The following is a 57,671-nucleotide window of genomic DNA, read 5'->3' as shown; positions in this document are numbered from 1 at the left end:
AACAATGCCGGCATTGGAATGCTGACTTGCTTTGATGAAGTGACTGATCTTTCAATTTTTGAACGGGTAATGCAGGTTAACTATCTGGGTGCGGTCTACTGTACTCATTATGCCCTGCCCTACCTGAAAGCCAGTCGAGGACTATTGGTGGCAATTTCTTCAATTTGCGGCAAAACAGGTGTACCCACTCGTACAGGTTACGTTGCTAGTAAACATGCTATGCAAGGTTTCTTTGACACATTGCGGATGGAACTGCACCAAACAGGAGTAGATGTAGTGGTTATTTCGCCGGGTTTTGTCGCCACAGATATTCGCCAACGAGCCTTGGGCGCAGATGGAAAACCATTAGGTAAAAGTCCGCGTGATGAAAGCCAAGGCAATATGTCGGTGGAAGAGTGTGTGCGTCAAATTATCTGGGCAATGGAGCGCCGTAAACGAGAACATATCATGACTTTGAAGGGTAAGATACTGCCTTGGGCAAAGCTAATTGTGCCAGGATTGGTTGATCGTATTACTGCTGCTACCATTCGCAAGACAACTGCCACTTAAAAGTGATGAGTAATGAGTTATACCATTTCACGAAATTACTGACAGAAATCGCTTCCTCTGCAACTCTGCTTCTGGTCGCCGAGCGAAGTCGAGGCGCTACTTGCATATCCGTATCATTTTTAAAGTGAAATTGTATTAGGAGTAATGTATGTTTTAGATTCGACCGTTTCTTGTCGCCAGAAGGTTTCCACCGTTTAAGCTCCTCAAATACAATTTCCTAATTCCTATCTTGAACAGTCAGGTTAAGTCTCTGGTTATTAAAGGAGCTAAGGCTAAAGTCTGTGCAGGGTCAGCTAACAAAAAGCGATCGCATATCTGAAAAAGTTCAACTTCGGTCTGCGCTTGTCGCATTAGTCGCAGGAAATTACCTTGGCTGTCAACACTGAGAGCAATGTAGTTGAGAAATAGTTTGAGGTAGCCGACACGCGCTCTTTCTGGAATATTGGGTGCTTCTGGAGTTTGGTATAAAAGGTCAATGTAGTGGCGTACTTCTGTTAAAGGAACAGGCGTAATTGGCTCAGAGCGCAATGCTTGGCGAATTTGATGAAAAATCCAGGGATTACCAATTGCCCAACGGCCTACCATCACACCAACCGCACCTGTTTGCTCAAGTACCGAGATTGCTTGTGCTGCCGAGTATATATTTCCGTTAGCCAAGACGGGACAATTGACGTGTCTAACCGCTTGGGCAATCAAAGCGTAATTTACCCTGCCTTGGTATCTATCTTTTACCGTGCGACCATGTAAACTCAACAAATCAATGCTGTGGCGATTGATGATATCGAGAATTTGGAAAAAAGTATCGCTATTTTCAAAGCCCAAGCGCATTTTGACACTTAAAGGTCGGTCATTAACTGCTTGTCTGAGTTCCGCCAAAATGCGATCTACTTTTTCTGGCACCAGTAGTAATCCACCTCCAGCTTGTTTACGGTAGATTCTCGGTGCGGGACAACCCATGTTTAAGTCAACTCCAGCGATATTGTAACCACAGAGTTCCTTTGCTGTTCGGACTAAATCAGGAATGCTTTCGCCAATCATTTGAGCAAAAACAGGGCGACCAGTATCATTTTCTGTAATAGATGCCAGAATCTTGGGATTCAGCCGAGATGTTTCATTGACGCGAAAATATTCAGTGAAGAAGTAGTCAGGGTTGCCGTAATGAGCAATGACCTTCATAAACTTGAGATTTGTCACATCTTGCATAGGTGCAAGGGCAGTGAGAGGTAAATCTGAGTGGAGGGATTGGGGAAGCGATACCTGGAACATATATTAAGTAGGGCTTGCTGAAAATCCTAAGATTTATGTAAGAACTCTCTCGAACTCTTACAGCGTTTTTCATCCCAATCAGGTACATTCATCTAGTCTTGCAGAGACGCAGAGATTATTTGATCTGCGTCTATCTGCGGTTGATTAACTATCAAACAAACCTAAGTCTGTCACTGCACCAAGGCTGCTGGAAGATACCAACTTGGCATACTTGGCCAATACGCCTTTAGTGTAACGAGGTGGGCGGGGTTGCCAATTAGCACGGCGGCGGGCTAATTCTTCATCAGAAATATTCAACTGTAAGAGCCGTGATGGTGCATCAATGGTGATGCTATCACCTTCTTCGACTAAGGCGATCGCTCCACCCACAGCTGCTTCTGGTGCAACGTGACCAACTACCATCCCATAAGTACCGCCGGAGAAACGCCCATCGGTAATTAATCCGACAGCATCACCCAAGCCAGCACCAATAATTGCGGAGGTAGGAGCCAACATTTCCCGCATTCCTGGCCCGCCTTTGGGGCCTTCGTAACGAATCACAATCACGTCACCAGCTTTAATTTTGCCTGCCAGAATCGCGTCTAAGCAAGATTCTTCTGATTCAAAAACTCTAGCTGGGCCGGTAATGACTGGTTTTTTCACCCCGGTAATTTTCGCCACAGCACCTTCTGTAGCCAAATTACCTTTGAGAACCGCCAAGTGACCTTGAGCATACATCGGCTTATCCCAAGGACGAATCACATCTTGGTCTGGACTAGGTTCATTCGGCACATCGGCAAGCACTTCGGCAATGGTTTGACCAGTAATGGTAATACAGTCACCATGCAACAAATCATGTACCAGCAGCATTTTCATGACTTGAGGAATACCGCCAGCTTTGTGTAAATCTGTAGCGACGTATTTACCACTTGGTTTTAAATCGCACAATACAGGTACTCGACCACGGATAGTTTCAAAGTCGTCGATGGTTAATTCCACACCAGCCGCGCGGGCGATCGCCAGAAAATGCAATACTGCATTAGTGGAACCGCCAACTGCCATAATTACCGCAATAGCATTTTCTATAGATTTACGGGTGATAATTTGGCGTGGTAATAATTGCTTGCGAATTGCTTCGACTAACACCAACGCAGATTTTTCCGTACTGTCGGCTTTTTCGGCATCTTCGGCTGCCATTGTGGAAGAATAAGGTAAACTCATCCCCATTGCTTCAAATGCCGAAGACATGGTGTTAGCTGTGTACATCCCGCCACAGGAACCCGCACCCGGACAAGCATTTTGTTCAACGGCTGTTAGTTCAGCTTCGTCAATTTTGCCAGCACTGTATTGTCCCACCGCTTCAAAGGAACTGACTACAGTTAAATCACGACCGTTGTAATGTCCGGGTTTGATTGTACCACCGTAGACAAAAATCGCGGGAATATTCATCCGCGCGATCGCCAGCATTGCTCCTGGCATATTTTTATCACAACCACCAATTGCCAATACGCCATCCATGCTTTGTCCAGTACAAGCAGTTTCAATGGAATCGGCAATCACTTCTCTTGACACGAGGGAATATTTCATCCCCTCTGTTCCCATCGAAATGCCATCACTGATGGTAATTGTTCCGAAAATTTGCGGCATAGCTCCAGCACTTTTAATACCAGCTTCTGCCCTTTGTGCCAATTTGTTTATCCCCATATTGCAAGGGGTAATAGTGCTGTAACCATTGGCAATACCGACAATTGCTTTGTTAAAATCGGCATCTTCAAACCCAACAGCCCGGAGCATCGCTCGATTTGGCGATCGCTGTACACCCTGTGTTACAACCCGGCTTCTCAAATTATCCGACATCTTTCTTCCTTTGACTTTATCGCTTGTATTGCGATCGTATTATCTGATTTTCTCATGCCAACGCAGCACACAAGAGTATTAACCTCAGTGTTGATCATTTATTTATTGCCGAATTTTCACCACAGTGTTTTGTCAAGGTTTTATTACCAGATATGTTGGTAATAACGGCCAACCCTGGTAGGATTGCTCATAGTATTATTACCAAATATATTGGTAAATAGCCTCTGTGGTTGGTAATATACGCCTGCATCAACCTTACACCAACTAAACGATTCAGCATGTTTCTAACTCGAAGAAGAGGTTTGATCACCTGGATAACTGCGGCGATTACCAGCTTGGTTTTAGTAATTGGCTTACCCCTGCTCAATCAAACAACCGAAAAGGCACAGGCGGCAGTTACCTTACGAGTTTTTGCCGCAGTTAGTTTATCAGAAGTAATACCAGAAATTGAAAGTAGCTTTATTGCTGCTAACCCCAGTTTGGGAGTCACTTTTGTCAATACTTTTGATTCTTCTGGTGCGTTACTCAATCAAATAAATCTACCAGCTAACCAGTCAGCAGGCATCCCAGACATTTTTATTTCGGCGGCGACAACCCAAATGAATAGCCTGCAAGCAGCAGGACAATTGGCTTCAGGTTGGCCTGTGACTGTTGCAACTAACCGTCTAGTCTTAATTAGACCAAATACGCCGACTGCTCCGGCACCAAGTCCCACCATTTCTAATTTTGATCAATTAACAAATGGTTCTGGAAGAACAGGTAGAAGAGGTATTGCAATCGGAGATCCCGCAACTGTACCCGCAGGAGCCTATGCTCAACAAGTTCTTCAAAGTACCCTGAGTGGTTGTGGTGGAGGTACTTATAACACACTCCTAAATAGCACGACTGCCAACAAGTTAGTTTTCGCCAGCAATGTACGTAACGTCTTAGCAGCAGTACAGAATAGAACCCTGAATGGCAACACAATTGATGCAGGCATAGTTTACACCACAGACCAAGCTATTTCTAATAGCACAGCCTTTATCGCTACTGCGCCACAAAACTGCCACAACGCCATTGTCTATCCAGCAGCTGTACTCAATAGAACGGCAAACTCATCAGCAGCAACTAGTTTTGCCAACTATTTATCCAGTAGTACAGCGAGAACTAGGTTTATTAACCGTAAATTTGGTGTTCCCTAACCCAGAACTCATCAGGGTATATCTGCGATCGCATATTTTGTAAATCTCGTTTTTTGGAATTTTTGGAGTTAAAATCTGATGAAATCAGCGAAAAATTTGGGAATTATCTTTCTTGGTATGACTAGCGCCATTGTAATTACTGGTGCTTACATTCCGCGAGCGCAAGCAGCTAGAGTGAATCTCGTCCAGAATGGAGATTTTGAAATAGACCCACTAGTCAACCCAGACTATGATCCTACTGTACCTAATCCTTTTATTACCGGATGGACTAATGGTAGTGTGACGGACATTGGTACTTATTCGGTTCGCTTGTCAAACTATCCCAACCCTCTGACTAATGGTCTACGCAGCGTTGAGTTTAACTACACTGCGCCTGGAACATTGGGTTCACTTTCACAAACTCTCGCTACCAAAAAGAATAAAGAGTACCAACTCAGTTTTTATCTAGCCTCTGTAGAAGAAGCACCTCGTTTGGATAATATCTTTCAAGTATTTGCAGGTGGACAGAAATTGTTAGAACTAACTAACCTCACTCTAGATATTGATCCCCTACAAAATTTCAAAAAATACACGCTGAATTTCATTGCCCAATCCACCGCTACAGAGTTAAAGTTTTCCGGCCGTACTGGACATGACTGGTTAAACTTAGATGATGTAAGTGTTTACCGAGTCAGTAATGGTAATTCACAAGGTTCTGGAAATCAGGCGGTACCTGAACCAACAACTATTGGTGGTATCGTCCTTGCTGGGTTGGTAGGTAGTTGGTTGAAGCGTAAAAAAGCTGAGAGTTGTTAGTTTTAGGTAGGGTGAAGGGGTATAGGTGTATAAGGGTGTAAGTGTTTAAAACCCTTATACCCTTGATTCCTAAACCTTATGCTGTCAAACTATTGCTGGCTGTGGCTGTGATTATCTTACGTATTTGGGCATCAGTTAAATTTTTATTTGCACTGAGCATCAAGGCTACTACCCCAGCAACATGAGGAGTAGCCATAGATGTACCGTTCCACGAAACATACTTATTACCAGGAAGTGTGGAATAAACTCCAACACCAGGGGCTGTCACATAGCTCAGTAGTTCAGTACCGGCGCGATTAGAAAAATCTGCTGTCGTCCCATATTGATCAACTGCTCCCACAGCCAATCCCCAAGCTTGAGCATAGCTGGCCGGATAGTATGGTGTAGAAGCACCAGCATTTCCCGCCGCCATCACAACGATCGCACCTTTACTGCTGGCATATTCAACAGCTAATTGTATATCAGTGTTTGGCTGCTCCTTGCCAATACTGACGTTAATTACATTAGCGCCATTATCCACCGCATAACGAATACCATTGGCGATCGCACTATCAGAGCCGGAACCATTATCGCTCAACACTTTCACTGGCATAATTTTGGCATTATAGGCAATGCCAGTGACACCAAAGCTATTGTTTACTCCGGCGATTGTACCTGCAACATGAGTACCATGACCATTCTTATCTAGGGTGTTGTTGTTGTTGCTAACAAAGTTCCAACCATAAACATCATCAATATAGCCGTTGCCATCATCATCTTTATTGTTACCTGCTATTTCTTTGGTGTTTTTCCAGATATTAGAATTTAAATCTCGATGGTTGCGGTCAACACCACTATCTACAACTGCAACAGTAATTCCTGCACCGGTATATCCTTTAGCCCAAACTTCTGGTGCTTTGATCAGGTCTGCACCCCAATTGAGTCCTCCCAAGTCAGGGACATCTCCAAAGGTTGTCTGACCTATAGCTTGAGCTAAAGCTGCGGCTGCATTAATCAAGCCATAACCATTAATTGAACTAAAACTATTCTGGAGCGCGATCGCTTTAGCAACAATATTATTATTTTCATTAGTTTCAACTACATTGTTGTTAGCATCTGCTTTGTACAACAAATAATAACTACCTGCGGCGGCATTCTTCTCAATACTAAAAGTGACTGTTCTGGAACTGTAAGCACCTGGATTTAGACTAGCAATTTCATCAGAGCCTAAATACAAATCATCATCACTCACACTTGTATCGTGAGATAAGTAAAACAAAGTGTAGCTAGAAAAAGCATTCTCCGAGCCTTGGTTTTTGATTTGATAGTTAATGTTGAGCGTACTACCAGCAGCTACCGAATTTGGAGCCACTGTATTTTGTACTATTAGGTCTGGTGGAGTAGAAACTTGGGTTGTTTGATTATTTAACGTGGTTGTATTAGAGCTAGTACTAATAGTTATGGGAAGAGATGTGTGTGCTATTGATATATGATTTGTTGCTAAACTCAAGCTCAATGGATGATGAGATTTATTAATTAAGCTGGAAATAATATTGATATTTTTTTGTTCAGAAACCATAGGGGATATTTTCACAGAATAAATTGCTGCTAACTTAAAAGTTGGGAGTAGCCAAATTTTAAGTGATTAAAGAAGTTAGGATTCAGGAGTGATGCCATAAGCTTTGAAAAGAGAAGTAGCCTATTCATCTCCTCTTCCCTTCCAATTGAATAAGTTAATTTTTGGAAGTCCTTGAATTCAAGATTCCCAGATATTACCATAAAAGTTGGTAGCAAAACTATGTGGTTGGTATTAATAGAACTACAAGGCGGAATTTCAAATAAAAGTAAAGCAGGATAAACCGAATTTTTAGAGATTTTTCTAATTTTCTGTAAAAAAATATGAAGACAGATAAGACATTTAAGCCACAAGTTAAGAACTGTCATCAGACAGATAAGACAGTTAATTTCTCTTTGTAGTTTTTTATACTATTTTTAGTCAGAAAGCATTATAAATATTATTTTGTCAATTCGTATTAATAGTAAAAATAAATACAAATTTTTCTGTTTACAAATTTAGTAAATTGTCAGAATATAGCCAAAATAATCACAATGTAATAAACAACAGTTTTGTAAAAAAACATCTGTTGTTTGCAACTTTATTAATTACTGTTTGAGTAAAGCTGGATGAGTATATTATCAGTGATAAATATACAATTATTAGGGAAACAAATCGGATATTAAACTGATTTCAGTATTTTTGAACCTTAGAAAAATAGTTGTCATGTTTTTCAATTGTTTACCTGACTTTGGGGCTGTTAAACATAATAAAATATGGCAATAATTTTTCGAGTAAGTATTTAAAAAACTCCCTAACTGAACTCAAGCTAGTAGTTTGGAATCAACCTAATATTTGTCAAAGATTCAGATATGAGTACAATACCAGACCAAACCAGAGAAGCACGCGATCGCGTTATTGAATCTGCCAATCGATTAGGCGTTCAACTCAACGAGGAAGAATTAGACCGTTGGATGAAGTCAATCACTGAGGCTACAGGTGACAGCGATATTGTCGTTGATCACGAAACTGGTGTCTTTGGTCACAAAGTCACCATGTTAGATTTTGATCCCAAAGATGTAGAACGGTTTCGGGCGATCGGCAAAATTGTCGAATTTGACGACATTCCCGGTGTTGTAGAAACAGCGTTGGCGCTTTCTGGTTCAGCAGCACAATCAAAAGTACAAACTCATCCTGGTGATTGTGACTACTTTGAGCGAGTGAATATTATTGCTCCTACTAAAAGCGCAGCTTGTGAAATTCTCGCCCGAATTATGCGAGAGAAAGCTATCAGCAGCTTATCTGGCCCTAATTACCAATTAATTGAACTGAAATTTGGTAGCTATTCGCAAGATATCATTCGTGGTAATAACACCTATCATCACGGTTCACCAATCACATGGCTTCCTGAAGAAGTAGTAGCTGGCGAAATTCAAGCAACTGATCTTCAGGGAAATCCCCTCGTGATTACTTGGGATTCTGTCGCCCAAGAACCTGGTTGGTGCAAGCTAGATTGGGTAGTTGCTGATCAAGTACGCGGTCAATTAGCAAACGCCAGCAACGTCTTAGATGTCACTTGGGAAGCTCCTGATGGTACGATCACACCTTTAGATGGCTATCTTGATGGTTATTTCCAAGAAGTTTATTTAGACGCTCAATCGGCTCCTATCTTTTCTAAACTGGTGAAGCAAGTCTCCGCAGATGTGTTGGATGACTATGTAGCACGGTTACAAAAGGAAGTACAGAAATATCTCAAAGATGACCACCTTAACTACGGTAAAGCAGCTAAACGCCTGTACAATATTTTTCGGCTAAATGGTCAGTATGAAGAAGCTGCCTTTTTGCGTGAACTGTTTGATGAACCAGCCGCATTACTGTATCAAGTCCACTCATTGGTAGTTACAGTCCAAGAAGCCACAGAAAAAAGCTCTGTCTTTGATATCGAAAGCATTCTCGATCAGACAGACGAACTAATTATGTCAGTGATTAAAGTCTTAGAAGGAGAAGCAGAATTAGAGATTGTGCGTCATCTGCTGCGTTTATATCGCTGTATCAGTCGTCAGAAGCCAGGTGTTCCTCTAGGGCCACAGGTAGAAGCAGCCCAAGCGGAAGTAATGAAGATTGTCAATAATTTCTTCTATGAAAAAATGGCAGGATTTTCCACCATTAAAGCTTATATTGATGGTCTAAAAACTTGATCTTGTTTGTTCATAAATACAGACTACTTAGTCTAATGTTTACGCTGTAGGTTGTTTTGCAGGAGATTGCAAAACAACTTGCCTTGTTGAATAGCATCCTCTAGGGCGATATGGCTTAAGGGAGATTCTTCTAACCATTCAGATGGGAAGTTTTCTTTACCGGAGTCAGTATAATTTTTTTGCAAAAATGCCATTGCGTAGGAACGGATATCGAGTGCTGAATGTTTAAAGGGACTCTCACCGACAAATTTCAGCAAATACCAATAAACAAACATAAAATCGTAGGCTGCGGGATAGGCAACGAAGATGGGTTTGCCGGGTAATGCTTTTAGCCAAGTATAATATGCTTGCATCACTGATGCTGGTGGTTGAGGGTTGATTCGGCAGGCTTCCCAAGCCTCTGGCTGTTTTGACCACCATTTCATAGTTTTGGGATGTCCTGCTGCGCCTGGTAAGGTTTCCAGGTTTGCCGAAAAGGTGGCAATTAATTGTTTATCGGCGGTATAAGCTGCTGATCCAATACTGAGCATGGAATGAGGCCCCGGAATTGGGCCATCTGCTTCTATATCTGTGCTGACGTAGATTTCAATTGTCACCTTTTTTACTGCTCGTTCAACCCAACAAATTGAGTAATAATCTGATTTTAGGCTTTATTTATGGCAAATCTTCTACACATTGATTCTAGTCCTCGTGGTGAACGTTCTATTTCGCGATCGCTCTCTTATGAGTTCGTGACATCTTGGAAAAATTCTCACCCTAGTGATACCGTTACCTACCGCGATTTGGGTCATTATCCTGTTCCCCATGTAGATGAATCATGGATAGCAGCAGCTTTTACACCACCTGATGCACGCACACCCGAACTAGTGGAGGCGATTCAGCTTTCGGATAGTTTAATTGATGAGTTCTTGGCTGCCGATCGCTATGTTTTTGGTATACCAATGTATAACTTGAATATTCCTTCTACTTTTAAAGCTTATATTGACCAAATTGTGCGTGTCGGTCGTACCTTTGGAATTGATGCGAACGGCTATAAAGGTTTAGTTGATAGCAGCAAAAAAGTGTTAATTATCACCTCTCGCGGCGGGACTTTTCCCCCAGGTACACCCTTTGCAGCTTATGACCATCAAGAACCTTATCTCCGCACTATTTTGGGTTTTATTGGTCTAACTGATGTCACATTTATCCATGCTGACAGCCTCAACTTAGGTGATGATGCTCGTCAACAATCATTAGCAGCTGCTAAAGAAGCGATCGCACAGATTGTAACTAGTTGGTAAAGTTGTAAGTTTTATCAAAATAGAATTCAGGAGTCAGGAGTCAGGATTCAGCATAAATTCTGTACGCAACCGCGAATCAATAAACGGTGAATTACTACACTCAATCTCAATGAGTGAAAGAGAAAGACCTGACACTCATTGATTCTGACTCCTAAATTCTTCTTCAACTAAATGTTAAATCTGGTTCTTTACAAAAGTTAAATAAGGCTGATTCAGATTCTGATTCATCTTCAAATACAGCAGATATGTACCATTCACAAGGTGAATCATTGGTATATTCAGCCCAATAGATTGTTGTGGTTTCACCTGATGGAATTCCATCATCGCTCAAGGTGAATGGTAGCCACTCATCTTCATCAAGAGACACCCACAACTCTGTAATGGCTAGGTCGGTTTCATTGGTAACGGTAAAAGTAAATTGATCTGACATAGATAACCTTTCAGAGATAACTAAATTGTCAGTCACCGATTATACTCGCTATTTTTCTACTACTCGTCCATTTAAATACCATAATCCTTGCAGAGACTGAATTTTAAGGTTTTTAGCTCAATTTTTATCGAAAAAAAGAGGATTAAAAATTTTACCTAAATTAATTATTTACACAGGGTAGAATGTCCGCTTCAACGGCACTCTGTTGCGTCATATAAACTACACCTATCCCAAGGTAGACATTAATTTGAATTTTAAGCTAAAGTTGTAATGAGTTTGCTTTAGCGAGGAAGATGATGAATTAGCCCTCAACAAGCTGTAAACACTGCGGTTAGACAGTGATAGTTATTGAGCGATCGCTAACCACAACACAGTTAGAAAGAAAAAGCATCATATAATATTTTTTTATATCAAAAAACAAAAATAAACCTGGAAATCACAATTTTCCTGAATACTTAGCGAAATCTAATATGGAAAAACCAACGATAGCTAAAAAACCAATTCGTTCTCTAGAAGATGCGCTAGATCGGTGTCAAACGCTGGGTATGCGCGTTAGTCGCCAGCGCCGTTTTATTTTAGAACTGCTATGGCAAGCAAATGAGCATCTATCTGCAAGAGAAATTTATGATCGCCTCAACCAAGAAGGCAAAGACATTGGTCATACCTCTGTATATCAAAACCTAGAAGCCTTATCCAGTCAAGGCATTATTGAATGTATCGAACACTGTGATGGTCGCTTATATGGCAATATTAGCGATGCTCACAGCCATATCAATTGTCTCGATACTAATCAAATTTTGGATGTACATATAGAATTGCCAGAAGAACTTTTGCGTCAAGTTGAACAACAAACGGGCGTAAAAATTACAGAATATAGTATTAACTTTTATGGCTATCGTCATCCATCCGAAGATGTGTAGGGATATGGAATTAAAAACCAACTGAAGAGGGTAAAAGTTAAAAGTTAAAATTGAGCTTTCCTAGCTTGGGCTGGTGATCATTATTCTTTTGAATCCTTTTGCCTTTTAACTTTTTCCTTTTTACTTCTTAACATCAATCATAATCGCTGGGATTCACACTAAATACAGTTTCATCTTCCACATCATCATCATCATCATCGTATAAATCAACAGAAGCAATTGACTCTCCTTGTGAGTCATCAATTGTGCCGATGTTGGTATTGCTTAACCAAGCTGCTGTTTGGTCGTCGCTGTCTGTGACATTTGCCACAGATGTCTGTGATAGTAATTTTTTTAGGGTGTAGAACTGTTCTAAAGAAAATACAGCACCGTTCATCGTGGCAATTTCTCGGTCAGCATCAGTCAGGATGGCATCAAATAAGCAGGCATTGGTAAGATTGACATTTTCTAGATTGATGCTGCTAAGATTAGCACCAGTCAAGTTGGCACCAGTCAAATTGGCATTAGTTAAATTGGCATTGGTTAAGTTGGCATAACTTAAATTGGCATTGGTTAAGTTGGCATAACTTAAATTGGCATTGGTTAAGTTGGCATAACTTAAATTGGCATTAGTTAAATTTGTCTGCTCCAGATTGGCTTTAACTAACATTACTTGTAGCAAGGATGCACTAGAGAGATTGAGTTTAGTTAAAGATTGGGGGAGAATGCGTCTGAGCCAAACAGAATTAGATAAAATTGCGGCTTTACCCATTAGCATTGTCAAAACTTCTGGGTAGAATTCTGCGACATTTTGCGGATTACCACAAGGAGAAAAAGCAACTTTGGTAACTCGATAACCAGCAGATAATAGTAAAAATACATTTATGCCTACACTGGCATTAATTTGCTCAACATTGATGGGATTGCCGATTGTGTGAAAATAATTCCACGCTTGATGGGCTATTCCTTCATTCAACCAACGACCTTGACAATAACCACGCCAAAACAATTCTAGACGTTGTAATAATAAATCTAAAGAGAAATCACTTTGAGGCTGGTGGAGTAAAGTTTCAATTACCAGTTGCTTAATTTCTGTAGTGAGGACACCATAACCAAGTGTTTTATATAAATTTTGAGCAACACTCTGAAGTGAATCAAGTGTGAAAACTAATGTTCCGTAGTCATCTTTTTGCTGCTGTGTCAGAATTTTTAGTTGATGAGCAATTGCTTCTGCACAGAGATATTCGCCTAATTTGGGGTGAGAAAATTCTGTAACCAGGGAGTGGGAAGTTTTGAAGTAGAAAGCTGGTAAAGTCTGGGCAGGGGAAGTTTCTGTGAGATGAATTTGATAGCGATCGCTGTGTAGAATTTGGAGAGCGATCGCCTGCATTTGGTTTAATAAATCTTGGGGATGACAACCAGATAGTAAATTAGCGATCGCTTCTTGTGTACGATGAATGTGAGCCGAACCGGAACGCAACAGCATGGTTTTAATTCCCCCAGTCACCGGATAGCCTAATAACCAACGACTCAGGCGACGAAAAATTTCCCAAACCACTTTAGTAGTACTAGGTGATTGCGCTAATTGCCAAATTTCATCACCTATGAGTGCATCACGATGTAAAACACCTAGCAAATACAGCAACAATGGTTGGCGCACCAAAGCCGAAAGTTCGGGAAACTTGGAGTTACTCACAAATAACCCAGATTGCTTTAAGAAGGTAAAGAAATTTTGAGCAATGGGTAATGATTGTAACATTGCCCATTGTTGAAACCATTGTTTTAATTGTTCTTGTTCTAATGGTTGAATAATAATTTGTGGTAACTGCGACAATATATCTGGCTCAATTTCTTCTAAAGCATTTTTGCGACTAGTTAAAATAATCTTATGTTTACCTTGAGCTTGCAATGCTATTAACTGCTGAATAAAAATTGTTTTAGCTCTGGTTCCTAAATTAGCAGCAGGTAATTCATCCAAACCATCAAGCAGTAACAAACATCGCGGATGTTCTTGTTCTAACCAATTATTTAAATTAGTTTGAGCATTCAAAGCGAAACCAGAATTTAGAGTTTCTGCTAAAGTTTGACCATATTTAATATCCCGCAGCCGAATAATCACCGGCATCCAATTGGGATAAAGTTCTCTGGCTACTTCTGCTGCCCAAATTTGGCAGAAACTGGTTTTACCATATCCTGGTTCGGCAGCAATCACAGCGATAGTTTCACGATTTGCCAACTGTTCTTGCGCCCATTTTTTAATATCAACAGATGGATTATTGGTATTTGCTATTAAACCTTTAAGAGTAATATAAATATCCTTGAGGGCAAAAGATTCTATAAATAAAGGTTGGCTGAGATTTTGCAGTAAAATTCCCCGATAATTTTCTCGACATAAATCAATTTTGTCTCCTACAGATGAATTTTTAGCTGCACCTAAATTACCTAATTCTGAAGGAGCAATATTACTTGTAGAACCTAATTGGAAAAATTTTTGTAATTGTGCCAGTTGTGGGGCATTTTCCGCCACAACTTTTAGTAAGTATCCACTAAGAGAATGAGTTAAACGCTGGGTTAACAATTTTGCTTCTAAATCTTCTGCGCCGTTAGCAATTAACCAAGCAACAGTGGCGTTATTCATTTGCTGCACTAATAAAGAATCTGCCACTACAGCCAAGGCTTGTTCTGCTTGGGTATCAGTTAATTTTCCCTGAGTTAAAGTTTTTAATAATCCTTGGAGTTGCACATCTTGCAAACTCAGTTTGCCAATGATTTCCTGTAAAATTTCTCCTTGACTGGAAATCAAAGCTCGATTCAACCAAGGTTTTTGTAAGCGGACTTCTTGTTGAATGATCTGATCTAAAGCATAGAGATAAGCAATGTGAAACGCCAACCATGTGCCTTCGTTACGTTTTAAAGCTTTTTTTTCACTGAGACTACGCAACAGGCTTTCTGTTAACCGCGCAATCAGCTTGATATCTTGCCAAACAGAACCCAAAGGTAGTTCTAAAACCTCTGCTAAAGTACAGACATCAAGTGGTGCAAGGCTTTTAACTTCCATATCTTGGACAATGCGGTAGGCTACACCCGCCAATTGACCAAGGGAAAATTCTCGAATTTGACTAATTTCAATCTGGCGTTCTGCCAACCATTGCCTGATACTGAGGTTCATTTAATTACACAACTAAGACTCCGCCTATGCCATTATGATTCATTTATTGGGTGACGAAAACAGGTAACAATAAGTAGGAATACCCCTTGCATCTCAGCCAATGATGAGCGATCGCCCTCTCAAATTATTATTAGTTGACCAAGATCCGATTTTTCGCTTAGGACTGCGGGTAACTTTAGAAGCAATGCTGAATTTGCAAGTTGTTGCAGAGGTAGAAACAGAGACAGCAGCTTTGCAAAGCCTAGCAGAACTTACCCATCAAGACCCAGGCTCAGTAAATTTAGTGGTTTTGGAATTGGGAAGCGATCGCAAAGCGACTCCTTTGGAGTTTCGCTCTGTTGAGAGTCAGTTGCAAGGTTTAGAATTTTGTCGCCTGCTAAAAACTTCCTACCCCAACTTACCGATTTTACTGTTGAGTGCTGTTCAAAACCGAGAAATTCTGGCGGCTGTTAGGGCTGTTGGGGTGAATGGCTATCTCCCTAAAGGTACTCCTGCATCTGAAATTATTGCTGTGATCTCAGAAGTCGCTTCTGGTGGTTTCCATTGGGTATTAGATACCAATCCACCTTCGCCTCCCATCCCGTCGCCTCCCCGAATACCTTGGCTGCGGCTGTGGCAAAATCAGTGTTTATCGGGAATCAATTATGTTAGTGCTTCTCTAGCAACAGTTACAGTCAAACTACAAACCCCAGGCTTACCAATACTAGACCGGGCTGTGCTGGCGGGACAACGGCGAGAACTGTTAGCAGCGCGTTGGTTACTCCATCACTTGTTAATTTCCCCCCCAGAACAATCACCGTTGATTTCTCCAACCGAAGATTTAGCAGTAATTTCCTCAGCTAGTAGTGTAATTGTCCCTACAGATGTGGAAACACCCCTAACTTTGCTCCCAGAAATTAACCCAAGTGCTTTGCAATTTGACTTATTTTCAGCTTGTATAAATAAATTACAGTTTTCTTTAGAAAATGTTGCAGATGTGCCTTTAGAAATTGATATTCTCCGGGAAGATAAGAAACGGGAATTACTTTATTTGATATTACAGAAGTTAGCTAAACAGATTGAAGATTTACGCGCTTCTCAAATCACCATTGAGCAGTTAGAGGGATTTAAAGATACTATTTTATTTGATTTATGGCAAGCCACAGTTACAGATTTTTTTGGTAAATTTTCCCAAGTGCCAATCGGTGGGCAGAATATTGAAGTTGTCAAGGTATTATTGCAAAATCCCAGAATTATTCAAACTGATATTTTCAATAAAATTCCCTTTGTCGTAGAGTTACTTTCTTATTTGCTGTTTCAAACAGATTTACAGATTGATAATCAGGCTTATCTAGCTGATAGTAACGATGCTAAAGCTCAGGCATTAATGATTTTAGAAAATTTGTTGATTCAAGTTGGCAATGGGGTATTACAACCACTGTTAAATTATTTAGCAGATGTAGAAGCAATTAAGAAAAACTTTTATACTCGCAAGTTAATTTCAACGCGGGAAATTGAACGGTTTAGAAATGACTTGTCTTGGAAATACCGTTTAAATAATTATGTAAATGAAGCTAAGGCGATTTTTGAAAGCCGCTATGAGTTATTTGTGTTAGCACCAAGGGGAATTGCAAAAACATCAGTTTACGCGCCGCGCAATGCAGAATTAGCCAAGCTTGCAGGTGTGCCGTTATTTGTGACGCTAGGACTAGAATTTTGGGATGCGATCGCTCCCCGCCTACAATCGCTATTATCTTTTTTAGGCAGTGGGATTGTTTTCGTTTTAACCCAAGTCATTGGTCGTGGTTTAGGTTTAATTGCTCGCGGTATTCTTCAAGGTATTGGTAGTGTGTCGTTCTCAGAAAAAAATTTCAACCGCAACAGCGAAAGACAAAAGTAAATTTTGGCTTATTTGAGCTTTGCTCCCCGAATTATCAGCCGCAGCCACAGCCATCCTAACCCACTACCAATAAAATAATAGGGGAAATCTACCCAAGTGAAAGCTGTACCTATTAACATTCTTCCCCACCAAAATGAACGCATCCAATTTAAAAAAGGTGGATGCCATAATTGCATAAATTCTAACAAGCAAGTAATGACCAATACCCATAACGGAATTTGCCAAACTGACTTGCGAGTCGGAATAAATAGAAATGCCAGCAAGCACCAAAATATCTCATAAAAAATCCCTCCTACCTCTTGGTTTAACCACCCAACAGAATAGCGATAGTGACTGTATAAAAGTCCAATAGGGAGAATAATAGTCAGAGAAAGAATAGTGCGCCAGCGAATGTTTATCAGTGATAACATTGAGCATTTCCGAAATATAGGGGGGACAAGGTAGACAAGGGGGACAAGGTAGAGAGATATAACAGTTGAAGTATAGGTGAGTAAATTTAAAAGGCACACATACTAGGCATGGTCAGAATTTTATCTCCTGCCTTCTGCCTCCTTCAACAATCATTGAGGATGGCGATATTTTGTTTGAGCTAAAAGTGCTGTCCCGTAAGCAGCTTCGGTGTAACCTGAGGCAACAACAGGTACTTTTAAATGTCGTTGACGAATAGCAGTCCAAGTAGAATTTGCTGCACCACCACCTGCTGTATATACTCGTTGTACTGGATTTGCGCCCAAGCTTTGTAATAGTTCATATCCCCTGGCTTCTATTCGCGCAATACTTTCTAGTAAACCGTGTAAAAATTCTTTTGGTATTTCTGGGCGTGGTGTAAGTCGTGGCGGTAATTTGGGGTCATTAATTGGAAAGCGATCGCCTGGTTGCAACAAGGGATAATAATCTAAGTTGCTGACTTTGGCTGGATCAATTTCCCGACTCAAATTTTCTAACTCTGCATTCGTAAAAAATTCCCGCAACACAGCACCACCCGTATTAGACGCACCGCCAGTCAACCACAAATCACCAAACCGATGACTGTAAATTCCATATCTGGCATCTTCTATCCGAGTATGGCTTAATAATTTCAGTACTAAGGTTGAACCCAGAGATGTCACAGCTTCTCCTGGTAATTCTGCACCACTGGCAATAAAGGCGGCAATACTATCAGTTGTACCCGCACATACTAAGCAATCACGGCGAAAACGAAATTTCATCGCAATATCTGGGCGAATTTCGGCGATGGGTGTCCCTGGTGCTAACACTTGCGGTAACTGAATCGGTATTGCTAGTTGGTTTAACCATTCTGGATATTCCAAGGCTTCCACGTCATAGCCTAGCTTTAAAGCATTATGGTAATCACTAATACCCAATTGTCCATGCAATAGAAAGGCTAACCAATCGGCTTGATGCACAAAATATCGGGCTTCTGCAAAAAATGTTTGCTGTGACATCCACAGAAGTTTGGCAAGACTGGAAGTAGCACTTAATACTGTATGATTAGGTGGTGCAACTTTCCTTAGCTGCTCTAGTACCACTGCCCCCCGCGCGTCATTGTAAAGTAAAGGGACATCTACAGGCTTACCAGCCCCATCACAAAGCAGAACAGTAGAGGAAGTCCCATTAATAGCGATCGCTTTGATTTGTTGGCGCAATGGCTCAGGAATATCGGCTAACAAACTCCATAAAGCCCGACTCCAATGGTCAGCATCCTTCTTCTGCCAAGGATAGCGCACCTCTGTTTGTACATTGCCTTGGTCATCAATTACCACAGCCCTTGCACCAGAGGTTCCATAATCAATCCCTAAATACAAATCCATATTTTTATAAATTTTTATAATGAAAGATAACTATAGACTACTGATTCACCAGGGCTATTGTTGCATCTTGTAACAAGATATTCCCCAAAATCGGCAAAACAAGGAAAAGTAGTAAACGAACTGTCGAAAATCGATTTAAGTTTAGGAGGTTTTCAACAATGACCATCTCAGATACCCAAGTTTATATTGCTCTAGTTGTGGCGCTAATTCCAGGCGTTTTGGCTTGGCGTTTAGCGACAGAACTTTACAAGTAAGCCCTTGCTCTGAATTTCTTAAGCAGAGCTTCACAGTAAGTGCCACACCCTTACACAACAATCAGGCGTTGCTTGGTTGTTGTGTTTGTTTTTAAGTAGGAAACAGGTTATAGGTTACAGGTTACAGGGAAAATTCAATAGGAACCTGACAGATAAATCAGTTTGTCTAAGTTGCACGCATCACGAGTTATCAAATAATGTAGGCGATCGCACAAAAAAATTTACTTCGCAAATTAACAGCAAATCGTTCTTGTGGAGAGAAGAACATCTGCCAAAAGTCAGAGGTTTTTGAGATTACACGCAGCAGACTGTTAGTCATACCAAGTTGCAATTGCTTAAGGCAACTGGAAATACAGATCGATTCGTTGGGGGTAAAAACGATGGTTAAGCTGTCTAACCCCGCTCTCCACGAAGAACCCCGTTATCAGCCAGCAGCGATTATTCCGCTCAAGCAAGAGCAATCTTTGCTTGATTGGTTAGCGAGTACTGGACGATTAGAACCTTACGTATTTGTGGAACACTATTACGAAGATGAAGAAGACGACGCGGAAGAAGTGGTAGAGCAGTATGAATATGAAACAGGGGAAATAGACCATTTAGAGGAGTGAAATTCGCTACCAACAACGTAAACTGCTGTTGATGTAGCAGAATTTAGGAGTCAGAAGTCAGAATGACAATAGACTATCTATCTAGTTTTGATAACTAACTTGTGTACTTCACTCACTCTTTGCCATCTTTTGCAAAAGTAAAAGATGGCAAATTTACCCATCTTCAAGTAATTTTCAAATCTAATGATTAAGGACAATACCAGTGGCTCCAGATTGATTTCTGAAGTTAAACAATGTCTGCTGTTAGCTGTTCCACTAGTAGCAGCACAAATAGCCCAATCAGCAACAGGTTTTGTCGATACAGTGATGATGGGTTGGTTAGGCAGTCAGACGATCGCATCTGGAGGTTTGGGTGCGGCAATATTTACCTTTTGTTTGCTTGTGATTACAGGTATGATTTCTGCTGTCAGCCCCCTAGTGGCGAAAGCATACGGAGCCGGTAAGCCTGAACAAGTTGGTCAGATTGTGCGACAAGGCTTAGGGATATCTCTGCTATTAGGTATACCAATTACAGTCTTACTTTGGCATGGTAGTACTTTGCTGGTGCTGTTAGGGCAGGATGTGAATGCAGCTGCACTAGCACAAACTTATTTAAGAGCGATCGCTTGGGGTTTTATCCCAGCATTAGGTTTTGCTGTGCTAAAAGGCTTTCTGTCTGCCATTTCCCAACCGCAGTTAGTAATGGTAACTGTTGTCTTGGGTACGCTGCTCAATATTACCGCTAACTATGTTTTAATGTTTGGCAAATTAGGACTACCCGCCCTGGGACTAGCTGGTATTGGTTGGGCTAGTGCTTTGTCACTGTGGAGTATGTTTATTACTCTGGCTATTTATATATTTAGTCAACGTCGCTTTGCAGTTTACAAAATTTTTCAGTCTTCACCTATTTCCAAACTCAGCCAACAAAATCGCCGCATTTTTTGGGAAATTTTTCAGGTTGGCTTACCCATTGGCGGATTAGTTGCTGTAGAAGCTGGATTGTTTACTGTTGTGACGTTTATTATCGGCCAATTGGGAACAGCTGCGCTCGCTGCCCATCAAATTGCTTTGCAAACCGCTTCTATGTCATTTCAGATGGTTTTGGGTATTTCTCTGGCAACAACAGTACGTGTTGGGCAATTAGCTGGGGAGGAAGACTTGCAAAATGTCCGTTTGGCTGGATATGTAGGCATTGCCTTGGGAGGTTTGTCTATGGCGATCGCTGGTGTAATATTTTGGTTATTTCCCAAATTGATTGTTTCGCTTTACCTAGACATCAACAATCCCAACAATCAAAATGTAGTCAATTTAGCAATAAAATTACTGGCAGTAGCAGCATTTTTTCAAATTGCTGATGGCATCCAAGCAACCGCATCTGGAGCATTACGTGGTTTAAAAGATACTCGCATCCCAATGTTAATTGGGGTTTTTGCTTACTGGTGTGTTGGTTTATTAACTGGTTATGCACTGGGAGTTTGGTTTGGTTATGGAACTATTGGCCTATGGTGGGGATTAGCCATAGGTTTAGCTAGTGCGGCTATAGTTTTGAGTTGGCGATTTCGGATCATGTCATCTAAGTGGGAAAAGAGAGTCTAGAGACTAGAGAAGAAAGTTTTTTCTGTGACCAATGGGCATAAATAAACCAACCATAAGAAATTGCTAAAAAGCTTGTGGTATCACTATTGTTTCTTTTTCCTTTTGATCTTTTACTTTTGCCTTTTTGTACTAGTCTCTTGACTTAACTGATTTCTAAATCACTTAATGTTAAAGTAAACGTTGTCCATCCCTGATTGCTGGTGACTTGAATGCTACCTTGCAGTTGTGCTACTAACTTCTGCACAATTGCTAAACCTAAGCCTGTACCACCTTGGTTCCAAATATCTGCATCAGGAAAGCGGTAAAATTTTTCAAAAATTCTGGGTAATTCATCGGCGGGGATTTCGGCTGAGTTCCTAACGGTAACAATCATTTTGGCTGGAATTTCAGCAGTTTCATGGCTGACACTCAACACAATTTCACCACCAGCAGGTGTATACTTACAAGCATTATTTAGCAATTCTACTAAGATACGTTCTAAGCTAGGACGGTCAGAAAATAGTGCAGGTAAATTTTCCGGTAGATAAAGTTGCAAGGTTTGTTGATGTTCTTGAGTGCGGATTTGAAATGGTTCAATCAGCCAAGGTAGCCACTGTTGTAAAACTAATAAATCAGGAGCTAACAGCAGATTTGATGAGTTTTCCAGGCGTTGTAACTCTAATAAGTCGTTTATCAGTTCCATTTCCCGATCGCACTCTGCTTCTAAAATGTCCAGAAAGTAATGCTGTTCTTGAACAGCTGTTGCTATCTGTAACATTTGAATCATACTTTTCATGTGGTAAAGCGGCGATCGCAATTCATGAGAAACTAAATTTAAAAAGTCATTTTTGAATTGATTGAGTTGCTCCCATTGGGCGACAAGTTGCTCTTGCTGCATTTGTTTTTGTCGCGCAGCCATCGCTTGTAATCTTTCGGTCACATCCCGAAACACTAACACCGCACCGATGAGATTATTTTGGTCATCTTTGATGGGTGCGGCGCTGGGATCAATTGGTGTTTCGGTACCGTTTTGAGCAATTAAAATAGTTGTGGTGAAAAAAGGTGCGATCGCCTCTGATTCTAGAACTGTTTTGATCGGATTTTCTAAAGGTTCTCTAGTATTGATATCAATAATTTTAAATACTTCTGCTATATTTTTAGTGATCGCTTCTGCCTGTGTCCACCCTGTCAACTTTTCTGCTACCGGATTCATAAAGGTGATCAGTTGATTGCGATCGCTAGATATCACCCCATCACTAATACTATTGAGTAATGTCGCTAACCATTTTTGGTTAGTTTTCAATTGTTTCTCTAATTTATGTTTTGTTAGTGCAATTTCAATATTTGTTTTTAGTTCTCTTTCTTTAAAAGGTTTGAGTAAATAACCAAAAGGTTCGGTTATTTTGGCTCTTTCTAATGTATCTTCATCTGCATAAGCAGTTAAATAAATTATCGGAATATCTAAACATTTATGAATTTCTGCCGCTGCTTGTATACCATCCATTTGCCCTTTTAAACGGATATCCATAAGTACTAAGTCAGGGCTAAATTCCATAGCTTTCTTAATCGCCTCTTGACCAGAAGACGCAATTCCAGCCACTGTATAGCCAAATCTCCTCAGTCTATTTTGTAAATCCTTCGCAACAATAGATTCGTCTTCAACAACTAAAATATTCGCGTCCGTCATGTATGTGTATTATAAAATAAATTACCAAGCATAGATAAATCAAATATCTCAAACAGCAATTATAAGGTAATCAAAATCTTCCTATGTATTCAGAACCCAGAATCTAGAAGTCATCATCATTCTGAATTCTAACTCCTAACTCATGATGTCAATTCACGAAATTACTGATACAAATCTCTTCCTCTGCTCCTCTGCCCCCTCTGCTTGCCTATTTGTATCATTCTTAAAGTGAAATAGTATGACTCCTGATAAATCTTATTACCACCTCCGATATCCTTATACTGTTAAATAATATTTCCTTTAATTTATGTTAAAGGAAATGTTATTTGAAATTCTACACCAGTCTGACTGTTAATCTTAATTGTTCCGGAAATTTGTTGAGTTAAAGCCTCAACCAACTGCCAACCTAACGATGCTGTATTTTGAAAATTAAAGTTAGGTGGTAATCCGACACCATTATCACTAACAAAAATAGTAAATTTCTGGTCTAAATCTTCTGTAATTCCTACACAAATCTCTCCGATTCTACCATTAGGAAACCCGTATTTTAAGGAGTTAGATACAAGTTCATTCACAATTAAACCACAGGGAATTGCCAAATCTAAACCGAGTAAAACCTGATATTTAACATGGAATTGTAAAGAAATTGCCCCTGCATTAATTGCGTAACAGCTAAATAAACTGGCAACTAAATCTTGAATATACTCACCAAAATCAATGCGAGCCAAGTCGGGAGATTGATACATTTTTTCATGTACCAACGCCATTGATTCAATCCGCTGCTGACTTTTTTGAAATATGTATATATCTTCTTTATCTTTAATATAATCAGATTGCAAATTCAGCAAACTAGAGATGACTTGTAAATTATTTTTGACTCGATGGTAAATTTCTTTGAGTAGAACTTCTTTTTCGAGTAATGATGCTTGAATTTGGGCTTGAGATTGTTTGCGATCGCTAATATCTTCAATCACAGCAATAAAATACTTTGGCTCTCCTGAAGTATGATGTGTTAACGAAACAGTAAAGTTAATCCAGATGACAGCACCATCTTTACGAAAATAACGTTTTTCGATTGTATATGTTTGAATATTGCCTAACAATATTTCATCAATACATTTCAAAGACTCTCTTAAATCATCTGGGTGAGTAATTTCTTGAAAAGTACGTAATTCTAATTCCTCTGATGTATAACCAACAATATCGCAAAGCCTTTGGTTGACTAATAACCATCTGCCATCTAAACCTACATGAGCAATCCCAACGGCTGCTTGATGAAATGCCGTCCGAAATCGCTCTTCACTATCTCTTAATGCCGTTTCTATCTGTTGACGCTTAGTAATTTCTGCCTCTAATGACTGATTAATTCTTGTTAACTCTGCTGTGCGTTCTGCTACTTTAATTTCTAGTTGTGTGAGTAGTCTACTTAAAGTTTCTTCAGCTTGCTTACGTTCAGTAATATCTGTATGTGACCCTACCATACGGACTACATTATCATTTTCATCCCACAAGGCTTGACCCCGATCTAATATCCATTTATACGTCCCATTTTTACAAAGAACACGAAATTCTTTAGCATAAAATGGTGTCACTTTCGCAAAATGCTCTTGAACTGCTTTGACAACAGCATCTAAATCATCTGGGTGAATCCTTGTCCAAATTTCTTGCAAATGATTTTTAATTTCATCATCTTCATAACCAAGCATTTCTTTCCAACGAGAAGAGAAAAATACTTGATTTGTTTTAATATTCCAATCCCAAATCCCATCATTATTGCCACGCAAAGCTAATTGCCAACGTTCTTCACTTTCTCGGAGTACTTCTTCTGTGCGTTTGCGTTCAGCAATTTCTGTGGCTAGTTGAGAGTTTGCAGCTTCTAGTTGTGCATGACTAGGTAAAGCTAGTGCTTGAGGTATTAACGGTACAAGTTGTACAGATGTAGTGATTGAGATTAAAGCTGTGATGGCTTTAATTAAACCTGATAACCAGTAAGTTGGATACCAAAGTGTCAAAACATCCATAACATGAGTTGTACCGCAAGCAATGATAAATGCACCAAACATTAAAAATATCCAGTCAAACGGCAAATCTTTGCGTTTGCGGACGAAATACACCAGCATGAATGGAATTGAATAATAAGCTATTGCAGTTAGTGAGTCGGAAAGAACGTGCAACCACACTAATCCCGGTTTCCACAGATAGCAATGTCCGTGGGGAATAAACTGGTTAGGAAAAAAAAATTATCTAAAAATGCCATCCTCAAAACCTATTGATTGTCAAAGCTTTTACTGGAGGGTCATGATTGTGGAAGAGTTTTGTTGCTTCTCAGTGTGCAGACACTCCTCAAGTACTTGTATCCTTCATACTGCATAATAATTAGCTTTTTAACTAAGTTATGTAATAAATATTGATTGATATCAAGTTATCTCAAAAACGAGTTGCTTGTTACCGTAAATTTTCTGAAATAAGTTTATATTGTATAACAAATATAACTTCTTTTGATAACTCTTTTCTTGATGAGTTATCTTATGAGCAGTTACCCTAGATTTTCATAGAAATGTTAGGTTTAATGGGAGAATAAAAGCAAAATGAAGCGTTTTTGGACTGGAATTATCGTATTAACTAGCCTATTAATCGTATCTGGTTGCTCATCGGTTAAAAAATCTGACAAAACGCAGGTATCTGGGAGTGAACCACATCAAACTGATCATCAGCATAATATGTCGAGTGAACATCAGGGTCACTCAATGGAACATACTAGTGATGGTGCGAAGACAAACATCACTACCCAAGCAAAACTAACTACGCCAAAAAATTTGATACCAAATCAGCCTGTTAATTTAGTAATTAATATTCAAGATACTGACGGTAAATCCATAAACAAGTTTGATACTTTTCAAGAAAAACTCATGCACTTAATTATCGTGCGCGAGGATTTAGCCACTTATGATCATATTCATCCTACTTATAAAGGTAATGGACGTTTTGAAGTGAGTGCTAATTTTTCCACTCCTGGTAACTATAGTTTGTTTAGTGACTATAAACCATCTGGACAAAATGAAGCATTGTCATTAATGCAAATTAAAATTCCTGGTTCAATCCCCTTACCAAAAAGTTTAGAAAAGTTTGAAAAAACTAAAGTTATATCTAATGTTAAAGTTAATCTTGATGTTGCCAATCAAAATATCCAGGCTGGTAAAGAAGTTACCTTAAATTTTGATATCAAAGATACGGCAAATAATCAGCCAATTAAGGGTTTAGAGACTTATTTAGGCGAAAGAGGACATTTAGTGATTTTGAAAAGTTCATCACCCTTGACAGTTGCTGATTATATCCATGCCCATGCTCACAAAAATAGTCCAGATGGACAGATAAAATTCGTCACCAACTTTCCTCAACCTGGAACATATAAACTGTGGATGCAATTTCAGCGTAATGGTAAAGTTAGCACAGCCGATTTTTGGGTAAATGTAGTGTAAGTTTTGCGATCGCCTATTATAGTGTTACTAGTGGCATCATTGGCAGTAAACATCAGGCGATCGCTTTTATGTTTATCTAATATAAATTGTACATCTATCTAAAAGTAGATTTTGATAATTATTGAAAATAGCTGAACATGATATTAAATTGTTGCATGAGGGTTGCAATTAAGTATTAATCAGTTTATTGTGTTTGATTAAATCACGTAAATTTGTACTGTTTGTTGAGAAAAGCGGGTAAAAAAAGTAGTAGGGAGAATAAATATAATGTTCATCCTACTATCTTATTACTCTCTATTCAGACTTAATCTTGCAGTATTTCAATTCAAAAAAAGTGATAAAACCGTGTTGCAAAAGTGTGCTGTGTAATTGAATGTACAAGAAACTATAAGGGCTTGCTGGCATGAGACTATCTGAGCTAGATCCACTCATACCGCTAAATGATTTAAGAGAAGAACTCTTGAAGTTACCAAAAGGCTACTTGTTTTACGAAGAAGAATTGGTAAATTTTTTATCTCGCAGAAGATGGCCTGAGAGCGATCGCCGCATTGACCGTACAACTTTTTGGCGCTGGCGAAACGATAACGGAATTGAACGTCAAAAAGTATTTAGTCGATTGGATTTGCTCAAACTCTGTCGCATCTGTGACCACTACCGTGTAGATGGAACTCGTAGTGAGTATTTATCAATTATGAAACAAAAAAAAGAGTTAGCATTGAACAGATGAAAATCAATCTTTAATACTAAAGCACAACAAACCCGATTTTCTGCCTAAATCGGGTTTTATTTTTAGTTAAGAATTTAGACCAAACTAGAGAAAGTAATTACTAATTTAAAATAGTCTGATACCAATTCTGCATGAAGATGCACTGAATTAAAGAACGAACCACAAAGGGCGCAAAGAACACAAAGAAGGAAGAGATATGAAGATTAAATGCAGACTCACATAGAATTGGTATGACATCTATCGCTAGTTAGACAATATATGAAAATATGATAAAGTAAATCATCCTATAAGCATGAGGTTTGTATTTAATTTTTTATAGAGAATAAAATAAAACTCATCTACTTATCCACGTTGAAAGTGTCACTATGTTCACCATTGGTGATTATGTGCTGAATCAACAAACAGGTCATCTAGGAAAAGTGATTGGTTACGGACAGCAGACTATGAATCATAATATGCAAACCGTAACTCTCAAGGTATTAGTAGCTGAGACTGCTAATTCTCAAAGACGAGAGTTTGTCTTTGAGGATCAAGTTTCAGCATGGGTAAAATGGTCAACTGAAACTTATCAGTTCAGGAGTGCTGAGTTGAAAGTGCTTTACACTGAGCAACGTCGAAGTGTGAGTGCTGAGTGAAACCCCATAAATAAAGTTAGGGATTGAAATTAGGAATTTAAACGGTGTGCGTTGAGTGCAATTAATTTTACATTTTACTCATCACTTAAATCACGAATGAATAATTAGTTTACCTAGATAACCAAAGGCTCAATATTATGGTGCGGGATGTAATTTTCTGCCTCCAAGAAGCGGCTACTGAAATAATACTAAAACCCTCTTCCAAATCTAAAAAACTAAGCGAATGCTTGATTGCACCTCCTTGTGGTTGTGCGAATCCAGGTGAAGAAATTAAGTGTGAAGATTGCCCTTATCTTGAGGCTTGTTTATCTAGTATTAAGCTAGAAGATAAGTGTTGATTGCTATACACATATCTTTCACTAAGCACTACAATAAACTCGCAGAATTAACATCTAAAAATAAAGTTGCCTGTGATTGATGACGGAGAATTGATGCAGGACAATCGGTGCTGATTGTTTGTTTTAATATCTGTTTTACTATCTGGGCTTTGCGTTTTTCTGGTGCTAGGCAGATAATTTTTTTGGTTGTACAAATTAATGGCAGAGTGACAGTAAAAGCATATTGTGGCACACTGTCGATATTGGGAAAATGACCAGTATTTACTTGTTGTTGGCGATTGATTATATCTAATTTCACCAACTTGACACTATAAGGATCATGAAAATTAGCGACATCAGGATCATTAAAAGCTAAATGTCCATTTTCGCCAATACCTAAACAACATAAATCGATTGGCTGTGCTTGGAGTAATTGCGTGTAGCGATCGCATTCAGCCACAGGCTCTAATGTATCACCTTCTATATAATGAAATTGCTGCGGAGTTAGTTTATTTTCTACCCGTTCTCGCAGATAACGTCGAAAACTCGCAGGATGATCAGCCGTAATGCCTAAATATTCATCTAAATGAAATAAAGTAATTCTTGACCAATCTACACCACCCAACCTAATTAACGCATCTAGAAATTTGAGTTGCGAATTACCTGTTGCTAATAAAACAGCAGCTTTACCCTGTTTGTCTAAGATATCCTTTAAATATTTGTTGGTAATCTGTGCAACATCCTCAGCCATTTCTGCTTCAGAATTGTAAACTTGCACTTGTAAATCATCAACACGAAAAAAGTTTTTGGCAGCAACCATTTTGAAGTATGAAGTGTGAAGTGTGAAGTCTAGTAGGGTGTGTTACAGCAATCTGAGGATTTAAGCGTCACACAAAGTAGAAGTTTGCCTTAACACGCCACCACCTACCAACAAGATAACTGTTAAAACATCCTTTCAGCAGTGCGTCACCCTACTTAATTATATGAACTTCTTCTTTTCATACTTCACACTTTTCAGGTAAACTGTGTAAATAAAGTTAATATTTGTTTACACTTAAGAAATTATGCTGGCAGCAGTTCTCTTTGACTTGGATGGCACTATTGTCAATACTGATCCGATACATTACCAAGCTTGGCAGCAAATGTTGGCAGACTACAACATTGATATAGATGAAAAATTTTACCAATCTCGGATTAGTGGACGTTTGAATCCAGAAATTGTCAAAGATATTTTGCCGCAATTATCAGCAGCAGAAGGGCAGAAATTTGCTGACGATAAAGAAGCATTGTTTCGTGAATTAGCTTCCCATTTGCAACCGTTGAGTGGATTTGCTGAACTCATAGCTTGGACAGAAACACATCAGCTAAAACGGGCATTAGTTACCAATGCACCTCGGTTGAATGTAGAATTTGTGCTTGAGGTTTTAGGGATTAAAGAAGCTTTTCATGCAGTGATTTTGGCAGAAGATTGCACCGCAGGTAAACCTGATCCTACACCTTATCAAGTGGCTTTAAACAAATTAAAGATTAACGCAGAGAAAGCGATCGCCCTGGAAGATTCTCCTTCGGGTATTCGTGCGGCTGTTGCGGCTGGGATTCCTACCATTGGTATCGCCTCCACCCACGATCCACAAAATCTGCAAACAGTCGGCGCGTTTATGGCAATTCCCGATTTTACCGATTTGCAGTTGTGGACGTTTTTAAATTCTTCGACTGAACCAGATTTGATTAAATATTAGTCAGTAGTTGCAAGTGCTGAGAAAAAATACTAGTCTCTAGCCTCTACTGCACTTGTTCGCTGCTGAGGTGGGCGATCGCTTGTTTGATCCAATCTTCCACATAAGCATCTTTGGGTAGCCCAATGTCTTCACTCACAACGTGTAAGGCGTGGCTAACTTCGTGGGCTGTGTAACCCAAGGCGAACAAAGTCATCTGCACTTCTTCTAAAATCCCTGGTGCTGGGCCGCCTGTAGCGACGAAGAACCCGGCTGATTTGCGCCATTCAATCAATTTACTTTTCAGTTCTAAACAGATGCGTTCTGCGGTTTTTTTGCCCACACCAGGGGCTTGAATTAAGATTTGGGTGTTACCTGCGATGATGGCTTGGACTAAATCTGGTAATTCCAAGGTGTCTAGGAGGGCGATCGCCAAAGCTGCACCAATACCGCTAACTGTTAGCAAGTGGCGAAATAAATCCCGTTCTGCTGGTGAAGCAAAGCCATACAGTAAAGGTACTTCCTCCCGAATTTGGTAATGAGTGAAAATTTGCACCACTCCTCCCGATTCTGGTAACTGCTGTGCTAACCTTTGGGGAACTTGCAAATCATAACCAATACCATTGACTTCGATCGTCAAAATGACGCGATTACCGCCAATTGTCTGAACACCCGCAACAAGACCTTTGAGATAGCTAATCATAAGAATCCACAATATTACAAAACTTTTAGAATTCCCTCAACACAAGGGTTTTGTGCTAATTACCGATAGCCAGTCGGATGTTTAGTATGCCATTGAGCATTACTAAATATGATTCCCCCTTTATTGCCCACAGCGAACAATGCAATATCATTACCTGAATCACTTCAGACAACTGTTTTTTCTGCTGCAAATTGCTATCTTTGCCGAAGAAACTCCATTGCCTGACCCTGAACGCTGAAAAACGGTACAATGTCGAGGTCAAAACCGTTGTAAGAGATTAACTTTATATTTAAAGCATACTTTCAGGATTTTGTCTCAATCTGTGGTAAAATTTTATCTGCAAATTCCGATTTTAAGAGAAAAATTATCTGACACAGACCTTGTTGGGGTTGTGCGATCGCTGCAATCAGGAAATTGATTTGTGACTCTACTGGACTGACAAGAAGAAAATTAACCGCAGATGGACGCGGATGAACGCCGATTAATTTCGGTAGTCTACTACTTATATATAGGACTAGATAACGAACCACATAGACGCGAACGACTAGAAGTCGCGGCTACAAGAACAAAGCCTGCCTTCACAGGCTATTTGCATATACTAATCCGCGTTCAGCTTTGCTGTTGCCACAGGCTAGGCGGACTAACATCAAATCAAGGTTTGGAACCCGCGCAGGCGGTCATTGAGCTTGCCGAAATGTGGTCACTGAGCTTGTCGAAGTGCGGGTTTTATCTGTGTAGCCGCGACTTCAGTCGTTTGGTGCAAGATATGAATCTACTTTGTCTACCTTGTCCCCCTTGTCTTCTTTGTCTCCCTTATCTCCCCAAACAGGCTGACTTTTCCAAAGTTCAGACAAGGAAGTTTAATTAACCTTTTGCTAGGCATTTCTTAACCTAGCTGGGATAGCGTGAAGCACTGAATCTCACAGTTATTTCATAGCGCGATCGCCCAAGCTGTAAAGTGCATCTTTGCGGTTTATATTTTCATGGCAAATTTGCAATCGCCTGTTCACAAACTCACGAATTTTTAGTGAGTAAAAGTGGAAATCGCTTCTCTGAATCCTGATTTATCCATACCCAAAAATATGCAAGCTGGTAAAACTATCACCAATGTAGAATTTCTAGGACAACAGATTTTTGCTACAGGTTTTATTCCTTCTGGTGTAGCAGGAATTGTTAATGGTACGCCAACTCCAGTAGGTGGTTTATCTGGTCTTGCTTACGATGCTGCTAATAATCGTTACTATGCCATTTCGGACGATCGCTCCCAAATTGGCCCTGCCCGCTTTTATACTTTCACTGGTAATCCTGCTACTAATAATGTGACTTTTACTAATGTCACTCCCCTCAGAGATACCAATGGTAATTTCTTTGCGGCGTTGAGTTTAGACCCAGAAGATATTGTATTAACTAACAACAATACAGTTTTCATTTCTTCGGAAGGAGAAGTCAATATTAATGCTGGTCGGGTAACAAATCCGTTTGTCAGGGAATTTTCTCTGACTACAGGTCAGGAATTGCGATCGCTAACTATCCCGACTAAATTCTTACCAGTGGTTCAAGATACTAACAGCGATGGTTTGATTAATCCAGGTGATACTCAAACCTCTGGTGTCAGAAATAACTTGGCTTTGGAAAGTCTCACCATTACCCCAGACCAAACAACTTTATTCACCGCCACCGAAAATGCTTTATTCCAAGATGGGGCTGTGGCTTCTTTGACTACGGGTACACCTTCGCGCATCCTGCAATATGATTTGGTTACAGGACAGCCAACAAAAGAATACTTGTATGTCACTGACTCAGTAGCAGAAACACCAGTACCAAATACTGCATTTGGCACCAATGGCTTAGTAGATTTACTAGCTATTGATAATCGCGGGACAATCCTCGCTGTAGAACGTTCTTTTTCTACGGGCGTTCCGGGTACAGGTAATACAATCAAAATCTACGAAATCTCTCTCCAAGGTGCAACTGATATCAGCAGCATTGACTCACTCAGTAGTTTGAGTTCTGAACAATTAGCTGCAATTCAACCAGCCCAAAAACGCTTACTGTTGAATTTGAATGATTTAGATTTACCCACTGGCTTAGATAACATCGAAGGGATAGAGTTTGGCCCCACCTTACCAGATGGTCGTCAATCAATTGTTCTGGTGAGTGACAACAACTTCAGCGCCACTCAGTTTACCCAAATTCTAACTTTGGGTGCAGATTTAATTCCCACCGTTGCACCAACTGTCGAAACCAGCCCCGCTTTATTGGATGATGATATTCAAAATGCCGATGCAGATGACCCAGCTATTTATGTCAACGCCACCAATTCCGCCGACAGCTTGGTATTGACCTCGGTAAAAAATGGCGGGTTGCGGGTTTACAACTTGTCTGGGGAATTGTTGCAAACCTTCAATCCTTGTGATATTCGCTACAACAATATTGATTTGCAATATGGCTTTAAGTTGGGGAATCAAACCATTGATATTGCTGTAGCCAGCGATCGCGAAAATGATAAACTAGCAATCTTCCAAATTAATCCCAACCCCACAACCCCCGGTGAATATTTAGAAGACATCACCGATAGCAGTCTTGGTACTATTTTCCAAGCAGCACCTTTTGAACCGCCTTATTCATCCGACGAACGCAGTGCTTACGGTTTAGCCTTATACCGCAGCCCCCAAAGCAATAATTACTATGCCTTTGTTAGCCGTCGGGAAACTGGAGACGTTGCCCAGTTAAAATTAATAGACAAAGGTAATGGTCAAATTGGTGCAGAACTAGTCAGGGAATTTACCATTCCTACCACAGAAGGGCGATCGCCGCAAACCGAAGGGATGGTAGTTGACCAAGAAACAGGTTATCTCTACATCGGTCAGGAAGATGTCGGTATCTGGAAATTTGACGCAGAACCCTACGGAAGCAGTACAGGTACACTGATTGATCGCGTCCGAGATTTGGGTGGTAGTAATCTCAGCGATGATGTTGAAGGATTAACAATTTACTATGGTAGCGATGGTCAAGGCTATCTTTTAGCTTCTAGCCAAGGCGATAACACCTTTGTGGCTTACAACCGTGCAGGTAATAACGAGTATATAGGTAGCTTTGCTGTCGGTAACAACGGGTCAATTGATAGTGTGCAGGAGTCTGACGGTGCAGATGTGATCAATGTACCTTTAGGCGCTAACTTTCCATCAGGCGTGTTTATCACCCAAGACGGTTCTAATGATCCCGCCGTACTTGTAGAAGATGATGGGGAAATTGAAAACATCAGCAGTAACTTTAAGTTTGTTCCTTGGCAAAACATCGCCAACGCTTTCCCAGAGGCTTTAACCATCGATACCACAGGTTACGATCCTCGCAATCCTGATACTTCCCAGTTTGTCCCCAGAGTCACCCTCAAAGGCTTTGCTTCACTTCCTGCTGATACCTTTGCTGAGGGGCCAAGGTCTGGTAGTGCAATCACAGGAAATACCAACGGTCGAAATGTCCCCTTCGCCGCCCAACCAATACAAGGGTTCAGTGGTGTGCAGAGGGCTGATGATAATTCCTTCTATTTCCTCTCTGACAACGGTTTTGGTAGTCAAAATAATAGCGCCGATTATCTACTGCGGATTTATCGTGCTGATCCGAGTTTCCGGGGTGCAGAACCAGGCGGTAACGGAAGCGTCAATATTTTGAACTTTATTCAGCTATCTGACCCAGATAATAAAGTTCCTTTCCAGATTGTGAATGAAAACACCAGCGATCGCCTATTAACTGGTGCAGATTTTGATATCGAATCTTTCGTGATTGCGGAAGATGGTACTTTCTGGATTGGTGATGAGTTTGGCCCTTACTTACTGCACTTTGATGCAACTGGCAAACTTTTAGATGCACCAATTCCCACACCCAACATTACCAATCTCAACACCCTCAACGGTCAAACACCGATTGTGATTGGACACCGAGGCGCAAGTGGTGAACTACCAGAACACACCCTTGGTTCTTATATGTTGGCGATTCAAAGAGGTGCAGACTTCATTGAACCGGACTTAGTGGTGACAAAAGATGGTGTGTTGATTGCCCGTCACGAACCGAATATTATTAACACTACCAACGTTTTAGATCATCCTGAATTTGCCGATCGCCTTAGAACTAAAATTGTAGATGGCATCGCGGAGGAAGGTTTCTTTGTTGAAGACTTCACCCTCGCAGAAATTAAAACCCTCCGCGCCAGAATTCAGCCAAGTTTCCGTACTCAAGCCTTTAACGACTTGTACGAAATTCCTACTTTGCAAGAAATCATTGATTTAGTGAAGCGGGTAGAAGCAGATACAGGTAAGAAAATCGGCATTTATCCTGAAACTAAGCACCCCACCTACTTTGCATCCGTCGGGACAAAACTCGATGGTACACCAATCAATCAAGATATCAGTCAAAAGTTAGTAGACCTCTTAGTTGAGAATGATTTTACTGACCCCACTCGCGTATTTATTCAATCTTTCGAGGTCGGTAATCTCCGCCAACTCAATGATGTGATTTTACCTGCGGCTGGTATTGACTTGCCGTTAATTCAGTTGTTGGATGCAGGTGATATTAATCTTGATGGTTCGCTAAATGAAATCAGACCTTTTGACTTTCAAGTTAATGGTGACACTCGCACCTACGGCGATTTAAGAACACCCGAAGGTTTGCGAGAAATTGCCACCTACGCTGAAGGAATCGGCCCTTGGAAGCGGATGATTGTTTCGGTTCGCGGTGTGGATGCTAACGGCGATGGTCAAGCCGATGATGTCAACGGTGATGGATTAGTTAACGACGCAGACAAAACCTTAACTACACCAACCTCTTTGGTAGGCGATGCCCATAATGCAGGCTTGTTAGTCCATCCTTATACCTTCCGTAACGAAGGGCGTTATCTTGCATCCGACTACAACGGTGATCCTCAAGCAGAGTTTCGCCAGTTTATTAATTTGGGTGTAGATGGTTATTTTACAGATTTTCCTGGGACTGGTGATTTTGTCCGTGACCAGTTGACCGGACAGTTTGTCCGATCGCCTCAAAACCCCGATGTCCGCAATCTACGGGAGTTTAATACTTTAAGTGGTGATGCACCATTAGTTATTGGACATCGTGGCGCGAGTGGTGAAAGACCAGAACATACTTTAGAAGCATACAGACTAGCGATCGCTCAAGGTGCAGATTTCATCGAACCTGACTTAGTAGCGACCAAAGATGGACGTTTAATCGCCCGTCACGAAAATGCTTTGGCAATTCTCAACAATGATGGTTCAGTTAATCTAACTGACACTAGCACCGATATTTACCTGCGTCCTGAGTTTGCTGACCGACTGACGACCAAAGTTATCGATGGTAGAACTATCAGAGGTTGGTTTACCGAAGACCTCACCTTAGCAGAAATCAAAACTCTGAATGCGATTGAACGCTTACCGGGCTTGCGCGGAACCAGATTTAACAATGATGGGTTGAAAGTTCCTACCCTGGAAGAAATCATTGATTTGGTACAGCAAGTAGAAGCCGAAACTGGGCGGAAAATCGGCATTTATCCCGAAACCAAACACCCGACTTACTTTGCTGTTGAAGGTAGACGCATTGACGGTACACCCATCAATACCAGTCTGGGACAATTGCTGGTAAATGTTTTAGTTGCGGAAAACTTTACTGATCCCGACAGAGTATTTATTCAATCCTTTGAGGTGGGTAATCTGCGGGAATTGAAACAAAATATCTTACCCACCGCCAGAATTAATATCCCCTTAATTCAGTTAATTGGGGGCGCGACAGGTCAACCTTACGACTTCCAATTTAATGGTGATACTCGCACCTACGGCGACTTAATTAGACCGACAGGACTAGCGGCGATCGCCACTTACGCAGTCGGGATTGGGCCTAACAAACGCTTGATTATCCCCGCTACAACGGTAGACCGTAACGGTGATCGTCAAGCTGATGACCTCGATGGTGATGGTTTAATTACCGATGCAGATAGAGTCTTGGCTACTCCCACAACTTTAGTCCAAGATGCCCACGCCGCAGGTTTGCAGGTACATCCTTATACCTTCCGCAATGAAAGCGTGTTCTTAGCATCCGATTACAACGGCGACCCACTGGCAGAATACAGACAATTCATCGATTTGGGTGTAGATGCTTACTTTACCGATTTCCCCGGTGTCGGTGATTTAGTCCGCGACCAATTTGTTGGACAGCCAGCCGTTGCTAACCTTGGTGGTTCTAGAGGTTTTGAAGGTTTAGCCATCAGTCCCGACAGACAAACTCTGTACCCATTATTAGAAGGTACTGTGGCTGGCGACCCTGCTGGTTCACTGCGGATTTATAAATTTGATGTCGCCTCAGAACAATATCAAGGTTTGGTTGGTTATTACCGTTTGGATAACCCCAGTTATGCCATTGGTGATTTCACCGTCATCAACGAAAATGAATATCTGGTAATTGAACGGGATGGTCTGCAAGGTAGCGCCGCCCAATTCAAGAAAATATTCAAAGTAGACTTCTCAAAACGCGATGCTAATGGCTTTGTCGAAAAACAAGAAGTCGCAGATTTGCTGAATATTCAAGACCCCAATGACTTGAATCGAGACGGTAGCACAAAATTTACCTTCCCCTTCGTTACCATTGAAGATGTGTTGGTATTGGATGCGAACACCATCTTGGTCGCCAACGATAATAATTATCCCTTCTCCCAAGGTAGACCAGGAGACATCGACAACAACGAAATTATTCTCCTGCATCTAGACAAGCCCCTGAATTTAACTACTGGTGTGATTAGTGTTACAAGCACTACTCCCAATGCCACAGAAGGAAATTCCACCCCAGCAACCTTCCGCATTTCTCGTGCTGGTAATACCAATACAGCTTTAACCTTCAAATATACTGTTGGTGGAACTGCCACTAACGGTAGTGATTACGACAGCCTCACAGGTACAGCCACCATCGCGGCTGGTAGTTCCTACGTCGATATTGCCGTTAAACCAATTGATGACAACTTGGTAGAAAGCAATGAAACAGTAACTTTGACGTTAGTGGATGGTAACAACTACGACCTTGCCAGAACTAACACCACCGCAACTGTTACTATTGCCGATAGCGATCGCCCTCTCGCCCAAATTCCCAACAGTGATATATTCACAATCAAGGGTAGTGGTGCCAAAACCCGACTGCAAGTAGACCTCACCAGACGCAGTACTAGCCGTACCAATGAAATCGGTGTGTTTACTGTAGATGATGCCGCAGGTAGAATCAACGGTATCGCCCCAGGCGAAGCAGGTTACACTGAAGCCGCTTTAGAAAGGGCTAGAACCATCTTCTCGGCGGTGAATCGTGGCTTAAATAATGCCGATGTTTCGAGATTACTAGAATTTGATTCAGGCGACCAACTCAGATTCTATGTAGTCAGAAGCGGTACTAGTGATGATGTCCGCGCTGGTAATATCCCTAGCAACAGCGTTATCTTCGCTAATCCCAACACCCAAAGAATCACCAACTTAGGTAACGATACATTCTCCCTCGCTTGGGAATTTCAACCAGGAAATGGTCAGCCTTTCCAAGATTTAGTAGTCAATATCCAATCGACCGACACAGTTTTACCAATTGGTACAGCTTTGCAAGGTCAATCACAAGCCGAACTCATTGACTTGCGTAACGTTACAGAATTGGTCACTGCTGATTTTGTCGTTAGCAAAGATGCAGGCTATAGAAACTACGCCAGTTTCTACCGAGTCAGCGATGTGAATGGTGGTATTGACCTCAACGGAGATGGTCAAGCAGATATCTTACCCGGACAAGCTGGTTATACTGAAGCAGCTGTCCGCAACCGTGTTTCAGGTATTGACCTAACAGCTAACCGTGGAACAGCAACCTACTCTGCAACCCTGCAAGGAGGTTATATCTATGCACCATTTATTATTGCCAATGGCACACCAGAAGCAGTTTTAGATAGCAACCCCAGAAATCCGGCGGTTTACTTCCCATTCTTAGGTGCTAACACCAGACAAACAGACCAAATTGCTTTGTTAGGTAGTAATATCTTTGGCTTTGAAGATTTGCCAAGAGGAGGCGATCGCGATTTCAACGATTTAATCGTCCGCGTTGAATTAAACATCGCCTAATTATCTTCTCTAGCAATTAGATTCTTCATCAGAGATAAACAATAGCGATTAGCCCTACTTTTTAGGTAGGGCTAATTTATTTTTATAAACATTTTTGCGCGTATATACTGAATTTGAGCTAGTTTTTGTATAGTTAGTTAATAAATGCTATAAAATACTTTTACGATAATTTACTTATGCCTAATATTCTTAACTCAGCCGAAATTATCCTACCTGAGAATATCAAATTCAAACTTGAGTCTTTAGATAGTGTAAATCTAGCTAAATCAAGCTCAGAAATTAATTTCGATGACAATCATAATTTAGATTTAGATTTAGATAAAGCCTTTAACCTTCATAGTCCAGTGCCATACATGAATGTGGCACTTGATACTATAATTAATGCCATCTTTGGCAGTCATAAAATTAGTATATTCACGCCAAAATATACAGTATCTCAAAATAGGCAAGAAATAGAACTCAAGGTTAAAGGCTTACTAAATAAACAAAAAATAGAAGTACTTTTTGGCGATAAAACCACATTAAAATATAAATTACCTAAAAATTTTAGCTTTAAGTTTTTAACAAATACAATACCTATTATCACCGATTTAAACCTTGGTAATACAGAGATAATCATAACTGATAATAGCTATTATTTTACTCATCCCAAGTTAGGCAGTATCAACTTAAACCCAGGATTAAATTTTATTGGCGACATTGATTTAAATAATTTACCTGGAAATTTTAGTAACTTTATTTGTGGAAATTTAGGCATGGCTGGCTTCACAGCCATAATTAGCTTTAATCCTATGGGACAAGTAAGTTTAATAGGTAATATTCCTGGCAATGTTCAATTATTGTGTCAGCAACAACTTAAAGCTACTTTTAATAACTTACTCATCAATTTAAATATTGGAACTGATTTAGAACCGAATTTTGGACTAATAGGAAACCTAATTCTTGAAGGCTACGATACCACCCAAGAACAAGAACCGAAACTATTGCTATCAGGTAGTCTATCGTTAGAACCAGAATCTTTAACAGCATTCTTCAGCCAGCAAAGCGAAAAACCTTGGTGTAATCCTTACGGTTTAGTTGGAACTGAACTTCGCAATATCCGATTTCAAGGAGGCGGAACATATTTACCTCCTTATTTTGATAATTTTGGTTTCATTGGTGATTTGAAATGGGACAAGACTGATTTGGAAGTTGCATTTCTCATGGATACTAATGATCCTGAAAGATTAGCGTTAATTTTAAATCCCAAGCAAGCAGTTAGTCTAATAGAGTTATGGCGTGGGCCAGTCACATCTTTTATTACCAAGCAAGTAGGTTATTCAATTGATTTAGTTAATCAAGCTTTAGGCTTTTTAGAAAACCTACTCAACTTAAACATTGAACCACTAGATAGAGATGGAGACGGCATACTTAACCCCTTAATTAAGTATGTACCTTTCCCAACAACCATTGCAGCACAACCAATATCAGAAGGTTTAGAAATTAATGGCAAAGTTAATGCTTGGGGTTATGCAGCAATTTTAAGTTTGCAAGGGGATAAAGCTTTTAAGCATATTGAGGGTTCATTAAAAGTCCCAGAAATCGATTTAGAGTTTCTGAAAATTAAAGGTACAGATGATGATACTTTAGATTTATCTCTCAAGGTAACTCCCGATGAACAGTATCTTCAGGGAGATGGTTATGTAGAAATGTTGGGCAAAGAAATCGCCAATGTGGAGTTTAAAATTACGCCTGAACAAGCAATATTTAAGAACTTTGATATCAGTTTGGCTAATCTATTGAGTATTGATGTTGATGCCTTAAGTATTGATAGAAAATCTGGTAAAGGCAGTGGCTTCGGCACAGTTTCGATTTTGGGTAATACTTTAGCAAGTATTACATTTGATGTCAGCAAAGATAATATTAATTTAAACAATGTCCAGCTAGGTTTAGTCGGATTTTTAAATTTAATTATTCCCCAACTTACAGTTGATTTTATCAATCAAAGCGCCACAGGTACAGCAAATATTTTTGCTTTTAACCAATCTTTGGGTAACGGCACATTATCATTTGATCAACAAAACATCGAAATTAATAATGCAGCGATTAATTTAGGGAATATCTTGAATATCAATGTGCCGAAATTTCAACTTGATTTAATTAATAGAAAACTGCTTGGTACTGGTGATATAACTATTTTAGGTAAAAAATTTACTGCATCAGGTATCAGCCTCAGTGAACGGGGTTTACAAGCTAGGAGTAATTTGAATTTTGGGATATTAGCTTTTGAAGGTGCTACAGTTACACTGTTTAAAGGCATCAATAATTCTCTGAATAATTCTGCCAGTATTGCTGGAAATCTGAAGTTTTTAGGTTATACCTTTGCAGATATCAATGCCAGCGTTAATAGTGAGCAATTAGTTACATCTGGTAGCTTCAATTTTGCTGGTATTTTTCTCCTCAAAGGCATAAACAATCAAAGATACGCCACAGTAACACTTCACAAAGCGAAAAACGTAAGGTCAAATTCTGTTAAAGTTATGGGTAGCTTTTATTTATTGGGTCAAGAGTTGACTTCTCTGACGATTAGTGATTATCACGAAACTCTGAAAATTTTAGGGATAAAAGTTATTAGTAATAATAGCCGTAAAAAGTAATGTTCAGCGAATTCAAACAATTTATTGCAAATAATACTCATGATTTATCGCTAAATTTATCCAGAGGATTCATCTGGACTGTGTGGTTAGTTTATGTTGGTTATTTATTATTAAGCGATATTCCGCCAGGAGAATCACTGCTGCATGTCACACCCAAAACATTAGCAGAAATATTCAATTTGAGTATGAATTTTTGGTTGGTATTACCAATTATTTTCCCCAGTGAAGCACCAATTAGCAATCCTGCACTAGAGGGATTATTCAATATTGTGGTGACTTGGGGATTATTATTTTGGGGTTTTGTAATTGATGGCCGCAATCAGCGATTTTCCATAATTACTTTCTTAATTGGTACCGCATTACTCACCAATGTCTTTTTTCTTCCTTGGTTGGGTTTGCGTCAAGCAAATCCACAAGTACCAAAAAATGCTTTAACATTTGTCGAAAAAGTAGGCGAAAGCCGAGTTTTACCTTCGGTTTTGGCTGGGGTTTTTGTGGTTTCGTTGAGTTGGGCTGTATTAGCCCGTCCTGAGTACGGTGATATTACAACCCGTTGGCAAGGTTTATTAGATTTATTGTTGAGCGATCGCCTAGCATATTCTTTTGTGGTAGATATGTTAGTATTCTGGTTATTTCAGTCGTGGCTAGTGAAAGATGATATGGCGCGTCGTCAATGGGATAACGACAAAATACTCTGGCTAGTCCGCTTAATACCATTTTGGGGACTGATTATATATTTGTGGCTACGCCCGTCACTAAAACTCGAAGAATAGAATAATAGTTACAGCAGAATTCAGGAGTTAGAAGTCAGAATGAAAATATATCTACATAGCATTGATAACTCAATTGTGTACTTCATTCACTTGAAATTTGCTGTAGCCTCAACCATAAGCTGTTAAGCATTTAATTTTTTATATTGAGGCCGCAGGGAGTAGGGAAAAAGAGAGGGTTTCTAGCTTTTCTTCCCATAAAAATGCTGCAATTCAAATGAATAGCATATTGACCATGAATCTTTACTTGTAAGACATCCGAGCTAAAGTACTTAAAACGTATCGTTTACATTCTTCTTTATCAACAAAAATTTGTAATAATTTATTCACTTTAGTCATTTCAAACAACATTTGAACCTGATCACTAATGGAGCAGACAAATAATTTAGCATTAGCATTACTGACCATCTGCATTGCTGACACTAAATAACCTAAGCCAGAACTATCTATAAACTTAATTCCTTGCATATCAATCAATATAATGTTAGTGCCGTTGTTTATCAGGGCGCTAATTTCATTATGTAATTGATTGCCGCTAATTTTATCTAAAATCCCTGCTGGTTCGAGTACTGTTAGCCGAAGTTTGCCGTTCATAAATGAGTTACCTTTTTTTGAGAAGTTCAAGTTACTTAGAAGAAGTGACAGCCTGAGCAATTACCAGTTATATGATGTATATTTTCTATAATTTTCATGGAAAATATACTATCGATGCCTAACTAAAATTTGGCTAATTAAACTGTAGTTATTTTTTTGATACTAGCTGTAGCTCCAGCCAGTATTTTATAGGAGGCATATTCCTATATATTTCGTAAGGACTCTTGCCTTCATAGAAACAATGTTGATATTGCTCTGAATTAATTGCAATCTCTATAAATATCTAATGCAAGTAATTCGGTCAAAGCAATTAACTTTAGAAGTCCTGAAAAAATTAATTGTATTGGAGTTACTTTTTTCTGGGTAAATACTTTATACCGCAATTAGCTGTTTAACGTCGATGTTCGAGAATGGTTTTTGCTAACTCTTTATCAACGAAGTAGCAAACAGCACAGAATTACACCAAACAGAAGGGTTTTTAAATTAATAGTATAATTTTTTACAAAAATTAAGGTGAAATTACACAGGTAGTATCTATAATTTTTCAGAAAATTATGTGCAATCCAGTATTTATGAAATTAGATTGTTTGTAACAATTAAAACTATAAATAAAAATCTATGGATTTGATGAACAAACTATTTCATCAGTTAATCAAAAAAATTATATCTGATTCCAGAATGATTGATAAATTAAGGTTTTACCCGACAAAGATGATCATGAAAGTTCAACCACTACGTTAGCAAGAGGATGTTTATCTGCTTTAATAGGTAAAGTAATGATAAATTCTGTTCCTTGACCTAATACAGAGTTGAGATGAATTGAACCGCCATGTTTTTCTGTAATAATTTGATGGCTGATGGACAATCCTAAACCTGTACCTTTACCTACAGGTTTGGTTGTGAAAAATGGGTCAAATAAACGAGATTGGATATTTTCTGAAATCCCAACGCCATTATCGGCAATGATAATTTGGATTTGGTTTTGTTTGGTTGTGAGGGTCTGAATCAGAATTTGATTTGGTTTAGCTGTAATTTCTTGTAAGCCGAGATTTCGACTCCTTTCTTCTAAAGCATCGATCGCATTGACAATCACATTGATAAATACTTGGTTAATTTCTCTAGCGCAGCATTCTACTAACGGTAGTTCACCATATTCTTTGATAATTTCGATCGCTGGACGATGAGCTTGAGCTTGCAGTCGATATTGCAACATGACTAATGTATTATCGATGCCTTCATGGAGATTTACAGCTTTATATTCTGATTCATCCAAACGAGAGAAGTTACGTAAAGATAAAACCATTTGTCGAATGCGCTCAGAACCTGTGTGCATAGATTTGAGAATATTCGGTAAATCTTCTTTCACAAAGTTAAAATCTAGATTTTCGATTTCTGCATTTAAAGCTTCTGGCGGATGAGGATAGTGGTCTTGATAGGCATCTACTATATGTAATAAGTCATTGGTATATTGCTGAATGTAATTTAAGTTGCCATGTATAAAGGTAATGGGGTTATTGATTTCGTGGGCAATGCCGGCGACTAATTGCCCTAAAGCTGACATTTTTTCACTTTGTACCATTTGTGTTTGGGTACGATGTAACTCTTTTAAGGTTGTTTGCAGCTGCTCATTTTTGTGGTTGAGTTCTTGGGTGCGTTCTTTGACCCTATCTTCTAGTTGTGCGTACAATCGAGCATTTTCTAACGAGATGGCGGCTTGAGAAATTAATAACTGTAAAATTTCTAGGCGATCGCGGGTAAATGCTCCTATTGTTAAGTTATTTTCTAAATATAAAATGCCAATCAATTTGCCTTGATTCAAAATTGGCGCACAAAGCACACTCTTGGGCGAATTTTGCAATATATAAGGATCTGCCGCTAAGGTTTGTTCTGTAACTGCATTCTCAATCACCGCTAAAGCCAGGGAATTTTTCACCTGATTAATTAGACTCAGGGGTACTGTTTGATGATCATTACAGGGAAGAGAACACAAAATGCAACTGGGTTGTTCGAGTTGATAAAGTGCTTCAATAAACCAGGAATTACCTTTTGGCATTAGTAATGCACATTTATCAGCACCCGCGTTTTGGAGTATGACTTCTAGTAAAGTCGAAAGTAATTTTTCTAACTCAATTTCACTAGATAGCGATTGCGAAACTTTGACAATGCTGGCTAAATCTAGATTGGTTGAAAGATTACTTTTACTGAAACTGGAACTATCAACTTTCTCTGAGGAGGTGGAAATAATTGTTTCTGTTGCGTTGAAAGAGCTTTGCTGTTTATGCAGAATTGTAACTAGTAGTAAGGGGTAGCGATTTTCTAAATCTATGACTTTGGCTTTTGCACCCCAACGGGTATAACAGTAATATGCTTCCAGCATATAGGCTTGAGCGATTTTTATTCTACCCCAACCAAGATAAAATTTGGCAGCTAGTTCATTCGCTAAGGCTTCTTCGTTGAGAAATTTGTTATCTTTAGCAAGAGTAATGGCGCGATCATAATGTTCCATTGCTGCTAATTTTTGACCGCGAACTCGACATTTTTCGGCTTCCACTAAATGCCACTTATGTAAATAATTCAATGGGGCAGATTCCGCCCACTGATGCAGAGTTGTTTGATGAACTTCTACCTCACTGAGAATTTGCTCTGGTTCTGATTGTGTGGAAATAATTGCTAGATGGGTGAGGGCTGCATAAAAATGGAAAACTGGAAAATGAATTAGCCCTGATAATGCCATTAAATAGGGTTTGACTTGAGTAATGTAGTCGAGCGCATTGGCATAATTACCATAAGAGTAGGCCAGTAAAAGTTTGTAAACATAAACAAAGGCGATTCCTGAAAGATCATTATCCTGTTTGTGCTTTGGCAACATTACTGTTTCATCATATATCTTGCCAATTAAACAATCTGGCTGACTGACGGTTTCTTTCAATTGCTCGACGGTTTGCTGCATCATGTCCAAATAAACACGCGCGGAATCTTGCTTAACTTGAGCCAGAACAGCATTAGAAGTAGGAAATTCTAGGGTCAAGGTGTTAAGGTCTACGCCAACAAACAGTGCTGTAAAAGTATAAATTACTATGCTATAGCCCACATAGAGAAAATCACCAGTTTCCATACCAGTTCTCTGGGCTTCCTTTAATATGGAAAAGGTTGTTAAAAATTGCTGTTGGCGATGTTGAATAAAACAAGCAAACAGTGTAACAGTACAGGATTGCCAGCTTTGAGCATTTAATTTATCTAATAGGGAGAGTGCTAATTTCCCGAACTTATAACCAGTTTCAACTTCACCGAAAAAGGCACACAGTACCAAACCCTGAGTTACGTATCCTACCGTTGAGGCAGGTGCATTACCAAACTCTAGCGACAACCGCACCATCGTTGCACCCAACAAAGGCAGTAAACTGGGATTTCCCAGAAACACTGGTGCAAACAACATTCCTAACAGTTGCATTGCAGCTTGGGCTGTGGGTTCACTCATCAAGGGTAGGTTAATCAGTTCGGCAATTTCTCTGTTGTTGAGTTGTTGGTTTACCTCTGCTAAAGCTTTGCCAATGTGAACCTCATCCAATTCGCTGGGGAATTCAATTCCCAATTGTTTTAAAGCCTCTCTACCAACTGCGATCGCTGCTAACATTTGACTTTGAGAAGTTTGGGCAGCGATTTGAATTTCATAAATTTTTACTTTGTCAAGGATAGTTGTGGCTTGTTGCAATACCAAGGCCGCAAACTTTTCCATCCCGGCAAAATCACCATTTAAATAACTGGCTTCGGTTGCTGCTGTATGTATTTCTAAGGCTAATTCATATTGTGTTTGCCAGCAGTCAGATTCCAAAAGTGCGATCGCAGTGTTTAAATAGGCAATCGCAGCAGCATAAGCTGTGGCAGTTTTTGCTTTAGCACCGGCTTTTAAGTTCAGTTGGGCGAGGATTTGGCGATCGCTCTTTTGGCTAATTAATGCCTGACCTTGATTCAAATGCCCAACAATATCAAACAATTTCTCTTCTTGCTCATCTTCTGAAAATTGTTGCTGAAGTAATTTACCAATCTGCCAGTGAGTTGCTTGTTTTTGATTGTCAGGAATCAGAGAATAAGCTGCTTGTTGTACACGGTCATGTAAAAATTTATAGGCAACTATTATTTGTGTTTCTTCATTTGTCTGTTCTTCACTGTTTTCTAATGCCAAATTTACATTACTTGCATCAATATCTAAACCCACCTTACCCCAAGTGTCTCTATTAACTAATGACTCTTGTTGATAAAATTTATAAACATCATTAATCGGTAAAATTAACCCTTCTTTTAAGGCTGCCCACAAAGCAGTAGCCGTTTCAACTTCTGATTGTTCCGAAACAATTGCTAAAGTCTCTAAATCAAACTGATTCCCAATACAAGCTGCTAATTTTAATACTTGTTGAGTCGATAATGGAAGTTTTCGCAGTTGCGAACTCATGAACTTGACAACATCTTCTGTCAAAGATTGAGTTGTAATTTGCGTAATATCACATTGCCAGCAGCCTAAGTTCGCGTCAAATTTTATTAAGGCATCTTGATGTAAAGCCTTGATAAATTGTGTAGTAAAAAATGGATTACCTTTAGTTTTATGATATATTAAATGAGAAAGATTTATGACTAAATCTACAGGACATCTGAGAGTATCAGCTACTAATTGATTAATATGATCTTGATCCAATGCAGCTAAAGTAATTGTATTAATGAGTACTTTCGTTGTTTGGATATCATTTAAAGTTAATATTAAGGGATGACCTGGGTTAACTTCGTTATCTCGGTAAGCACCAATTAACAAAAGATGATTTGTATCAGCCATTAATATTTGCATTAACTTTAATGATGCTGAATCTGCCCATTGCAAATCATCTAAAAATATGACTAAAGGATGTTCTGCACTGGTAAAAACTTTGGTAAATTTTTGAAATAATAAATTAAAGCGGTTTTGGGCTGCTGTTCCGAATAATTCTATGGCGGGTGGCTGTTCACCGATAATACTGGCTAATTCGGGGATAACTTCAATAATTACTTGTCCATTTTCGCCAACGGCGGCTAATATTTGGCTTTTCCATTGCTGTATTTGTGCATCAGTTTCAGTTAACAATTGTCCCATCAAATCTCGGAACGCTTGCACAAACGCACTAAACGGGATATCCCGTTGAAATTGGTCATATTTACCCTTAATAAAATAACCACGTTGGCGCACAATTGGTTTATGAACTTCGTTGACAACTGCGGTTTTGCCAATACCAGAAAAACCAGCAACCAATACCATTTCTGTTGCGCCATTACTAACTCTATCAAAGGCTTGCAACAAAGTTTCTACTTCTGCTTTTCTGCCATAGAGTTTATCAGGAATAATAAAGCGATCGCATACATCTTGTTGAGCAATTTCAAAGCTTTGAATTTTTCCAGTAGAATTTAGCTGATTTAAACAATTTTCTAAATCGAATTTTAGTCCTAATGCACTTTGATATCTATCTTCGGCATTTTTCGCTATCAGTTTGTTAACAATTTCGGCAAGTAAATTTGGTATTTGGGGATTAATGTGATTGAGTAAAGGCGCTTTTTTGGCAATGTGAAAATGTACCAACTCCATTGGATCATTTGATTGAAATGGTAAATCGCCTGTGAGCAATTCGTAAAAAGTAATCCCTAAAGAATAAAAATCAGTTCGGTAATCAATTCCCCGGTTCATTCTCCCTGTTTGTTCTGGTGAGATATAACCTAGTGTCCCTTCTAAAACACTGGGATTCAGGATAGTATGAGTTTCTCGTGGTAATAAAGATGCAATACTAAAATCGATTAATTTAACTTGCTGAGTTTCAGGATTAATTAATATATTGCTGGGTTTAATATCTTTATGAATAATAGATTCTCGATAAAGTATATCTAAACAATTGCATAGTGCGATCGCTATCTGTAAAAATTCCTTCAGAAATCCTACACTTATCCCACCTTCAGACTCCTGACTTTTAGTTCGCCATTCCCGCAGCGAAATTCCCCCAAAATCTTCCATGACTAACGCATAGCTATTCTCATAATTTTCCAGACTGTAAGTTTGAATAATTCCGGGATAGTTGAGATTTTTAGCAATAGTATACTGATTGCGAAACTGTACCAGTTCATTAAAGCTTGGATAAGGGTTCTTCAGCACTTTTAGGATTGTCGATAATGAATCAATCTCTCGGATAGCGCGGTAAACCAAAGTTTTAGAACCGTTGTAAATTTCTTTACCCAATTTATAACCGGGGATTCTCAGCATAGTATCAAATTGATATAAATACTAGGCTTAGTATTCCCATCTACACAAAAAATTTTATCATTAAGGCAAAAATTGCTACTTCCACACTATAGAGATTGACTAGCAGTAAACAAGTGGAACCATCAAACTTTATTAGCCAACACAATTATTCTCCAATGCAGATATCGTTGTCAGAATGCCAAAAATCTTTAATTTCATTCAAATCTGAATAATGATCGTCAATTAATTTGCTACTAGCTTTGTCCTCAAGTTAATCAATTTTACTAGTTGCGGTAATTGTTGTATGAATAACAACGAACCTAAAATACAGATTACACCACCTAAAATCAAAGTATTAGGAGCTTTTAAATAATTGGCGAGAGTTCCAGCGAGGAGATTACCAAAAGGAGCCATACCCATAAAACACATAGCATAAAAACTCATCACCCTGCCCCGTTTACTATCCTCGACAATAAATTGCAGCAATGTATTACTTGCAGCTACCTGGAGTGTAGAACTCCAGCCAACTAAAACCAAAGCTAACTGAGAAATCCAGAAGACTTGAGAGATAGAGAAACAAATAAATCCAACCCCCATAATCGCCGGACAAAAGGCAATTAAACGTTCTAAACCTACAATATTTTGGCGAAAACTCAGATAAACACAAGCAAACACCGAACCCATAGCAGCTGCGGCTGTGAGAAAACCCAAGGTTTCTGAACCCCCGTGCAGAACCTCGACTGCAAAGATAGGTAGAAGTGTTGTATATGACATACCCACTAAACTAGCCGTTGCCAATAACAGCAGGATGGAACGCACAGGTAAGAAATGATAAGCATATTGAAACCCTTCTTGCAACTTTCGCCAAGGATCGCTTGTCTGTATTTCCACTGTGCGGGGTGTAATTTGCATTGCTGCGATTGCCCAAATAGCCACAATATAGCTGAGACTATCGTATAAAAAGCAGTAGCCTGCGCCAAACTTAGCAATCAAAATACCACCAAGAGCAGGGCCAATTAATCGCGCACCATTGAGAAAGGCTGCATTGAGCGCGATCGCATTTGCCATCAGTTCTCGACTCACCATATCACTAACAAATGCGTGACGCACCGGCACATCTAAGCCTTTGAGCAAACCTAATAATGTACTCAAGGTTAGCAATGTCCAAAAATTAGCCAAACCTAAAAATGTGATGACAGTCAAAATTACAGATACAGAAATCCCGGCAATCTGAAATAACAATAACAAGCGATGGCGGTTGTAGCGATCGGCTAAAATCCCGGAAATTGGAGCTAAGGCAAATACTGGTAATTGTCCAAAAAAGCCTGCTATTCCTAACAGTAAAGCCGAATCGGTTAATTGATAAACCAACCAAAGCACCGCTACCTGCGTCATGAAATTGCCCGTCATCGACAAAGCTTGTCCGGCAAAATAGAGGCGATAATTACGCGATCGCAACGCAGGCAAATCAAGATTTAATTTAAATAAAGATAATAATTTCATGTATAAGATTTCACAACTTCTAAACTCTTTAATTCTCTGCGCCCCTCTATGTTGAAGTTGAAAGTGCTGAGTCCTGAGTCCTGAGTCCTGAGTAAGCATAGTACTCGCTCTTTCATGCTTGGCTATGAAATAAGTTTCATCGGGACTGCGCTTAAAAAAGGAAGAAATCAAGCAACAGCCTCATTCCTTCCTCAATCTTCAACACTTACACTGTGGCTAATTCCCGTTGTGCAACTATCGACTCAGGCTTGACCCAAATCTGATCTAACCCACCACTCAACAGACGATATTGTTGGTTGGGGTCTTGTTGAGGGTAATCCATCCGCTTGTGCATCCCTCTGGTTTCTTGGCGTTGCAAACCACTGTTGTACATCCAACGTGCAGTGGCTACCATCGCTGCGGCTTCCCGCGATCGCACAATTTGACTATCATCTGGTGTGTGGCTATGGCGGATTTCTTGCCAGAGATTATCCAGTCTTTCTAAAGATTCACCTAATACAGATTCGCTGCGGAAGAGATTGCGGTCGTAGGGGAAAACTTCTGCTTGGGTTGCGGCGATCGCTTCTTCAGCAGAGAATTGATGATCACCACCGCCACGTAACCCGGCTGCACCCACGCCCTGAACACTGCGCTGGTTAGCTTTTTCACCCAAACTCAGGGCATAGTTAGCCGCAGACTGTCCCGACCAATAGCCAGAAGACATCGCCCAAGCTGCATTATGGCTACCACCACCTGTAAAACCACCGCAGATTAATTCTCTAGTAGCCGCATCCCCCGCCGCATAAAGTCCGTTAACTGAGGTAGCGCAGGTATGGTCAGTAATCCGAATCCCGCCAGTACCGCGTACAGTTCCTTCTAAACGCAAAGTGATCGGGAATCTTTGTGTAAATGGGTCTATCCCAGCGCGATCGAATACTACAAAGAAGTTAGGCTGAGAAGCTCGCATCCAGGCTTTGGTGGCTTCATCCATATTTTGGTCGAGACGTGCATACACAGGTTGAGTCAGCAAAGTCTTAGCAATCACAGAACGACCGCGTTTAGAACCTGCACCTTCAATCACTGTGCCATCTTCATAGGTGAAAGAAGCCCAATCATAATATCGAGTCTTCGTCACCGAAGAAAACGCCGGCGAAATCGCATAGGCATTGGAAAATTCCATCCCAGAGAAATCAGCCCCGGCTTCAGCAGCCATTAAATAACCGTCTCCTGTCAAAACATTACAACCCAGAGCCTTACTCAAGAAGGCACAGCCACCAGTTGCAATCACAACGGCTCCGGCTTTCACTGTCCAGTGTTCCCCGGTTTGTCGATTAATCCCCTTAGCACCAGCGACCGCGCCTTCTGCATCCACCAATAACTCTAAAGCGGGGCTATGGTCTAAAATTTTCACCCCTGCTTGCTTAATCTTTCTCCGCATAAACCGCATATACTCTGGGCCTTGCAAAGAGCGACGAATAACTTTTCCTTCTGCATCCACACTAAAACGATAGCCTTCGTCAGCCAGAGAATTAATGTTGTCATAGGTACGGTCTAATACCCGCTTCATCCACTGCCGATCTGCTAAAAAACCTCCCATCGCTTCCCGACTGGCCATTGCGGCTTCTCGTTGTTCGGGATCTGGTGGTATATACCATACGCCATTTCCAGATGCGGCGGCTGCACCACTTGTACCGCAGTAACCTTTATCTACTAACACAACTTTTGCGCCACTGGTGGCTGCACTCCACGCCGCCCAAGTTCCAGACGGGCCGCCACCAATAATCAAAACATCCGCGTCTTGATGAGTAGAACTATTCATGAAATTTACTCCTTGAAAAGTAAGAAATGGGGAAGGGCAATCTTCCCCAGATAATGAGCGAGGCTAAGTTACATAAATAACTAGCCAAGTTCATCTAGGCATAATTTCTAGAAGACCTGAAAAGTTAGCTCTCCAAGTCTTACATAGGCTTCATTAAAATACTAATTATTGACCGATTTAACGTAGTTAATTTAGCAGTATTGCATTGCCATTCAAAAAATTCAAGTACTTAGTATATGTAAAGCAAATATTTAGCTATCCTAAGTAATGCCGGGAATGTAGGCTTTACTGCGCTACTTGATTTTTTTCAAACTATGTGAAATGATACTTAACACAGCAAAGTACGGTAACTCGATAAACTTACTGTACTAACTCCTCTACCGGCAATTCTGATTTAACTTGCTATTGCTTAGTTAGTTTAATCAGAAGCCATTCCATGCCTAGGGTTTAACTGCCCTTCGGGCAAGGCAGAGGGCAGAAGACAGGAGGCAGAAGGGAAAATTTTGAATTAAGAATAAAGCCTTTTTGACTCGCCTATTTGGGTTTAAATCCTCCTCTAATCAGCCTCCTGCCTCCTGCCTTTCAACTCCTGCCTCCATACCTATGAGGAATTTTCCTCTCAGTTGAATTGAACAGTTACCTCAAAAAAGTGAGTTTGGAGAATTTTGTATGGCAGCTATAGCGTTGAGCGTATCTACCGTTAAACCTTTGGGCGATCGCGTGTTTCTCAAAATTAGTGAGTCCGAAGAAAAGACTGCGGGTGGTATTCTTCTGCCTGATAGTGCTAAAGAAAAACCGCAGGTGGGTGAAATTGTCGCCGTCGGCCCTGGTAAACGCAACGATAACGGAACCTATCAAACTATTGATATTAAAATTGGCGATAAAGTGCTGTTCTCTAAGTACGCTGGCACTGATATCAAGCTAGGCATAGAAGAGTATGTCCTGTTGTCAGAAAAGGACATTTTGGCAATTGTGTCATAGGCTGTCATTATTACCCGAATGGCACGCTTGTAAAGCACGAATCAATCTGGCTGGATGAGAGGGTGTAAGGGTATAGGGCGGTAAGACAAAGAATGAAATTCAAGTATCTGACCTACAAACGTAACACTCTTCCCCTACACCCCACACCCGACACCCTTACACCCAGTCTCCACAGACAATCTTTGTGCGTAAGTCCTACAAATCATCAACCTACACAATCTAAAAAGGACTGAAATTACTATGGCTAAACGCATCATTTACAACGAAAATGCTCGTCGTGCCTTGGAAAGAGGTATTGATATTCTGGCAGAAGCGGTAGCAGTTACCCTCGGCCCCAAAGGTCGTAACGTTGTTTTAGAAAAGAAGTTTGGCGCACCTCAAATTGTTAATGATGGAGTTACCATCGCTAAAGAAATTGAATTAGAAGATCATGTCGAAAACACTGGTGTATCTCTAATTCGTCAAGCTGCTTCTAAAACTAACGATGCAGCAGGAGACGGCACAACCACAGCAACAGTATTAGCTCACGCCATCGTCAAAGAAGGCTTGCGAAACGTTGCGGCTGGTGCAAATGCCATTCAACTCAAGCGTGGTATTGACAAAGCTACAGGGTTTTTAGTCGATAAGATTAAAGAACACGCGCGTCCTGTGGAAGATTCCAAAGCGATCGCTCAGGTTGCAGCGATTTCTGCTGGTAATGATGAAGTCGTCGGTGCTTTAATTGCCGAAGCCTTAGATAAAGTTGGTCGTGAAGGCGTAGTATCTCTAGAAGAAGGTAAATCAGTCACCACCGAACTGGAAGTCACAGAAGGTTTAAACTTCGACAAGGGTTATATTTCTCCCTATTTTGCGACTGATGCAGAACGGCTAGAAGCAGTCCTAGATGAGCCTTTCTTGTTGTTAACTGATAAGAAAATCACATTAGTACAAGACCTAGTACCAGTTCTAGAACAAGTCGCACGTCAAGGCAGACCCTTAGTAATTATTGCCGAAGATATTGAAAAAGAAGCTCTCGCAACCTTAGTGGTCAACCGTTTGCGGGGTGTGTTGAATGTTGCGGCTGTCAAAGCACCTGGATTTGGCGATCGCCGTAAAGCTATCCTCGAAGATATTGCTATTCTCACAGGTGGACAATTGATTACCGAAGATGCTGGTTTGAGACTTGATGCTACCAAGCTCGACCAACTCGGTAAAGCCCGCCGCATCACCATCACCAAAGACAGCACCACCCTCGTAGCAGAAGGTAACGAGCAAGCTGTCAAGGCAAGAGTAGAACAAATCCGCCGCCAAATCGAAGAAACTGAGTCTTCTTATGACAAAGAAAAACTCCAAGAACGTCTGGCGAAATTAGCTGGTGGGGTTGCAGTCGTGAAAGTCGGTGCAGCCACAGAAACCGAACTCAAAGACCGCAAACTACGCCTAGAAGATGCCATCAACGCTACCAGAGCAGCTGTTGAAGAAGGTATTGTTCCTGGTGGTGGTACAACCCTGGCGCATTTGGCTCCTGAGTTGGAAACCTGGGCGAAGGCTAACTTAGTAGATGAAGAATTAATTGGTGCGTTAATTGTCTCTCGCGCTTTGGCTGCACCTCTCAAACGAATTGCGGAAAATGCCGGACAAAATGGTGCGGTGATTGCAGAACGAGTCAAAGAGAAAGAATTCAATGTCGGTTACGATGCAACGACTGGCGAATTCGTTGATTTGTTTGTGGCTGGAATTGTTGACCCTGCTAAGGTGACACGTTCCGCCATCCAAAATGCTGCGTCAATTGCAGGTATGGTGTTGACTACCGAAGCCATTGTAGTTGACAAACCAGAACCAAAAGATGCTGCTCCTGCTGCTCCTGGTGGCGGCTTAGGCGGTGGCGACTTTGATTATTAATAGATAGGCGATCGCCTCTTTATATTTTCCCCAACTAGTTGATTGTAATGGTCATTTGTTTTGTGTTAGGACAAATGACCATTTACATTTTTATCAACCTAAATCAGATGTCTCTGCACTTACTAATTCGCCATAGCTGAATTTTTCATCCCAAGGCGCAGCTTTACTAATCTGCTCCCATATAGGACTATACAAAGCTTCATGCAATTCCCTTGCTAGTTCCACTAAACCCGTGTAACCTGCATAAGCGTGATGACGTTCATGATTAATATCTAAAAAAGGAATCTGTGCTTTAAGTGCTGTATATTTATTACCGGCTCCAGTAATCAGAACATCAGCTTTTGTTTGGTGTAATGCCTTTAATAATGCTTGGGGAGTTGTGTCCGACAAAACAATTCCATCTTCACCAAGATAATGTTTAATTTTTACTTTCTCCTCGTCTGTTGTTTTGCCATCTGTAGCCGCAATAACTTCCATTCCCAAGTCTTTAGCTGCTAAAATCAACGACCAACTTTTTACGCCGCCAGTAGAAAGAATAATCCGCTTACCTTTTAAATCAGCAAGATATGGAGTTAAAGCAATATCCAAAGCAGCAGTTTCTTGAGCAATCAAATCTTCTGTTCGTTTTTGCAACTCATGAGCTACAAGACTATCTTCTAAAGATAAACTCAATTTTGCTACAATATTCCGCAAGCAATTATTTAAGTTGGTTACGCCATAAAAAGATTCTTCAATATATGGAATCCCGTAACTTTCTTGCATCGTTTGTGCCATTTGAATAGCTACATTTGAGCAAAGCACAACATTTAATTTGGCACGATGAGCATAACAAACTTCCTGATAACGAGCATCCCCTGTAATTTTGGCAAGAACGCGAATCCCTAGTTTTTGGAATAATGGTAAAATATTCCAAGTTTCACCAGCGACATTATAATCACCAACAATATTAATATCTAATGGTGTCGTAAATTCTGGCTCTGCTGTACCGATAACATAATTCAATAAAGTTTCGTTACCGATGCGATTTCCCAAGTTCTTGCTACCAAGAAATCCAGGTGCATTCACATAAATAACCGGAATATTAATTTGTTGTGTAGCTATTTTACAAACGCTATCAATATCGTCCCCAATCAAAGCTGTCAGACAAGTAGCATAAACAAAAATAGCCGCAGGATGATAGTGTTGAGCAACATACAAAATAGCTTTGTACAGTTTCTTTTCTCCACCAAAAACGATATTACCCTCACTAAAATCAGTAGTAAAAGCAGTTTGGTAGAGTTGTGATCCTGATGAGAGGCTACCATGAGTCGCCCAAGGATTATGAGTACAAGAAACAGCACCATGTACTAAATGAACAGCATCAGTAATAGCTCCGGTAGAAACCATTGCTCCATCAAAAGGGCAGTTTCCTTGAGTTGAACCTGGTTGTGGTGGTTTTGAGCAGGTGAGTTTTTTCTTACCTTTGAGTGTTTTTTGATTAGCTTTACAAGCTGTTTCTTGAGTAGTTTTCATGGTTCCCTCATTCTGACTAGGAATATAAAACAGCCAAGATTGAGAAATTAGGATTATGATTCTCTTTTTTTCTTAGCTGTAGGACTAATATTTGATTTCTGAACTGTACGTAGTGGCGTGGCAAGGCTAAAATAGGGCATAAAAATAACTCTTGTGGTGTGGGCATCCTGCCCGCACCGGACGGGCTAGAAGCCCATCCCACAAGAAATTTATCATGCAACATTTAAGGCTTGCCGCGCCAGTAGGATGTGTTAGCGACAGCGTAACGCATCTACTACAAAGTTCGCAGTAATCAAATTTTTTCGGAAATCAAATAGGATGCCTAGGCTACACATCTTTATAGATGTTATTAAGCACAGTTGAACAGCAATAATTGGTAGTAAAAAGACAACACTTTACTTACAGATAAAACAGGTAATTTTTCTGACGCATCCTGTATCTTTATTAAGACTGCTTAGAAGATTTTCCTATTCTACAAGTTACATCTTTGCTCCTCACTGACAACAGATGTAACTTACTCAAATAGAAAATACTATCAGGCTTAAAAAATATTAGTTTTACTAAATATTAGTATAGCTAATAATTCTGCGGAAAATTATTTTCTTGATATTTTTAAAGCAAAATTTAATTTGTAAAAATCAATAGTTTTTCGATATCTACTTACTTCAATAAGCCAGAGAGATTTTTATTAACGAATGGTTGAGAAGAACTTTTTTATTAAGTATTTAAACTTAATTAAGTCTACATTTTGGCTGATTATTAACTTTTTAAAACAATTTATACAAGTATTTTTCCTAAACTTAATAAAAATTCAAATCTTCGTTATTATCGCCTTAATATCTATATATCACTAAATCTATCGATTAACCGTATTATAGTGTAAAATTTTTTTGCAATCTGAAAATATATACAATTTCAACTATGATTCTTAGCCACCATCCTGGGTCAATTGTCGGCTGGGAGAGATTTGCGGCTCCAACAGATTTTGCTCTTATACCAATTCTCTATGAACCTGCATAGAATAAAGCTTGATGGAAAAGAGCTTCAAGGATGAAATCATAACTGGTCAAAGAGGATACTAATTCAGAAGATAATTGAGCTAATATCAATTGAACCCGTT

Annotated in this window: 37 protein-coding genes (1 of these 37 running past the window's edge); 19 read left to right on the top strand and 18 right to left on the bottom strand. The window is 39.9% G+C overall.

All coding sequences use genetic code 11. The features are described from left to right. On the top strand, positions 1-549 hold the 3' portion of the coding sequence (locus tag H6G75_RS08850; protein WP_190979576.1) for an SDR family oxidoreductase. 261 nt of this gene lie to the left of the window's left edge; 549 of the gene's 810 nt are visible here — the last part of the coding sequence; the start codon falls outside the window, past its left edge; the stop codon is at positions 547-549. A gap of 237 nt (positions 550-786) precedes the next feature. Here the strand turns inward: H6G75_RS08850 and H6G75_RS08845 are convergent, their stop codons facing one another. Then, the gene (locus H6G75_RS08845; protein ID WP_190979575.1) at positions 787-1,815 is read right to left on the bottom strand and encodes a tRNA-dihydrouridine synthase; all 1,029 of its coding nucleotides are present in this window, start codon (positions 1,813-1,815) and stop codon (positions 787-789) included. A gap of 144 nt (positions 1,816-1,959) precedes the next feature. Then, complete coding sequence (gene ilvD / locus H6G75_RS08840; protein WP_190979574.1) at positions 1,960-3,651, bottom strand: dihydroxy-acid dehydratase; 1,692 nt, start codon at positions 3,649-3,651, stop codon at positions 1,960-1,962. Positions 3,652-3,929: 278 nt separating this feature from the next. Here ilvD and modA point away from each other — a divergent pair, with 278 nt between their 5' ends. Then, a complete protein-coding gene (modA, locus tag H6G75_RS08835; protein ID WP_190979573.1) occupies positions 3,930-4,832 on the top strand; it encodes a molybdate ABC transporter substrate-binding protein in 903 nt (300 codons plus the stop codon). Positions 4,833-4,910: 78 nt separating this feature from the next. Beyond that, a complete protein-coding gene (locus H6G75_RS08830; protein WP_190979572.1) occupies positions 4,911-5,627 on the top strand; it encodes a PEP-CTERM sorting domain-containing protein in 717 nt (238 codons plus the stop codon). Positions 5,628-5,703: 76 nt separating this feature from the next. On the opposite strand, the gene H6G75_RS08825 is transcribed toward H6G75_RS08830, so the two are convergent. After that, positions 5,704-7,185 (bottom strand): S8 family serine peptidase, encoded by a 1,482-nt coding sequence (locus tag H6G75_RS08825; RefSeq protein WP_190979571.1) that lies wholly within the window; start codon positions 7,183-7,185, stop codon positions 5,704-5,706. Between the two features lie 848 nt (positions 7,186-8,033). Here H6G75_RS08825 and H6G75_RS08820 point away from each other — a divergent pair. Beyond that, positions 8,034-9,359 (top strand): hypothetical protein, encoded by a 1,326-nt coding sequence (locus tag H6G75_RS08820; RefSeq protein ID WP_190979570.1) that lies wholly within the window; start codon positions 8,034-8,036, stop codon positions 9,357-9,359. A 32-nt stretch (positions 9,360-9,391) separates the two neighbouring features. Here the strand turns inward: H6G75_RS08820 and H6G75_RS08815 are convergent, their stop codons facing one another. Continuing rightward, entirely contained in the window at positions 9,392-9,955 is a 564-nt protein-coding gene (locus tag H6G75_RS08815; protein WP_190979569.1) for a 3'-5' exoribonuclease domain-containing protein, read from the bottom strand. A gap of 60 nt (positions 9,956-10,015) precedes the next feature. Between H6G75_RS08815 and H6G75_RS08810 the strand changes: the two genes are divergently transcribed. Further along, complete coding sequence (locus tag H6G75_RS08810) at positions 10,016-10,639, top strand: FMN-dependent NADH-azoreductase (RefSeq protein WP_190979568.1); 624 nt, start codon at positions 10,016-10,018, stop codon at positions 10,637-10,639. Between the two features lie 163 nt (positions 10,640-10,802). On the opposite strand, the gene H6G75_RS08805 is transcribed toward H6G75_RS08810, so the two are convergent. Next, the gene (locus H6G75_RS08805; protein ID WP_190979567.1) at positions 10,803-11,069 is read right to left on the bottom strand and encodes a hypothetical protein; all 267 of its coding nucleotides are present in this window, start codon (positions 11,067-11,069) and stop codon (positions 10,803-10,805) included. 470 nt (positions 11,070-11,539) lie between these two features. Between H6G75_RS08805 and H6G75_RS08800 the strand changes: the two genes are divergently transcribed. Continuing rightward, complete coding sequence (locus H6G75_RS08800; protein WP_190979566.1) at positions 11,540-11,989, top strand: Fur family transcriptional regulator; 450 nt, start codon at positions 11,540-11,542, stop codon at positions 11,987-11,989. Between the two features lie 133 nt (positions 11,990-12,122). Here H6G75_RS08800 and H6G75_RS08795 read toward each other — a convergent pair whose 3' ends face one another. Next, positions 12,123-15,137, bottom strand: a complete 3,015-nt coding sequence (locus tag H6G75_RS08795; RefSeq protein WP_190979565.1) for a pentapeptide repeat-containing protein — start codon at positions 15,135-15,137, stop codon at positions 12,123-12,125. Positions 15,138-15,240: 103 nt separating this feature from the next. Between H6G75_RS08795 and H6G75_RS08790 the strand changes: the two genes are divergently transcribed. After that, complete coding sequence (locus H6G75_RS08790; protein ID WP_190979680.1) at positions 15,241-17,016, top strand: DUF3685 domain-containing protein; 1,776 nt, start codon at positions 15,241-15,243, stop codon at positions 17,014-17,016. An 8-nt stretch (positions 17,017-17,024) separates the two neighbouring features. Here the strand turns inward: H6G75_RS08790 and H6G75_RS08785 are convergent, their stop codons facing one another. Further along, entirely contained in the window at positions 17,025-17,426 is a 402-nt protein-coding gene (locus tag H6G75_RS08785) for a DUF2809 domain-containing protein (RefSeq protein ID WP_190979564.1), read from the bottom strand. A 150-nt stretch (positions 17,427-17,576) separates the two neighbouring features. Then, positions 17,577-18,827 (bottom strand): FGGY-family carbohydrate kinase, encoded by a 1,251-nt coding sequence (locus H6G75_RS08780; protein ID WP_190979563.1) that lies wholly within the window; start codon positions 18,825-18,827, stop codon positions 17,577-17,579. Positions 18,828-18,985: 158 nt separating this feature from the next. On the opposite strand from H6G75_RS08780, the gene psaM reads away from it, so the two are divergent. Next, entirely contained in the window at positions 18,986-19,081 is a 96-nt protein-coding gene (gene psaM / locus H6G75_RS08775; RefSeq protein ID WP_062295108.1) for a photosystem I reaction center subunit XII, read from the top strand. Between the two features lie 190 nt (positions 19,082-19,271). On the opposite strand, the gene H6G75_RS33485 is transcribed toward psaM, so the two are convergent. Beyond that, positions 19,272-19,400, bottom strand: a complete 129-nt coding sequence (locus tag H6G75_RS33485) for a hypothetical protein (protein ID WP_277884081.1) — start codon at positions 19,398-19,400, stop codon at positions 19,272-19,274. A gap of 61 nt (positions 19,401-19,461) precedes the next feature. Here H6G75_RS33485 and H6G75_RS08770 point away from each other — a divergent pair, with 61 nt between their 5' ends. Both H6G75_RS08770 and H6G75_RS08765 read left to right on the top strand, forming a co-directional pair. After that, positions 19,462-19,689: a DUF3134 domain-containing protein gene (locus tag H6G75_RS08770; RefSeq protein WP_190979562.1), complete on the top strand. Its 228-nt coding sequence runs from the start codon at positions 19,462-19,464 to the stop codon at positions 19,687-19,689. Positions 19,690-19,872: 183 nt separating this feature from the next. After that, positions 19,873-21,264, top strand: a complete 1,392-nt coding sequence (locus H6G75_RS08765) for an MATE family efflux transporter (RefSeq protein WP_190979561.1) — start codon at positions 19,873-19,875, stop codon at positions 21,262-21,264. A gap of 142 nt (positions 21,265-21,406) precedes the next feature. On the opposite strand, the gene H6G75_RS08760 is transcribed toward H6G75_RS08765, so the two are convergent. Continuing rightward, complete coding sequence (locus H6G75_RS08760) at positions 21,407-22,930, bottom strand: response regulator (protein WP_190979560.1); 1,524 nt, start codon at positions 22,928-22,930, stop codon at positions 21,407-21,409. Positions 22,931-23,235: 305 nt separating this feature from the next. After that, a complete protein-coding gene (locus tag H6G75_RS08755; RefSeq protein ID WP_190979559.1) occupies positions 23,236-25,050 on the bottom strand; it encodes a PAS domain S-box protein in 1,815 nt (604 codons plus the stop codon). A 468-nt stretch (positions 25,051-25,518) separates the two neighbouring features. Between H6G75_RS08755 and H6G75_RS08750 the strand changes: the two genes are divergently transcribed. The 3 genes from H6G75_RS08750 to H6G75_RS08740 all read left to right on the top strand — a co-directional run bounded on the left by H6G75_RS08750 (position 25,519) and on the right by H6G75_RS08740 (position 27,771). Beyond that, positions 25,519-26,409: a hypothetical protein gene (locus H6G75_RS08750; RefSeq protein ID WP_190979558.1), complete on the top strand. Its 891-nt coding sequence runs from the start codon at positions 25,519-25,521 to the stop codon at positions 26,407-26,409. Positions 26,410-26,812: 403 nt separating this feature from the next. Beyond that, complete coding sequence (locus H6G75_RS08745; protein WP_190979557.1) at positions 26,813-27,136, top strand: hypothetical protein; 324 nt, start codon at positions 26,813-26,815, stop codon at positions 27,134-27,136. A 365-nt stretch (positions 27,137-27,501) separates the two neighbouring features. Continuing rightward, positions 27,502-27,771 carry a hypothetical protein gene (locus tag H6G75_RS08740; RefSeq protein ID WP_242051483.1) on the top strand — a complete coding sequence of 90 codons (270 nt, stop codon included), beginning with the start codon at positions 27,502-27,504 and terminating at the stop codon, positions 27,769-27,771. A gap of 366 nt (positions 27,772-28,137) precedes the next feature. On the opposite strand, the gene H6G75_RS08735 is transcribed toward H6G75_RS08740, so the two are convergent. Beyond that, the gene (locus H6G75_RS08735; RefSeq protein WP_190979556.1) at positions 28,138-28,908 is read right to left on the bottom strand and encodes a glucosamine-6-phosphate deaminase; all 771 of its coding nucleotides are present in this window, start codon (positions 28,906-28,908) and stop codon (positions 28,138-28,140) included. A 244-nt stretch (positions 28,909-29,152) separates the two neighbouring features. Between H6G75_RS08735 and H6G75_RS08730 the strand changes: the two genes are divergently transcribed. Beyond that, the gene (locus tag H6G75_RS08730; RefSeq protein ID WP_190979555.1) at positions 29,153-29,827 is read left to right on the top strand and encodes an HAD family phosphatase; all 675 of its coding nucleotides are present in this window, start codon (positions 29,153-29,155) and stop codon (positions 29,825-29,827) included. 43 nt (positions 29,828-29,870) lie between these two features. Here the strand turns inward: H6G75_RS08730 and ruvA are convergent, their stop codons facing one another. Then, positions 29,871-30,506, bottom strand: coding sequence for a Holliday junction branch migration protein RuvA (gene ruvA, locus H6G75_RS08725; RefSeq protein ID WP_190979554.1), 636 nt, complete (start codon positions 30,504-30,506; stop codon positions 29,871-29,873). Positions 30,507-31,543: 1,037 nt separating this feature from the next. On the opposite strand from ruvA, the gene H6G75_RS08720 reads away from it, so the two are divergent. The 3 genes from H6G75_RS08720 to H6G75_RS08710 all read left to right on the top strand — a co-directional run bounded on the left by H6G75_RS08720 (position 31,544) and on the right by H6G75_RS08710 (position 42,035). Then, a complete protein-coding gene (locus H6G75_RS08720) occupies positions 31,544-38,626 on the top strand; it encodes a phytase (protein WP_313934818.1) in 7,083 nt (2,360 codons plus the stop codon). 176 nt (positions 38,627-38,802) lie between these two features. Next, positions 38,803-41,262 (top strand): hypothetical protein, encoded by a 2,460-nt coding sequence (locus H6G75_RS08715; protein WP_199337767.1) that lies wholly within the window; start codon positions 38,803-38,805, stop codon positions 41,260-41,262. After that, positions 41,262-42,035: a hypothetical protein gene (locus H6G75_RS08710; protein ID WP_190979553.1), complete on the top strand. Its 774-nt coding sequence runs from the start codon at positions 41,262-41,264 to the stop codon at positions 42,033-42,035. The genes H6G75_RS08715 and H6G75_RS08710 overlap by 1 nt, the downstream gene beginning before the upstream one ends. A 240-nt stretch (positions 42,036-42,275) precedes the next feature. Here the strand turns inward: H6G75_RS08710 and H6G75_RS08705 are convergent, their stop codons facing one another. The 4 genes from H6G75_RS08705 to H6G75_RS08690 form a co-directional block, all read right to left on the bottom strand. Beyond that, positions 42,276-42,626: an STAS domain-containing protein gene (locus tag H6G75_RS08705; protein WP_190979552.1), complete on the bottom strand. Its 351-nt coding sequence runs from the start codon at positions 42,624-42,626 to the stop codon at positions 42,276-42,278. A gap of 715 nt (positions 42,627-43,341) precedes the next feature. After that, on the bottom strand, positions 43,342-48,897 hold the full coding sequence (locus H6G75_RS08700; RefSeq protein WP_190979551.1) for an ATP-binding sensor histidine kinase: 5,556 nt from the start codon (positions 48,895-48,897) through the stop codon (positions 43,342-43,344). Between the two features lie 222 nt (positions 48,898-49,119). Further along, on the bottom strand, positions 49,120-50,379 hold the full coding sequence (locus H6G75_RS08695; RefSeq protein WP_190979550.1) for an MFS transporter: 1,260 nt from the start codon (positions 50,377-50,379) through the stop codon (positions 49,120-49,122). Between the two features lie 205 nt (positions 50,380-50,584). Next, the gene (locus tag H6G75_RS08690) at positions 50,585-52,177 is read right to left on the bottom strand and encodes an FAD-dependent oxidoreductase (RefSeq protein WP_190979549.1); all 1,593 of its coding nucleotides are present in this window, start codon (positions 52,175-52,177) and stop codon (positions 50,585-50,587) included. A gap of 669 nt (positions 52,178-52,846) precedes the next feature. Between H6G75_RS08690 and groES the strand changes: the two genes are divergently transcribed. Both groES and groL read left to right on the top strand, forming a co-directional pair. Continuing rightward, positions 52,847-53,158, top strand: coding sequence for a co-chaperone GroES (gene groES, locus H6G75_RS08685; RefSeq protein ID WP_190979548.1), 312 nt, complete (start codon positions 52,847-52,849; stop codon positions 53,156-53,158). Positions 53,159-53,398: 240 nt separating this feature from the next. Beyond that, entirely contained in the window at positions 53,399-55,039 is a 1,641-nt protein-coding gene (groL, locus tag H6G75_RS08680; RefSeq protein ID WP_190979547.1) for a chaperonin GroEL, read from the top strand. 93 nt (positions 55,040-55,132) lie between these two features. On the opposite strand, the gene nifE is transcribed toward groL, so the two are convergent. Further along, positions 55,133-56,551, bottom strand: a complete 1,419-nt coding sequence (gene nifE, locus H6G75_RS08675) for a nitrogenase iron-molybdenum cofactor biosynthesis protein NifE (RefSeq protein WP_190979546.1) — start codon at positions 56,549-56,551, stop codon at positions 55,133-55,135. Positions 56,552-57,671: the final 1,120 nt, after the last annotated feature.

Source organism: Nostoc sp. FACHB-280 (assembly GCF_014697615.1).
Classification (GTDB): domain Bacteria; phylum Cyanobacteriota; class Cyanobacteriia; order Cyanobacteriales; family Nostocaceae; genus Nostoc_B.
The sequence above is the reverse complement of the archived record's forward strand: the minus strand, read 5'-3'. Positions and strand labels throughout refer to the sequence as shown.

Coding starts and splice junctions, on each gene's coding strand:
- H6G75_RS08845 (WP_190979575.1), bottom strand. CDS start 1,815: ATGTTCCAGGTATCGCTTCCCCAATCCCTCCACTCAGATTTACCTCTC.
- ilvD (WP_190979574.1), bottom strand. CDS start 3,651: ATGTCGGATAATTTGAGAAGCCGGGTTGTAACACAGGGTGTACAGCGA.
- modA (WP_190979573.1), top strand. CDS start 3,930: ATGTTTCTAACTCGAAGAAGAGGTTTGATCACCTGGATAACTGCGGCG.
- H6G75_RS08830 (WP_190979572.1), top strand. CDS start 4,911: ATGAAATCAGCGAAAAATTTGGGAATTATCTTTCTTGGTATGACTAGC.
- H6G75_RS08825 (WP_190979571.1), bottom strand. CDS start 7,185: ATGGTTTCTGAACAAAAAAATATCAATATTATTTCCAGCTTAATTAAT.
- H6G75_RS08820 (WP_190979570.1), top strand. CDS start 8,034: ATGAGTACAATACCAGACCAAACCAGAGAAGCACGCGATCGCGTTATT.
- H6G75_RS08810 (WP_190979568.1), top strand. CDS start 10,016: ATGGCAAATCTTCTACACATTGATTCTAGTCCTCGTGGTGAACGTTCT.
- H6G75_RS08805 (WP_190979567.1), bottom strand. CDS start 11,069: ATGTCAGATCAATTTACTTTTACCGTTACCAATGAAACCGACCTAGCC.
- H6G75_RS08800 (WP_190979566.1), top strand. CDS start 11,540: ATGGAAAAACCAACGATAGCTAAAAAACCAATTCGTTCTCTAGAAGAT.
- H6G75_RS08795 (WP_190979565.1), bottom strand. CDS start 15,137: ATGAACCTCAGTATCAGGCAATGGTTGGCAGAACGCCAGATTGAAATT.
- H6G75_RS08790 (WP_190979680.1), top strand. CDS start 15,241: ATGAGCGATCGCCCTCTCAAATTATTATTAGTTGACCAAGATCCGATT.
- H6G75_RS08785 (WP_190979564.1), bottom strand. CDS start 17,426: ATGTTATCACTGATAAACATTCGCTGGCGCACTATTCTTTCTCTGACT.
- H6G75_RS08780 (WP_190979563.1), bottom strand. CDS start 18,827: ATGGATTTGTATTTAGGGATTGATTATGGAACCTCTGGTGCAAGGGCT.
- psaM (WP_062295108.1), top strand. CDS start 18,986: ATGACCATCTCAGATACCCAAGTTTATATTGCTCTAGTTGTGGCGCTA.
- H6G75_RS33485 (WP_277884081.1), bottom strand. CDS start 19,400: ATGACTAACAGTCTGCTGCGTGTAATCTCAAAAACCTCTGACTTTTGG.
- H6G75_RS08770 (WP_190979562.1), top strand. CDS start 19,462: ATGGTTAAGCTGTCTAACCCCGCTCTCCACGAAGAACCCCGTTATCAG.
- H6G75_RS08765 (WP_190979561.1), top strand. CDS start 19,873: ATGATTAAGGACAATACCAGTGGCTCCAGATTGATTTCTGAAGTTAAA.
- H6G75_RS08760 (WP_190979560.1), bottom strand. CDS start 22,930: ATGACGGACGCGAATATTTTAGTTGTTGAAGACGAATCTATTGTTGCG.
- H6G75_RS08755 (WP_190979559.1), bottom strand. CDS start 25,050: ATGCTGGTGTATTTCGTCCGCAAACGCAAAGATTTGCCGTTTGACTGG.
- H6G75_RS08750 (WP_190979558.1), top strand. CDS start 25,519: ATGAAGCGTTTTTGGACTGGAATTATCGTATTAACTAGCCTATTAATC.
- H6G75_RS08745 (WP_190979557.1), top strand. CDS start 26,813: ATGAGACTATCTGAGCTAGATCCACTCATACCGCTAAATGATTTAAGA.
- H6G75_RS08740 (WP_242051483.1), top strand. CDS start 27,502: ATGTTCACCATTGGTGATTATGTGCTGAATCAACAAACAGGTCATCTA.
- H6G75_RS08735 (WP_190979556.1), bottom strand. CDS start 28,908: ATGGTTGCTGCCAAAAACTTTTTTCGTGTTGATGATTTACAAGTGCAA.
- H6G75_RS08730 (WP_190979555.1), top strand. CDS start 29,153: ATGCTGGCAGCAGTTCTCTTTGACTTGGATGGCACTATTGTCAATACT.
- ruvA (WP_190979554.1), bottom strand. CDS start 30,506: ATGATTAGCTATCTCAAAGGTCTTGTTGCGGGTGTTCAGACAATTGGC.
- H6G75_RS08715 (WP_199337767.1), top strand. CDS start 38,803: ATGCCTAATATTCTTAACTCAGCCGAAATTATCCTACCTGAGAATATC.
- H6G75_RS08710 (WP_190979553.1), top strand. CDS start 41,262: ATGTTCAGCGAATTCAAACAATTTATTGCAAATAATACTCATGATTTA.
- H6G75_RS08705 (WP_190979552.1), bottom strand. CDS start 42,626: ATGAACGGCAAACTTCGGCTAACAGTACTCGAACCAGCAGGGATTTTA.
- H6G75_RS08700 (WP_190979551.1), bottom strand. CDS start 48,897: ATGCTGAGAATCCCCGGTTATAAATTGGGTAAAGAAATTTACAACGGT.
- H6G75_RS08695 (WP_190979550.1), bottom strand. CDS start 50,379: ATGAAATTATTATCTTTATTTAAATTAAATCTTGATTTGCCTGCGTTG.
- H6G75_RS08690 (WP_190979549.1), bottom strand. CDS start 52,177: ATGAATAGTTCTACTCATCAAGACGCGGATGTTTTGATTATTGGTGGC.
- groES (WP_190979548.1), top strand. CDS start 52,847: ATGGCAGCTATAGCGTTGAGCGTATCTACCGTTAAACCTTTGGGCGAT.
- groL (WP_190979547.1), top strand. CDS start 53,399: ATGGCTAAACGCATCATTTACAACGAAAATGCTCGTCGTGCCTTGGAA.
- nifE (WP_190979546.1), bottom strand. CDS start 56,551: ATGAAAACTACTCAAGAAACAGCTTGTAAAGCTAATCAAAAAACACTC.